The organism is Kitasatospora sp. NPDC059812 (assembly GCF_042732075.1).
Lineage (GTDB): Bacteria > Actinomycetota > Actinomycetes > Streptomycetales > Streptomycetaceae > Kitasatospora.
This window is the reverse complement of record NZ_JBHWIO010000021.1, coordinates 1-56,188: the sequence shown is the minus strand read 5'-3', so window position 1 is coordinate 56,188 and position 56,188 is coordinate 1. Positions and strand designations below refer to the sequence as shown.

Annotated in this window: 50 protein-coding genes and 1 pseudogene (1 of these 51 cut by a window edge); 25 read left to right on the top strand and 26 right to left on the bottom strand. The window is 73.6% G+C overall.

The genetic code is table 11. From position 1 onward, the window contains the following. Positions 1-798 carry the 3' portion of a LuxR C-terminal-related transcriptional regulator gene (locus tag ACFV6D_RS13860; protein ID WP_380559782.1) on the top strand. The gene continues 273 nt to the left of window position 1, outside the view, so only the last 798 of its 1,071 coding nucleotides appear in the window; its start codon lies off the left edge, out of view; the stop codon is at positions 796-798. 51 nt (positions 799-849) lie between these two features. Here ACFV6D_RS13860 and ACFV6D_RS13855 read toward each other — a convergent pair whose 3' ends face one another. Continuing rightward, complete coding sequence (locus tag ACFV6D_RS13855; protein WP_380559780.1) at positions 850-3,597, bottom strand: M4 family metallopeptidase; 2,748 nt, start codon at positions 3,595-3,597, stop codon at positions 850-852. Between the two features lie 237 nt (positions 3,598-3,834). Between ACFV6D_RS13855 and ACFV6D_RS13850 the strand changes: the two genes are divergently transcribed. After that, positions 3,835-4,488 carry a class I SAM-dependent methyltransferase gene (locus ACFV6D_RS13850; RefSeq protein ID WP_063352855.1) on the top strand — a complete coding sequence of 218 codons (654 nt, stop codon included), beginning with the start codon at positions 3,835-3,837 and terminating at the stop codon, positions 4,486-4,488. A gap of 91 nt (positions 4,489-4,579) precedes the next feature. Here the strand turns inward: ACFV6D_RS13850 and ACFV6D_RS13845 are convergent, their stop codons facing one another. From ACFV6D_RS13845 to tgmA, 6 genes are all read right to left on the bottom strand, one after another. Continuing rightward, positions 4,580-5,056 carry a hypothetical protein gene (locus ACFV6D_RS13845; protein WP_380344553.1) on the bottom strand — a complete coding sequence of 159 codons (477 nt, stop codon included), beginning with the start codon at positions 5,054-5,056 and terminating at the stop codon, positions 4,580-4,582. Between the two features lie 10 nt (positions 5,057-5,066). After that, positions 5,067-5,810, bottom strand: coding sequence for a helix-turn-helix domain-containing protein (locus ACFV6D_RS13840; protein ID WP_380344556.1), 744 nt, complete (start codon positions 5,808-5,810; stop codon positions 5,067-5,069). A 72-nt stretch (positions 5,811-5,882) separates the two neighbouring features. Continuing rightward, positions 5,883-6,536 carry a hypothetical protein gene (locus ACFV6D_RS13835; protein ID WP_380344558.1) on the bottom strand — a complete coding sequence of 218 codons (654 nt, stop codon included), beginning with the start codon at positions 6,534-6,536 and terminating at the stop codon, positions 5,883-5,885. 107 nt (positions 6,537-6,643) lie between these two features. After that, positions 6,644-7,786, bottom strand: coding sequence for an ATP-grasp peptide maturase system methyltransferase (tgmC, locus tag ACFV6D_RS13830; RefSeq protein WP_380344561.1), 1,143 nt, complete (start codon positions 7,784-7,786; stop codon positions 6,644-6,646). Next, positions 7,783-8,748, bottom strand: a complete 966-nt coding sequence (gene tgmB / locus ACFV6D_RS13825) for an ATP-grasp ribosomal peptide maturase (RefSeq protein ID WP_380344563.1) — start codon at positions 8,746-8,748, stop codon at positions 7,783-7,785. Before tgmB ends, tgmC begins: the two co-directional genes overlap by 4 nt. Beyond that, positions 8,748-9,008 carry a putative ATP-grasp-modified RiPP gene (gene tgmA, locus ACFV6D_RS13820; RefSeq protein WP_380344565.1) on the bottom strand — a complete coding sequence of 87 codons (261 nt, stop codon included), beginning with the start codon at positions 9,006-9,008 and terminating at the stop codon, positions 8,748-8,750. Before tgmA ends, tgmB begins: the two co-directional genes overlap by 1 nt. Before the next feature lie 338 nt (positions 9,009-9,346). Between tgmA and ACFV6D_RS13815 the strand changes: the two genes are divergently transcribed. The 4 genes from ACFV6D_RS13815 to ACFV6D_RS13800 all read left to right on the top strand — a co-directional run bounded on the left by ACFV6D_RS13815 (position 9,347) and on the right by ACFV6D_RS13800 (position 12,241). Further along, positions 9,347-10,180 (top strand): Scr1 family TA system antitoxin-like transcriptional regulator, encoded by an 834-nt coding sequence (locus tag ACFV6D_RS13815; RefSeq protein ID WP_380344568.1) that lies wholly within the window; start codon positions 9,347-9,349, stop codon positions 10,178-10,180. Continuing rightward, a complete protein-coding gene (locus ACFV6D_RS13810) occupies positions 10,173-10,373 on the top strand; it encodes a DUF397 domain-containing protein (RefSeq protein ID WP_380344571.1) in 201 nt (66 codons plus the stop codon). Before ACFV6D_RS13815 ends, ACFV6D_RS13810 begins: the two co-directional genes overlap by 8 nt. A 280-nt stretch (positions 10,374-10,653) precedes the next feature. Next, the gene (locus ACFV6D_RS13805; RefSeq protein ID WP_380559778.1) at positions 10,654-11,652 is read left to right on the top strand and encodes an NAD(P)H-dependent glycerol-3-phosphate dehydrogenase; all 999 of its coding nucleotides are present in this window, start codon (positions 10,654-10,656) and stop codon (positions 11,650-11,652) included. Between the two features lie 127 nt (positions 11,653-11,779). Then, the gene (locus ACFV6D_RS13800; RefSeq protein WP_380559776.1) at positions 11,780-12,241 is read left to right on the top strand and encodes an SRPBCC family protein; all 462 of its coding nucleotides are present in this window, start codon (positions 11,780-11,782) and stop codon (positions 12,239-12,241) included. A 32-nt stretch (positions 12,242-12,273) separates the two neighbouring features. On the opposite strand, the gene ACFV6D_RS13795 is transcribed toward ACFV6D_RS13800, so the two are convergent. The 4 genes from ACFV6D_RS13795 to ACFV6D_RS13780 all read right to left on the bottom strand — a co-directional run bounded on the left by ACFV6D_RS13795 (position 12,274) and on the right by ACFV6D_RS13780 (position 16,355). Continuing rightward, positions 12,274-12,951 carry a response regulator transcription factor gene (locus ACFV6D_RS13795; RefSeq protein ID WP_063352848.1) on the bottom strand — a complete coding sequence of 226 codons (678 nt, stop codon included), beginning with the start codon at positions 12,949-12,951 and terminating at the stop codon, positions 12,274-12,276. Then, positions 12,948-14,363, bottom strand: coding sequence for a sensor histidine kinase (locus tag ACFV6D_RS13790; RefSeq protein WP_380559841.1), 1,416 nt, complete (start codon positions 14,361-14,363; stop codon positions 12,948-12,950). The genes ACFV6D_RS13795 and ACFV6D_RS13790 overlap by 4 nt, the downstream gene beginning before the upstream one ends. 175 nt (positions 14,364-14,538) lie before the next feature. Beyond that, positions 14,539-15,390: an ABC transporter permease gene (locus tag ACFV6D_RS13785; RefSeq protein ID WP_380559775.1), complete on the bottom strand. Its 852-nt coding sequence runs from the start codon at positions 15,388-15,390 to the stop codon at positions 14,539-14,541. Then, complete coding sequence (locus ACFV6D_RS13780; protein WP_063352845.1) at positions 15,387-16,355, bottom strand: ATP-binding cassette domain-containing protein; 969 nt, start codon at positions 16,353-16,355, stop codon at positions 15,387-15,389. Before ACFV6D_RS13780 ends, ACFV6D_RS13785 begins: the two co-directional genes overlap by 4 nt. A gap of 334 nt (positions 16,356-16,689) precedes the next feature. On the opposite strand from ACFV6D_RS13780, the gene ACFV6D_RS13775 reads away from it, so the two are divergent. From ACFV6D_RS13775 to ACFV6D_RS13760, 4 genes are all read left to right on the top strand, one after another. Beyond that, a complete protein-coding gene (locus ACFV6D_RS13775; RefSeq protein WP_380559773.1) occupies positions 16,690-17,664 on the top strand; it encodes a hypothetical protein in 975 nt (324 codons plus the stop codon). A gap of 77 nt (positions 17,665-17,741) precedes the next feature. Next, positions 17,742-18,623, top strand: a complete 882-nt coding sequence (locus tag ACFV6D_RS13770) for a hypothetical protein (RefSeq protein ID WP_380559772.1) — start codon at positions 17,742-17,744, stop codon at positions 18,621-18,623. Continuing rightward, positions 18,620-19,519: a hypothetical protein gene (locus tag ACFV6D_RS13765; RefSeq protein ID WP_380559770.1), complete on the top strand. Its 900-nt coding sequence runs from the start codon at positions 18,620-18,622 to the stop codon at positions 19,517-19,519. Before ACFV6D_RS13770 ends, ACFV6D_RS13765 begins: the two co-directional genes overlap by 4 nt. Beyond that, on the top strand, positions 19,516-20,556 hold the full coding sequence (locus tag ACFV6D_RS13760) for a hypothetical protein (RefSeq protein ID WP_380559768.1): 1,041 nt from the start codon (positions 19,516-19,518) through the stop codon (positions 20,554-20,556). Before ACFV6D_RS13765 ends, ACFV6D_RS13760 begins: the two co-directional genes overlap by 4 nt. A gap of 37 nt (positions 20,557-20,593) precedes the next feature. On the opposite strand, the gene ACFV6D_RS13755 is transcribed toward ACFV6D_RS13760, so the two are convergent. Beyond that, positions 20,594-21,517 carry an endonuclease/exonuclease/phosphatase family protein gene (locus ACFV6D_RS13755; protein WP_380559766.1) on the bottom strand — a complete coding sequence of 308 codons (924 nt, stop codon included), beginning with the start codon at positions 21,515-21,517 and terminating at the stop codon, positions 20,594-20,596. Between the two features lie 189 nt (positions 21,518-21,706). Next, positions 21,707-22,357 (bottom strand): M15 family metallopeptidase, encoded by a 651-nt coding sequence (locus ACFV6D_RS13750; RefSeq protein WP_380494857.1) that lies wholly within the window; start codon positions 22,355-22,357, stop codon positions 21,707-21,709. 206 nt (positions 22,358-22,563) lie between these two features. Here ACFV6D_RS13750 and ACFV6D_RS13745 point away from each other — a divergent pair, with 206 nt between their 5' ends. Then, positions 22,564-23,235 (top strand): response regulator transcription factor, encoded by a 672-nt coding sequence (locus ACFV6D_RS13745; protein WP_063353004.1) that lies wholly within the window; start codon positions 22,564-22,566, stop codon positions 23,233-23,235. Continuing rightward, positions 23,232-24,365: a sensor histidine kinase gene (locus tag ACFV6D_RS13740; RefSeq protein ID WP_380494859.1), complete on the top strand. Its 1,134-nt coding sequence runs from the start codon at positions 23,232-23,234 to the stop codon at positions 24,363-24,365. The genes ACFV6D_RS13745 and ACFV6D_RS13740 overlap by 4 nt, the downstream gene beginning before the upstream one ends. Positions 24,366-24,405: 40 nt before the next feature. Here the strand turns inward: ACFV6D_RS13740 and ACFV6D_RS13735 are convergent, their stop codons facing one another. The 4 genes from ACFV6D_RS13735 to ACFV6D_RS13720 all read right to left on the bottom strand — a co-directional run bounded on the left by ACFV6D_RS13735 (position 24,406) and on the right by ACFV6D_RS13720 (position 27,213). Next, complete coding sequence (locus ACFV6D_RS13735) at positions 24,406-25,116, bottom strand: hypothetical protein (RefSeq protein ID WP_380559764.1); 711 nt, start codon at positions 25,114-25,116, stop codon at positions 24,406-24,408. 155 nt (positions 25,117-25,271) lie between these two features. Next, on the bottom strand, positions 25,272-25,877 hold the full coding sequence (locus tag ACFV6D_RS13730; RefSeq protein WP_380559762.1) for an SGNH/GDSL hydrolase family protein: 606 nt from the start codon (positions 25,875-25,877) through the stop codon (positions 25,272-25,274). A gap of 291 nt (positions 25,878-26,168) precedes the next feature. Next, the gene (locus ACFV6D_RS13725; protein WP_380378207.1) at positions 26,169-26,384 is read right to left on the bottom strand and encodes a DUF397 domain-containing protein; all 216 of its coding nucleotides are present in this window, start codon (positions 26,382-26,384) and stop codon (positions 26,169-26,171) included. Then, positions 26,368-27,213, bottom strand: coding sequence for a Scr1 family TA system antitoxin-like transcriptional regulator (locus ACFV6D_RS13720; RefSeq protein WP_380559760.1), 846 nt, complete (start codon positions 27,211-27,213; stop codon positions 26,368-26,370). Before ACFV6D_RS13720 ends, ACFV6D_RS13725 begins: the two co-directional genes overlap by 17 nt. A 160-nt stretch (positions 27,214-27,373) precedes the next feature. Here ACFV6D_RS13720 and ACFV6D_RS13715 point away from each other — a divergent pair, with 160 nt between their 5' ends. The 4 genes from ACFV6D_RS13715 to ACFV6D_RS13700 all read left to right on the top strand — a co-directional run bounded on the left by ACFV6D_RS13715 (position 27,374) and on the right by ACFV6D_RS13700 (position 30,902). Next, a complete protein-coding gene (locus tag ACFV6D_RS13715; protein ID WP_380378211.1) occupies positions 27,374-27,631 on the top strand; it encodes a hypothetical protein in 258 nt (85 codons plus the stop codon). Between the two features lie 605 nt (positions 27,632-28,236). Then, positions 28,237-28,722: an NUDIX domain-containing protein gene (locus tag ACFV6D_RS13710; protein WP_380559758.1), complete on the top strand. Its 486-nt coding sequence runs from the start codon at positions 28,237-28,239 to the stop codon at positions 28,720-28,722. A 900-nt stretch (positions 28,723-29,622) separates the two neighbouring features. After that, complete coding sequence (locus ACFV6D_RS13705) at positions 29,623-30,504, top strand: radical SAM protein (protein WP_380378215.1); 882 nt, start codon at positions 29,623-29,625, stop codon at positions 30,502-30,504. Positions 30,505-30,539: 35 nt separating this feature from the next. Then, on the top strand, positions 30,540-30,902 hold the full coding sequence (locus tag ACFV6D_RS13700) for a hypothetical protein (protein WP_380559756.1): 363 nt from the start codon (positions 30,540-30,542) through the stop codon (positions 30,900-30,902). 141 nt (positions 30,903-31,043) lie between these two features. Here ACFV6D_RS13700 and ACFV6D_RS13695 read toward each other — a convergent pair. Continuing rightward, a pseudogene (locus ACFV6D_RS13695) lies at positions 31,044-31,307 on the bottom strand (NADH:flavin oxidoreductase/NADH oxidase); the annotation flags it as partial. Between the two features lie 352 nt (positions 31,308-31,659). Here ACFV6D_RS13695 and ACFV6D_RS13690 point away from each other — a divergent pair. Further along, a complete protein-coding gene (locus tag ACFV6D_RS13690) occupies positions 31,660-32,985 on the top strand; it encodes a cytochrome P450 (protein ID WP_380559754.1) in 1,326 nt (441 codons plus the stop codon). 92 nt (positions 32,986-33,077) lie between these two features. Here the strand turns inward: ACFV6D_RS13690 and ACFV6D_RS13685 are convergent, their stop codons facing one another. Continuing rightward, positions 33,078-33,353, bottom strand: coding sequence for a hypothetical protein (locus tag ACFV6D_RS13685; protein WP_063352834.1), 276 nt, complete (start codon positions 33,351-33,353; stop codon positions 33,078-33,080). Between the two features lie 302 nt (positions 33,354-33,655). Here ACFV6D_RS13685 and ACFV6D_RS13680 point away from each other — a divergent pair, with 302 nt between their 5' ends. Beyond that, complete coding sequence (locus tag ACFV6D_RS13680) at positions 33,656-37,051, top strand: BTAD domain-containing putative transcriptional regulator (protein ID WP_380559752.1); 3,396 nt, start codon at positions 33,656-33,658, stop codon at positions 37,049-37,051. Here the strand turns inward: ACFV6D_RS13680 and ACFV6D_RS13675 are convergent. The 3 genes from ACFV6D_RS13675 to ACFV6D_RS13665 all read right to left on the bottom strand — a co-directional run bounded on the left by ACFV6D_RS13675 (position 37,034) and on the right by ACFV6D_RS13665 (position 42,522). Further along, the gene (locus tag ACFV6D_RS13675) at positions 37,034-38,314 is read right to left on the bottom strand and encodes a serine hydrolase domain-containing protein (protein ID WP_380559750.1); all 1,281 of its coding nucleotides are present in this window, start codon (positions 38,312-38,314) and stop codon (positions 37,034-37,036) included. The two genes, ACFV6D_RS13680 and ACFV6D_RS13675, sit on opposite strands and share 18 nt — an antisense overlap. 269 nt (positions 38,315-38,583) lie before the next feature. Beyond that, positions 38,584-41,349: a M4 family metallopeptidase gene (locus ACFV6D_RS13670; RefSeq protein WP_380559748.1), complete on the bottom strand. Its 2,766-nt coding sequence runs from the start codon at positions 41,347-41,349 to the stop codon at positions 38,584-38,586. Positions 41,350-41,799: 450 nt separating this feature from the next. After that, the gene (locus ACFV6D_RS13665) at positions 41,800-42,522 is read right to left on the bottom strand and encodes a MarR family transcriptional regulator (protein WP_380559746.1); all 723 of its coding nucleotides are present in this window, start codon (positions 42,520-42,522) and stop codon (positions 41,800-41,802) included. A 224-nt stretch (positions 42,523-42,746) separates the two neighbouring features. Here ACFV6D_RS13665 and ACFV6D_RS13660 point away from each other — a divergent pair, with 224 nt between their 5' ends. After that, the gene (locus ACFV6D_RS13660; RefSeq protein ID WP_380559744.1) at positions 42,747-43,934 is read left to right on the top strand and encodes a serine hydrolase domain-containing protein; all 1,188 of its coding nucleotides are present in this window, start codon (positions 42,747-42,749) and stop codon (positions 43,932-43,934) included. Positions 43,935-44,007: 73 nt separating this feature from the next. Here the strand turns inward: ACFV6D_RS13660 and ACFV6D_RS13655 are convergent, their stop codons facing one another. From ACFV6D_RS13655 to ACFV6D_RS13645, 3 genes are all read right to left on the bottom strand, one after another. Further along, positions 44,008-45,339 (bottom strand): RNA polymerase sigma factor, encoded by a 1,332-nt coding sequence (locus ACFV6D_RS13655; protein WP_380426148.1) that lies wholly within the window; start codon positions 45,337-45,339, stop codon positions 44,008-44,010. Next, entirely contained in the window at positions 45,312-45,731 is a 420-nt protein-coding gene (locus ACFV6D_RS13650; protein ID WP_380344626.1) for a YciI family protein, read from the bottom strand. The genes ACFV6D_RS13655 and ACFV6D_RS13650 overlap by 28 nt, the downstream gene beginning before the upstream one ends. A 145-nt stretch (positions 45,732-45,876) precedes the next feature. Next, positions 45,877-46,761 (bottom strand): LysR family transcriptional regulator, encoded by an 885-nt coding sequence (locus tag ACFV6D_RS13645; protein ID WP_380559742.1) that lies wholly within the window; start codon positions 46,759-46,761, stop codon positions 45,877-45,879. Between the two features lie 50 nt (positions 46,762-46,811). On the opposite strand from ACFV6D_RS13645, the gene ACFV6D_RS13640 reads away from it, so the two are divergent. The 4 genes from ACFV6D_RS13640 (at position 46,812) to ACFV6D_RS13625 (ending at position 49,282) form a co-directional block, all read left to right on the top strand. Further along, on the top strand, positions 46,812-47,330 hold the full coding sequence (locus ACFV6D_RS13640) for a cupin domain-containing protein (protein WP_380559740.1): 519 nt from the start codon (positions 46,812-46,814) through the stop codon (positions 47,328-47,330). A 42-nt stretch (positions 47,331-47,372) separates the two neighbouring features. Beyond that, a complete protein-coding gene (locus tag ACFV6D_RS13635; protein WP_380559738.1) occupies positions 47,373-47,735 on the top strand; it encodes a DoxX family protein in 363 nt (120 codons plus the stop codon). 231 nt (positions 47,736-47,966) lie between these two features. Beyond that, complete coding sequence (locus ACFV6D_RS13630) at positions 47,967-48,269, top strand: hypothetical protein (RefSeq protein ID WP_380559737.1); 303 nt, start codon at positions 47,967-47,969, stop codon at positions 48,267-48,269. A gap of 107 nt (positions 48,270-48,376) precedes the next feature. Further along, on the top strand, positions 48,377-49,282 hold the full coding sequence (locus ACFV6D_RS13625) for an aegerolysin family protein (RefSeq protein ID WP_380559735.1): 906 nt from the start codon (positions 48,377-48,379) through the stop codon (positions 49,280-49,282). Between the two features lie 155 nt (positions 49,283-49,437). Here ACFV6D_RS13625 and ACFV6D_RS13620 read toward each other — a convergent pair whose 3' ends face one another. Continuing rightward, positions 49,438-52,128, bottom strand: coding sequence for a LuxR C-terminal-related transcriptional regulator (locus tag ACFV6D_RS13620; RefSeq protein ID WP_380559733.1), 2,691 nt, complete (start codon positions 52,126-52,128; stop codon positions 49,438-49,440). A 705-nt stretch (positions 52,129-52,833) separates the two neighbouring features. Between ACFV6D_RS13620 and tap the strand changes: the two genes are divergently transcribed. After that, on the top strand, positions 52,834-55,068 hold the full coding sequence (gene tap, locus ACFV6D_RS13615) for a telomere-associated protein Tap (RefSeq protein WP_380495727.1): 2,235 nt from the start codon (positions 52,834-52,836) through the stop codon (positions 55,066-55,068). Between the two features lie 6 nt (positions 55,069-55,074). Then, positions 55,075-55,629 carry a telomere-protecting terminal protein Tpg gene (tpg, locus tag ACFV6D_RS13610; protein ID WP_380559731.1) on the top strand — a complete coding sequence of 185 codons (555 nt, stop codon included), beginning with the start codon at positions 55,075-55,077 and terminating at the stop codon, positions 55,627-55,629. Positions 55,630-56,188 lie beyond the last annotated feature (559 nt).

The following is a 56,188-nucleotide window of genomic DNA, read 5'->3' as shown; positions in this document are numbered from 1 at the left end:
CGCGACCGCGACCGCGCCTGGGAGGCGCTGCCGCCCGGCCGGGTGGTCGAGGCGGTGCTGCAGAGCGACGCCGTCCGGCAGGCCACGGCGCGCCGGGCCGGGGCGGAACTGGAGCGCCTCTACCGCTTCGCCCGGCGCGACGCCGGCACCTACGGCGCCCTGGAGGTGGTCGAGGACGCCGCCCAGGTGCTGGCGGCCAGTCGGCGCCTCCAGCTCGCCGCCCGCCACCAGGTGCGGGTCATCGATGTGCCGCCCTACTCCGGCAGTTCGGGCTACTACCTCGACCAGGAGGTGCTGCAGCGCCAGCGGATGGCCGCCGGGGTCGTCTACCGCTCGATCTACCACGGCTGCGCCTTCGACGACCCGGTCGCGGGCCCCAACATGGCGCGCATGGTCGAGGCGGGGGAGCAGGCCCGCACGCTGGACGAGCCGCCGCTCAAGCTGGCCCTGGGCGACGACGACCTGGCGATCGTCACGCTGGCGGCCGACGGGCGCCCGGGCGTCGTCTCGCTGCTGATCCGGCCCTCGGGCCTGCTGCGGGCGCTGGCCGCGGTGTTCGAGACGCTCTGGCGGCTGGCCGTCCCGGCGTCGGTGTCCGCCGTCGACCTGCAGATCGGTGAGCGGGACCGCCGCATCCTGACCCTGATGGCCAGTGGTGCCACGGACGACGCCATCGCCCGGCGGCTGGGGCTGGGGCGGCGCACGGTAGTGCGCCGGGTCTCGGCGCTGCTGGCCCAGCTGGGGGCCACCACGCGTTTCCAGGCGGGCGTGCAGGCGGCCCGGCGCGGCTGGCTGTGAGCCGTCCGCGCCGGGCCGGACCCCTGGGGGGTGGGGGTCAGGGAAAGGTGGTCAGCAGGTGCCCGCCGCGCGGTCGCGCACGACCAGGTCGGTGCGGCCGGGGGTGGAGTCCAGCCAGACGACCCGGGTGCCCTGGTCGGCCGCGGGCTGGTCCTGGCCGCCCCGGTCGCAGGAGAGGCGCTGCGGGGTGCCGCCGCCGGTCGGGAGCTGCCAGAGCTTGGGCAGCGCGGCGTTGGTCCAGCCGCCGGCGGGCTTGGTGCTCTGGACCTTGTAGGTGACGGCCTGGTCGGAGGCGGTGAGGTCGCTGCCGGGCGTCGGGGCGTTCGGCGAGTCGGCGGCCAGTATCTCGTTCACGCCGGAGCCGTCCAGGGCGCCGGAGCGGATGGAGGCGCGGGCGGCCGCGCCGGCGGGGGTGTCCAGCCACAGCAGCCGGCCGCCGGCGAGCCGGGCGGAGGAGGCGGTGGTCGCGGCGGCGCCGGGGGCGGCGTGCGCGGTGTACTGCGCGGTGACCTTGCCGGCGGCGATCGAGTAGACGGTCGGCGCGGTGACGTACTGCTGCCCGTCCTGCCAGGACTCGGTCCAGGCGAGGTAGCCGTCCTTGAGGGTGAGGTCGTCCGGGTGGTGCCCGTCGGCCAGCGGCAGTTCGACCGCGGGGGCCCCGTCGTGGGACAGCCACAGGCTGGTGCGGCCGGCGGCGGAGTCGTGCACGGTGAAGGCGATGTCGCCGCCGGAGACCTGCGGGTTGCCGGGCTCCTTCCCGTCGGCGCGGAACAGGCTGCGGACCGGGCCGGCGCCGGACAGCGGTGCGGTCAGCAGCTCCCGGCTGTGGTCCTTGGCGGTGGTGCCGATGGCCTTCCACACGGCGTTGGTGCCGTCGGTGGAGGGCCAGCTGTGGTAGCGGCCGTCGTCGGGGCTGAGCCGGACGGGGGCGCCGCGCCCGGTGGTGGAGCCGGTGTACAGCGCGGTGGTGCCGGGCAGGGTGCCGCCCGTGCCCTTGACCGGGTCGGGGGCGGGGGCCATCGCCACCCAGTGCCCGCCGCCGGCGGCCGGGGGCGCCATCGAGTAGGAGAGGTTGCGGGCCAGCGTGCGGCTGTCCATGCCGATCCGGCTCTCCCAGCCGGCCTTGATCCCGTGTGCGTCGAACGCGGCTGCCACGGTGCGCAGTTGGGCGTGGCTGAGGCCGAGGTCGCGGCCGGCCGCGAGCGCGGCGTTGCGCCCGGCCACGAAGTCGTCGAGCGGGGTGAGGTAGGCGGTGAGCGCCCGGTAGACCACCCGGTCGGCGGTGAGCGGGTCGAGGGTGCGCCGGATGTCCCACAGGGCGCCGCTGAAGATGGTGGCGTTGAGGTGCTGTCCGCCGTTGTCGACCGTGCCGCCGAGGTAGTCGTTCACGGTGGTGCGGTGGTCGTCCATCCGGCGGTCCGCGCAGGCCTGCGGGGTGCCGGTGCGGCACTTGCTCTCGCCGAGCAGCGCCGCCGCCGGGTCGTTCATGGACATGCCGCGGGCGGTGACCTCGATGGCGTTGCCGAAGTAGTCGGCGAGCCCCTCGTTCATCGCGCCGGCCTGGCCCATGCCGGCCAGGTCGGCGGTGTTCGATATGACGCCGTGGGTCATCTCGTGGCCGGCGATGTCGAGGGCGGCGGAGAACGGGTAGTAGTTGGGGCCCCCGCTGCCGTAGACCATCTTCTTCCCGTCCCAGTACGCGTTGGCGTAGGGGGCGCCGTCCTGGGACACGTTGACGACGGAGGTGATCGCGCCGCCCTTGCCGTCCAGGCCGTTGCGGCCGAACCGGTCGTGGTAGAAGTCGTACACGATACCGGCGTTGACGCTGGCGTCGGTGGCGCCGCTGGTGCCGGCGGAGGCCGGGAAGTCCGGGCCGGGGGAGTGGGCCGGGGGGAGGTCGGCGGGGATGCCGCCGCCGAAGTCCATCTCGTCCCGGCCGCCCGCGTCGTAGGTGGTGATGGTGGCGGGCCGGGTGAGGTCGGTGAGCTGGTAACTGCCGTCCGGCAGGCGGGCGATGTTCACCTTGGCGGAGTTGCCGCGGGCGTCCGGCGCGGTCCCGGTGGCGGGTTCGAGGCCGGCCGCGGCGGCGCGCTGGTCGGTGCCGCCCGCCGGGAGCGGGGCGCGGGTGTCGTAGGCGAGGGCGACCACGCCGACGGTGGCGTCCACGAAGACCTCGCGGGCCGCCGGCCCCCCGGTCGCCGGGTCGGTGGCGTGCACGGTGAAGCGCTGGGCGAGCCGGCCGGCGCCGTCCGGCAGGACGACCAGGCCGTGGTCCTCGGCGGTGGCCGCGGCCCGGGCCTTCGGGTCCTGGACGGAGCCGAGCGCCAGGTCCCGCAGGGCGGCGGCCGGGACGGTGGCGGTGGTCGGCACGGTCAGGCCGGTGAAGTACTTGCCGCCGACCGACTCGACGCGCTGCCCGGCGCCCTCGCCCGTCAGGTGCACCAGGTACTGCGCGCCGAACACGGGAACGCCGTCGTGGCGCTGCTCGAACCTGACGGTGCGCCGGCCGTCGGGGGTGCTCTCGGAGCCGACCTCGGCCAGCTCGCCGGGGTCGACGTGGTAGCGGTCGGCGTGGGCCGCGAGGTGGGCGCGGGCGGCGTCGGCGGGGCTGCCGACGGCCGGCTCGGCCAGGCCGGTGACCAGCTGCGGGGCGGCGGTGTCCTGACCGGCCACCAGGGAGGGCACCGGGTCGGGGGCGGTCGCGGGCCCGGCCAGCGCGGGCGGCGCGGCCAGGGCCAGCGCCACCACGGCGGTGGCGCTGATGCCGAGTGCTGTGGACGTGCGGGAACGACGGGGCACGGAGGTCCTCTCGCAGGGCCGAACGGTGGTCGCGGCGGGCCGGTCGCGCCGACCACCGCGACGATCACGATAAGTCATCCAACGTCATATGTCGATAGACTTTCTATATGCCCCCGGAGAGCCGGAACCCGACCCCCGCAACCGGCCCGCAACCGGCCCCCGAAACCCCCAACCCGCCCCGCCCGGCGAGCGATTCGTTCAAGACGCCACCACACCCCCCGACCGACACTGACCCCCATGACCGATCGCGCCTTCACCCCCGCCGCCGGCCGCCTCGGCCCCGTACGCCTCTACGACCCCATCGTCTCCCTCACCCGCGAACGCCTGTGGCGCAGCCTGCTCGCTATGCACGTGGCCCCCCGCCCCGACGACGTGATCCTCGACGTCGGCTGCGGCACCGGCTCCCTGGCCGTCCTCCTCGGCCGCGTCGAACCCCGCGCCCGCGTCATCGGCGTCGACCCCGACCCCACCACCCTCGAAGTGGCCCGCCGCAAGGCCGCCGCCGCCGGCGTCACCCCCGAATGGCACATCGGCATGGGCGACGCCGTCGCCGACCTCGTGGGCGCCGAAACAGCCGACACCGTCGTCTCCAGCCTCGTCCTCCACCAGTGCCCCATCCCCATGAAACAGGCCGTCCTCGCCTCCATGCACACGGCGCTGCGCCCCGGCGGCAAGCTCGTCATCGCCGACTTCGGGCGCCAGCGCACGGCCGCCATGCGCCTGGCGTTCCGCATCGTGCAACTGGCGGACGGCAAGGAGGACACCCAGCCCAACGCCGACGGCATCCTGCCCCGGCTGATCACCGAGGCCGGCTTCCACGGCGTGCGCGAGACCGAGACCGTCTCCACGCTCACCGGCTCGCTGTCGTTCTACGTCGCCCGCCGCGCGTAGGCCGCGCCCGCGCCGCCCGCCGGGTTCCCCGCCCGTTGGGTTCCCCGTGCGACCGGGGGAGATGACGCACCGGCAGGCCCGCACCTCCTGCTCAGCCGAGCGCCGTGTACTTCACCCGCTCCTGGAGCGGAGTCAGGCACTCCGTCAGCCGGCGTGCCTCGATGCTCTCCACGCGGTCGGGCGGTTCGTCCTCGTCCCCGGCCCAGCACATGTAGATGTCGACCGGCCCGTGCAAAAGGGCCGCGGACACCAGCGCCGCCAGGAACTCCCGTGAGTGCTTCTGCGCGAGGAACTCCTCGCGCTCCTCGTCCCGCATCGCGTCGACGAGCGCCATCGCGTCGGCCGTGTCGGTGAACCCCTCCCACTCGAACCGGGAGCTGTTGAACCCGCAGCCGCAGCCCTCGTGCGAGCCGACGCAGGTCACGTGCGGTGAAGTGAAGCGGGCTCGAACGGGCGCGTCGGCGGCAGTCTCGCGAACCCCGCAGTAGCAGGTCCCGAGCTGCGGACCGGCGGCGCAGGGGATCGGCAGCACGGGCTGTTCGGTTCCGATCCACACCATCAGACACATGCGGACGAGGCTACGCCCGGCCCGAGGCACCCGCCGGACTGCCTGCCCGGCCCGGGCCGCCCGCCGGGCCCGAGGCGCGCAGCACCGGGAGCACCGCCGACGGCGTCAGCCCCGTCATCTCCCGCATCTGGCGGCTGAAGTGCGCCTGGTCCGCGAAGCCGCCCGCCAGCGCCGCCTCGGCGAGCGTGCGCCCCTCGCCCAGCGCGTCGGCGGCGCGGGCCAGCCGCCGCCAGATCCGCCAGCGCGCCAGCGGCACCCCCAACTGCCGCCGTGCCAGCGCCCGCAGGCGCTGCGGCGACAGTCCCACCCGGGCCGCCAGCCCCGGCAGCGCGACCCGGTGGTCCGTCAGCGCCTCCATCGCCGCCCACAGCCGCACGTCCACCTCGGCCGACGGCAGCACCCCGGACGGACACAGGTCCTCCTCCGCCAGGTCCCGCCACTGGGGCGCCACGGTGACACCGTCACCGCACCCCGCCCGCAGCCGGTCCGCGAACGCGCAGTGCGGATCGACGAAGAACGCCGACACCCCCCGGACCGGCGCCATCCGGTGCCACACCATCGGCGCCACCACCACCGCCGCGCCCCGGTGGCGGACCCCGGCCCCGTCCACGATCGTCACCTCGCCGCCCGCCGCCGCGACGGCAACCTGGAACGCGGCGTGCCGGTGTGACGTACTGTCCGCCAACGGCCCCCGGTACAGCGCGTACCCCGCGCCCACGACGAAGCGCCGCCCGATCCCCTCCCACTGCCCCATCCGCCCGATGCTGCCAGAGCACCGCACCCGCCACCCCGGATTCCGGCCACCCCCGGGAACCGTCGGACCCGCCTACCGCCTCAGGCCCACGTCGCGGGCCTTCCAGGCCAGGAACGCCGAGAACCGGACCGTGCCCGCCAGCCCGGCCAGGGCGAGCACGATCCACAGCGGGATCCCGAACAGGCTCGGCCGGCTCGTGATCATCCGCTCGCCGGCGAGCCACACCCTGGTCTCGTGGCCGTCCGGATACAGCTTCCCGGTGGGCCGCTCCTCGCTGAACTCCCGGCCGCCGGCGCTCCAGTGGTACGTGCAGCCGTAGACGTCGTGGCCCTGGTTCTGGTCGTCCAGCTCCCGGCCCGTCGTCCGGCAGCCCGTCACGGTGGCCGTGACGCCGGGCGGCTCGTGCAGCCTGGTCCGGACGGCGTAGGCGGCCTGCGCCGCCGCGAACACCGTGCCCAGGGCGAGTACGAGCAGCAGCACCAGCGCCACGCAGGAGACGACGTAGTCGGTGGTGGAGACCCGACGCAGCAGCGGCAGCGAGGCGCCGACGGCCGCCACCAGCGCGATCCCGCACACCACCAGCCACCACCGCGGATTGCCTGGCAGGTCCTGCGACCCCGCCCACACCACCGGCCCGGCCGCGCCCCCCAGCACCACCACCCCCGCCACCACACCCACCGCACAACGTCGGTGCAGCGCCCCCCACGCCACGGAAGCCTCGCGCACCACCCCGCCCCCTCTGCCCGTTCACCCTCGCCACCCCGAGGACGCCCCCACCCGAAGCCACGGTTTCGGTCCGGTGCGACACGGCTCGGTGCGGGGCTGAGCCAGGCCTATACGGGCAGATCCCATCCGGGCCCGTCCTCGGTGCCGAGCCAGACCCGCTGTCCGGCCGCCGACACGGTGATCCCGAAGCGATCCTGGTGCGGCTCACCGGCCGCCTGCCAGGTCTCAACCGTCTGCTCGACCTGGTCCCACAGGGAGACGGGCCCGCGCTGAGTCACCGTCCACCCGCCGGCGGGGTCGGGCGCCGTCCGGGCCTGCGATCCGGTGGCCAGGTCCCAGAGGATCTGTTGAGCCCCCACACCCATGCGGATTGCCCCGGGTGCGGCAAGCTGGGCCACCCAAGCGCCCGTCCAACTGTCCAGCTTCGCCGGGTCGATGCGGGTCGGACGCTCCTTGCCGGGCAGGAGGTCCAGCGTCGGGCGGGGCGGTCGGTCGTGCGTGCGGGCGATCATGAAACCGGTTTGGCCGGTCAGGAACCGGCCAGCGGCCTCGCCAGGTCCGGTCACGTCGAGCAGCACGAGGGCGTTCGCGTAGCTCCACCCGGAGAGGGTGACCAGGATTCGACCGCCGGGCTTGACCTGGTGGAGCCAGGAGAGAGGGACGTACCGGACGGAACAGGTGGCGATGATCCGGTCGTACTGCCCGCCGTCCGGGTCGCCGCGCAGCCCGTCACCGATGATCAGCCGGGGGGAGAATCCCGCAGTCCTGATCGCCGCCGCCGCTGCCGCGCCGACTGCGGGGTCGTACTCGATGCTGGTGAGGTCGGCGTCCCCGAGGCGGTGCGCGCCGAGGGCGGTCGAGTACCCGGTGCCCGTACCGATCTCCAGTACCCGGTGCCCGGCCTCGGCGCCCAGCTGCTGCCACATGCGCAGTACGACGGACGGGAGGGTGGACGACGATGACGGGATACCTGTCACGGTCTCCCCAGCGGTGTCCTCGGGCCCGATGCGGCCGTCGAGTTGGGTCACCAGCGTCTGGTCGTCGTAGATCCCGGCCAGCCACCCGGGCTCGCCCTGACGGACGGACCGGTAGCTGGTCGGAACGCTGCCGGCGACCGGAGCGAAGTAGGTTCCGACGAAGAGCTCTCGCGGAACGGCCCTCGCCGCACTGTCCCACTCGCGTTCGGTCAGCGTGCCGTCCTCGGTGAGCCTGTCGGCCAGAGCGGTGCGGAGTTCAGCCGGCGTGCTCATGCGTCACGGCCTTTCTGTAGCTGGTCGGCGAGGGCGCGGGCAATCGCCTCGGTGGTCTCGGCCGGCTGCCATGCCCACTGGCCGTTCGGGTTGCATTCAAGGAAGTACCAGTCGCCCGAGGCGGTCACGGCGAAGTCGAACGCGCCGTAGACCAGCCGAAGTTCTCCGAGGTAGGCGGCGACCGAACGTGCGACCGGCTCGGGTACGCCGATCGGGGTGCACGTCATCCGGTCCTGGCGGCGCCGCCAGTCAAGGTCGGGGCTGTCGACCCGGACGCCGAACAGGCGGTTGCCGACGGCCGTCACCCTTGCGTCGAACAGCTTCGGCACCTTCGCCTGGAAGAGGTGCGGGCAGGCGGACACGGCGCCGGTGATGTCGGCCGGATCGACCTCGCGCACCCACACGGCGTGAGGCTGCCCGCCGACCGAGTAGGGGATGTTCCACAACGGCTTGTACACCGCCCCGGCGGCCTGGGCCGCCACGAACTCCCGTGCCTCGTCCGCGCTGTTCGTGATCACCGTGTCGGGGACCGGGAACCCGCAGCGCTGCGCGGCCGCCAATTGTGCCGGCTTGTGCTCGGCCGCACGGTTGGCCCAGGGGTGGTTCACGTAGTGCGCGGCGGGGAGCGAGGCGAGGATGCCGCCCGCACCCCACAGGGATTGCGAGGCGGCGAACCGGCGGTCCTGGCCGTCCAGTTCGGAGGGCCCTTCGTAGGGTGAGGCCCGGCGCACCCAGACGGACCGGACGGCGGAGAGGTCGAGCTCCCGGCTGGCCGTGCGCAGGGTGCCCCGCTGCTGGCCCGTGCGGTACGTGGCGATCAGCGAGGCACCCGTGTGCAGGTCGGCGCCGGGATCGAGCCGGACCGCCGGAACCCGGCGCTCGGCGAGCACCCGCAGTACCGCATCCGCGGTCACGTCAAGGGGATTGGTCAGCACCAGCACCGACCCGCTTCGGTCGTTCATCAGCCGTTGCTCTGGTCCTGGTCGTAGGACTCGGTGCTGTCGGCGTCGGTCGGCCCGCCCGGTTTTCCGTCGGGCGTGGTCGTGGTGGGCGTCAGGCCGCTCGTGCTGGTGCCGTGCCCGCCCAACTCGACCGTGCGCCCGTGCTCGTCCACGATCACCGCAATCTGCGTCTCGGGGTCGATGACGGGCGTGTGCTGCGGGACCGGGACGGTAGCCGTGAACGGCCCCATCCGGGTGGTACCCCACGGTGCGGTTGTCATCTGTACTGCGCCTCCATTTCGTGGTGGTGCTGACAGGATCAACAACTCGGCCGGTTGGCCGAGTTGTGCAATCCCACCCCGGTCGCTCGACCTGTCCGGGGTCGGGACGGCCGGGGTGGGGGCTTGGGAACCCGATCCGAGCGGAACGGACCTCAAGTCCGTGACGAGTTCGCCGACCTGCGGGCGGTATCGCGGCTTCGGGGACGCGGGGGTGCTTTTGAGCGCCACGACAGTGGCTCCGTTCCGTAGTTCGACGACTACCGGGGGTGCCAACTGTCCTCTAGGCTGCGGAGCTGTTCAACTTGTCCCACGGTGTCAGATTGGTAGGACGAACAGCCTTGAACAAGCGGGAACTTGCCCCCCCGACATCCCCGGCCGCCGAGTTCGGCGTACTGCTTCGCACGTCGCGCGAGCAGCGGGGCTGGACTCAGGAACACCTTGCCGAGCTGATCGGCTGTACATCGTCGTACATCTCCGCGCTCGAGCACGGCCGAAGGAAACCAAGTCAACAGATCTCAACGGCACTTGATCGAGTCTTCGAGTCGGGAGAGCAGTTCCTCAGGGAGTGGAGTACGTCCGGTCGGCGGGTCTTGTTCGAAGGCTTCGACGAGTACCTGCGCAATGAAGCGAAGGCCATCGCCCTGAGGCTGTTCGAGATCAACCTGGTTCCGAGTTTGCTCCAAACGCCCGAGTACAGCCGAGTTTTTCAGGAGGCGGCTGTCCTGCGGGGGGTCGCAACTCAGCAGCAGGCCGACGAACGAATCGAGAAGGTGCTGCTCCGACAGCAGGCCCTCGCCCGAGATCCGGCGCCGCACGTCCAGGTGGTGATGGACGAGGGGGCGCTACGGCGGCCGATCGGTGGTCGGGACGTCATGGTGGCGCAACTCAGGCACCTGGAAGCACTCGCTTCACGTCCCCGTTTCCTGGTGCAGGTGTGTCCTATCGCAGCAGGCGAGAACCGTCCGTTCGGGCATCCAATTACGTTGCTGACCATGCCGAACAGGGCCATCGTGGGGTACGGCGAGACGCAGCGGCGCGGCTACCTCGAACGCGATCCGGAGACGTTGGCTGAGTGGGCCGGTGAGTACGATCATCTCCAGGCCGAGGCGCTGCGCCGAGCAGCGAGCATCGAGTTCATTCGAAACGTGCGGAAGGGTTTTGAGCATGGATGATCGCAATGCCACCTGGCACAAGAGTTCCTACAGTACCCAGGGAGGGAACTGCGTCGAGGTCGGTGCGAACGTCGTCCACACTGTCCCGGTCCGTGACTCCAAGGATCCTCACGGTCCCGCGCTGGTCTTCCCGACCGACGCCTGGTCGAGCTTCGTCGCCGCCGTCCGTTCCGGACAGTTCGGCAACGCCTGACGTACGCGTGCCGCCCTGAGGCCCCGCCACCCGGGAAACCGCCGGTAAGCCTGTCTCTCTCATGACCCGCACGCCCAAAGCCGAACGGTAGGCAGGCGGCATCGCCACCCCCGGGCCCGCCCCGCCCGATGTCACGGTTTCGGGCCGCGCTCGCATGCTTCCTACTCTGGACGGGCGCCGCGCCGTCGCGCTCACCCTGCGTCGCCGCTGACCGGCGCCTCCGTCCCCAAGGCGCCAGTACGCTGCCCCTCAGCTCCCCACCAGCACGCGGAGGTAGAGGATGACCCGGGTCGCCGTACTGTCGGCAGGATCGTGGGGGACCGCCTTCGCGCTGGTTCTCGCCGACGCCGGATGCGACGTCGTCCTGCACGCGCGCCGCCCCGAGGTCGCCGACGGCATCAACACCCGGGGAGTCAACCCCGGCTACCTGCCCGGCGTCACGCTGCCCGGCACGGTGAAGGCCACCACCGAAGCCGACGTCGCCCTGGCCGGAGCCGACGTCGCCGTCCTGTCCATCCCCTCCCAGACCCTGCGGGCCAACCTGGCCGCGTGGGCGCCCCTGATCGAGCCGGACACCCTGGTCGTCAGCCTCATGAAGGGCGTCGAGCTCGGCACCGGCCGGCGCATGAGCGAGGTCATCGCCCAGGGCGCCGCTCTCGACCCCGCCCGCGTCGCCGTCCTGTCCGGCCCGAACCTGGCCCGCGAGATCGCCGCCCGCCAGCCCGCCGCCAGCGTCATCGCCTGCACCGACCACGACGCGGCCCGCCGACTCCAAGGGGCCTTCCGCACCCCGTACTTCCGCCCCTACACCCACACCGACGTCATCGGCTGCGAACTCGGCGGCGCGGTCAAGAACGTCATCGCGCTCGCCGTCGGCCTGGCCGCAGGACTCGGCCTCGGCGACAACGCCAAGGCCACCCTCCTGACCCGCGGACTCGCCGAAACCGCCCGCCTGGGAACGGCGCTCGGCGCCGACCCCGCCACCTTCGCCGGCTTGGCCGGCCTCGGCGACCTCACCGCGACCTGCCTCTCCCCGCTCTCCCGCAACCGCACCTTCGGCGAACACCTCGCCCGCGGCCTGACCATCGACCAGGCCGCCACCGCCACCGGCCAGACCGCCGAAGGAGCCAAGTCCGCCTACGCCGTCCTCGACCTCGCCCGACGGCACCAGGTCGAGATGCCCATCACCGCACTCGTCGTCGCCATCCTCGACGGCACCGTCACCACCGACCGCGCCGTCGACCTGCTCATGACCCGCTCGCCCAGAGCCGAACGGTAGGCGGGCGGCATTCTCGCACCCGAGGACGCCCCCGCCCGATGTCACGGTTTCGGGCCGTGCCCGGTCCTCATCGGTGAACAGGGCGCGGCCGATATCCGTGCTCCCCGCTGCAGGAGAGGGACGAGCCATGGAAACCGTGACCGTGCGACGGGTCGTCGCGGCGCCGATCGCCGAGGTGTTCGACTGGTGCGCCACGAGCACCAACTACACCCGCTCCCCGTTCGTGCTCAGGGCGCGCCTGGCCCGGCCCGGGGAGGGCGCGCCCTACGGGGTGGGCGCCGTGCGGCTGCACACCTGGCTGATCGGCTGGTTCAACGAGCGGATCACCGCCTACAACGCCCCGCACGGCTTCGACTACACCGTCGACCGCAGCTTCCCGCCGGCCCGGCACGAGTTCGGCCGGATGACGTTCGAGGAGGTCCCCGAGGGCACCCTGGTCGTCTGGGCGACCGGCTTCGCGATCCCCGTCCCCCTGGTCGGCGCGGCCCTGGCCCGCCGGGTCGGCAAGCCCGTCATCGCCCACGTCTTCGGCGCCATCCTGGACGCCGCCGCCACCGACCTCGAAGCCGCCCCGAAGAAGCGCCCCTGACACCGCGCCCCCCGCGGCAGGAGGGGGACGGCTCAGGCCGGCGGGTTCGGCCGGTTCAGGCCGCGGTCGTAGGCGAAGATCACGGCCTGTACCCGGTCCCGGGCGCCGATCTTCGCCAGCACCCGGCTGACGTGCGTCTTGACGGTCGACTCCGCGAGCACCAGGCGCTGGGCGATCTCGCCGTTGGTCCAGCCCCGGCCGACCGCGACCAGGATCTCGCGCTCGCGCTCGGTCAGGGCGTTCAGCCGCGGGTCGTCCTCGGCGGCCGCGCCGGGCGGGCGCACGGGCAGGTGGTGGGCGTAGGCGTCCAGGAGGCGCCGGGTGATGGCGGGGGCGACGACGGCGTCGCCCTCGGAGACGGCGCGGATCCCGGCCAGGAGGTCCTCCGGGCGGGCGTCCTTGAGGAGGAAGCCGCTGGCGCCGGCGCGCAGCGCGGCGTGGGCGTACTCGTCGAGGTCGAAGGTGGTCAGGACGAGGATGCGCGAGCGCCCGCCGGTGGCGACGATGCGGCGGGTGGCCTCGATGCCGTCCATGCCGGGCATCCGGATGTCCATCAGGACGACGTCGGGCCGCAGGTCGGCCGCCAGGCGTACGGCCTCGGCGCCGTGCGCGGCCTCGCCGACGACCTCCGTGCCGGGCTGGCTCTCCAGCAGCATCCGGAAGCCGTACCGCTGGAGCGGCTGGTCGTCGACGATGAGGACCGTGGTCACGTCAGGCCGCCTGTCGGGTCGGGGTCGGGGTCGGGATCGGAGGTGAAGGCGCCGGGTCCGCCGGGTCCGCCGAGGCCGTCGGGTCCGTCGGGCCCGTCGGGGGTGAGGTCGAGGACGGCCTCCACGGTCCATCCTGCCCCGGGCCCGGGCCCGGCGGTGACGGTGCCCCCGTACAGGGCCGCGCGTTCGCGCATGCCCGTGAGACCGTGCCCCTCCTCGCCCGCCGCACCGCCGCCCGCCGCACCGCCGCGCACCGCCCCGCCGGGTGGACCGCCGGGCGGACCGGCGTCCCGCACCCGCACCCGCAGCCGGCCGCCCTCGGCGGCCAGCGTCACGTGCGCCCGGGTGTCGGGCCCGGCGTGCTTGAGGGTGTTGGTGAGCGCCTCCTGGACGATGCGGTACGCCATCAGCTGCACCCCGCGGTCCAGCCGCCCCACCTCGCCGCGCGCGGTGTACACGACCTGCGGCCCGGCGGCCCGGATGCGCGCGCACAGCCCGTCGAGGTCGGCGATGCCCGGCTGCGGTGTGAACTCGGGGCCCTGCTCGCCGCCCTGGTCGCGCAGGACGCCGAGCATGCGCCGCAGCTCGCCCAGCGCCTGGCGGCTGGTCTCCCCGATCAGCAGCAGCGCCTCCCGGCCCCGCTCGGGGGAGGCCTCGGTCGCGTACGCGCCGCCGTCCGCCAGGGTGATGATCACGGACAGGTTGTGGCCGATGATGTCGTGCATCTCCCGGGCCACCCGGGTGCGCTCGGTGGCGGTGGCCAGCCGGCTGCGCTGGTCGCGCTCGACCTCCAGCCGCGCCGCCCGCTCGCGCAGCCCGGCGAGCTGGGCCCGGCGGATGCGCACCGCGATGCCGACGGCCACCGCCGCCGTCGCCGCGCTGAACAGGAAGAACAGCGCGTCCCCGACCGGCAGCCCGCCGGACAGCTCCACCGCGACCAGCGCCGACGCGCCGGCCATCGCCGCGCACGCCCACGCCAGGTGCCGCAGGCTCCCGTGCAGGGCCAGGCTGTAGAGGGCGACGAGCAGCGCGACGTCCGCGCGCAGCGCCACCCCCAGCGACCACTGCAGGACGAACACCGCCGCGACCGCCGCGAACGCCGCCGCCGGTCGCCGCCGGCGCCACAGCAGCGGCAGCAGCAGCCCCGCCTGCAAGGCCAGCATCGCCGCCAGCGGCGGGCGGGCGAAGACGATCCGGTGCTCGCGCGCCCGCTCCCCGCCGTCGTGGAAGGGCAGCAGGTCCGGCAGGCAGAACAGCAGGAAGACCGCGGCCACCACCGCGGTGTCCAGCACCCACGGGTGGTCGCGGTCCGCCTGCCGCGCCCGCTGCCCCAGCCGGGCCAGGCGCGCGAACACCGGGTGCCCCGACAGCGGGTCGCCCCCCGCCCCCGCGGCGGTGTCGTGCTCGCTCACGGCGTCACCCTCGTCCAGCTCATCCGCAACGGTCGTCACCTTCGTCCAACCTCATCCCGGAACGGACACGAAAACGGACACGAAAACGGATACGGAAACGGATACGAAACGCGCCCGGTGCGGCACCCGACTCGAACGGGCACCGCACCGGGACGTCCACGCAGTCTCCCAGCCCTCAGGCGTCGCTGCGCACCAGCCGCACGGCCGCGCCCGCCAGGGCGAGCACCGTCCACAGCAGGAACACCGCCAGCCCCGCGGCGGGCGACAGCGTGGTCGCGTCGTGGTGCAGGGCGAACAACGCCTCGCCCGCGTGGCTGGGCAGGTACGGGCTGATGTGGTCCTGCCAGGACGAGGGCAGCAGCGAGATCAGGCCGGGGACCAGCATCAGCGAGGCCACCAGCACCGAGATGCCGCCCGCCACCGACCGCAGCAGCGCGCCCAGCGCGACGCCGATCACGCCCACCAGGGCGAGGTAGAGCCCGGCCCCCAGCAGGCCGCGCAGGACGCCGGCGTCGGAGAACGTCATCGCCGCGCGGGTGCCGGAGAGGATGCCGCTGTCGGCCGCGAAGGCGACGAACACCCCGACGGTGCCCAGCAGCAGCACCACCACGCCGTACACCGCCGCCTTGGACCACAGCACCGGCAGCCGGCGCGGCACCGCGGCCAGGGTGGAGCGGATCATGCCGGTGGAGTACTCGCCCGCGGCGACCAGCACGCCCAGGACGCCGAACGCCAGCTGCGCGAAGTTGGTGCCGAACAGCGACAGGCTCAGGGCACTGGCGTCGGCGAAGTCCCCCCGGTCCATCGGGCGCCCCGAGGTGATCCTCGACTTGAACTGGAACGCGGCGATCAGCCCGAAGGCGACCAGGAACAGCAGGCCCAGGCCCAGCGTGATCCAGGTCGAGCGCAGCGACCACAGCTTGGCCCACTCCGAGCGCAGCACGCGCACGGGCGTCACCCGGTAGGCGGGGCGCGCGGGGCGCCGGTCGGCGGCCGCGGACGTCTGGTTCGGTGCGATGGTGCTCATGCCGCGCTCCTCGGGGACTCGGCGCCGGCACCCGCACTGGCGGCGGGCCCGGTCGCGGTGGTGGTGCCGTGGTACTCCACGGCGTCCCTGGTCAGCTCCATGAACGCCTCCTCCAGGGAGACCGTGCGGGTGGTGAGTTCGAACAGGGCGATGCCCTGCTCGGCGGCCCGCAGGCCGATCTCCCGCGCGGCCAGGCCGGTGACGAGGAGCTCCTCCGAGCCGGAACGGCCGGTGACCTCCACCCCGGGCCCGGCCAGCGCCGTGCGCAGCCGGGCCGGATCGGCGCTGGCCACCTTCACCACGTCGCCGCCGGCCTGGCGGACCAGGTCCTGCACGGTGGTGTCGGCCAGCAGCCGGCCCCGCCCGACGATGATCAGGTGGTCGGCGACCAGCGCGACCTCACTCATCAGGTGCGAGGACACGAAGACGGTGCGGCCCTCGGCGGCCAGCGAGGTGAGGAGGTTGCGGATCCACAGCACGCCCTCCGGGTCGAGGCCGTTGACCGGCTCGTCCAGCATCACCGTCGCCGGGTCGCCCAGCAGCGCCGCCGCGATCCCCAGCCGCTGGCCCATGCCCAGCGAGAACGCCCCGGCACGCTTCCTGGCCACCGACTGCAGCCCGGTCAGCTCGACGACCTCCTCCACCCGCGAGCGCGGGATGCCGTGGGTGTGCGCCTGGGCCATGAGGTGGTTGAACGCGGAGCGCCCCGGGTGGATCGACTTGGCCTCCAGCAGCGCCCCGACCTCCTGCAACGGCGCCGCGTGAGCCGCGTAACGGCGCCCGTTGACGCGCACCGAGCCGCTGGTGGGCGCGTCCAGTCCGACGATCATCCGCATGGTGGTGGACTTCCCGGCGCCGTTGGGCCCGAGGAAGCCGGTGACCGTGCCGGGCTTGACCGTGAAGTCGAGCCGGTCGACGGCGGTCTTCTCCCCGTACCGCTTCGTCAGCTGGTGCGCCTCGATCATCGCTCACCCCTACGCTCCGGGGCCGGACCGTCCCGGCCTCCCTCACACTCCACGCTAGGTGCGGCGCCGGCGCGATCCGTGGTACCCCGGACCGATCATCGGAAGGGGCACGGTACCGCGGTACCGTGCCCGGATCGCCTGTTGCGGTTACATCACGACGTGTCCGATTCATCGAGTATTGGACCGGAGTGCGGCGATTAACTTTGTTGGCAGCGGTGCGAACGGTCTCTCATAATGCCTGCTGAGACGCGTGATGGACGGTCCGGAGAACCGCCGGGGAGCGGTTTGCGAGGGAGTCCGCGCGCGAGATCCCACATTCTCCCGGGGGAGTTCCTTGTCCGCGCCCGAAAACGAGACAGCCGCCGTTCCGGAGCAGCCCGACGCTGCGCCGCAACCGGCCGCCGTACCGCAGCACCCCGCTGCGCCGCAGCACCCCGCCGTACCGGAGCACGCCGCCGTACCGGAGCACGCCGCCGTACCGGAGCACGCCGCCGTACCGGAGCATGCCTCTGTACCGCAGCCCGACGCCGCGCCGCAGCACGCCGTCGCACCCGAACCGGCCGCGCGCCGGCTGCCGCGCGCCGTCGGCGTCGTACTGGCCACCGCCGGCCTGCTCGCCGTCACGGCGACCAGCGCCGCGGTGACCGTCGCCGTCGGCAGGCCGGACACCCGCCCGGCCGCCGCCGCACCCGCGCCGGCCACCACCACCGCCAGCCCGAGTCCGACGCCCTCCGCCACCCCGGTACCGGTGCCGACGCCCACCGCCGCCCCGACCACCCCCAAACCGGCCAGCACCGTCAAGGGGACCGTCAACGGCGGCAAGCACGAGGGCGACCTGCGCTACTTCCTGCTCCCGATCCCGGACGGCGGCGAGTCGTACGGGCCCGCGGACGGGATGACCATGACCAACGACGACGTCGCCGACCTGTTCGGCAAGCAGGACGGCATCATGGACATCCTCGGCTCGTACGGCTACCAGTCGGGCGCCACCCGGATGTACCGGACGGCCGACGGCAAGGCCGAGGTCACCGTCACCCTGCTGCGCTTCGGCTCCACCTCGATGGCGCGCGAGTTCGTCCAGGGATACACCCTCAAGTCGCAGGACCCGATCGACATCGACGGCGACCCGAACGCCCACGGCTACCTGCACAAGCCCAAGCAGCAGGCGTACACCGGCTCGATGACCGGCATCTCCAGCCAGGGCGACGTCCAGTACACGATCGACGTCGAGGTGAAGGGGACACCGGACAAGGCGCTGCTGAGCGGGCTGATGAAGCGCCAGCGCGAGTGGCTCGCCTCCGGCGGCTGAACGCGGCTGAACGCGGTTGAACCCGCGCCGCCGCCCGCCCCGACGCCGTCCTCCCCACCCTCCTCTGGAGCCATCCCGTGACCACCGAACCCGCGCTGCCCCCGCCCGGCACCGCGCCGGCGCCCGCCGCCCCGCCGCGGCCCGCCGCCATGCCCGCCGAACCGTCTTCCGCTGAACTTCCTTCCGCTGCACCGCAGTTCGCCACTGAAGTGCCGTCCGACGCGCCGGGCCCCGAGCTCCTGTCGGCCGGCCCCGAGCGGGCGCCCCGCGCCCCGCGCCGCCCGCGCCCGGTGCTGCTGGCGGTGTCCGGCCTGGTGCTGGGCACCCTGGTCGGCGGCGGCGTCGGCTACGCCGTCCAGGCCCAGCGCCCGCCGACGCCGCTGCCGCCGATCCAGGTCGCGCGCCCGTCCTACCCGGCCGCGGCGGTCGACCCGACCGCCTTCGCCGCCCAGCAGCCCAAACCGCTGGCCATCGACGGCGACCTGCTCAAGCTGCTGATCGGTGCCCCGGACGGCAGCGCCGCCTGGGGAGAATTCCCGGACAAGCCGAGCTGGGTGTCGGTCGGCGAGCTCGCCGAGCACAGCGACAGCGCGGTCCGCGACTTCAAGGACCTGAACTCCCGGGGCTTCCGGCGCGCGGCCGAGGTGAACTGGAAGAAGGGCGACACCAGGTACCGCGTGTCGCTGGTCCAGTACGCGCCGGACCGCGCCAACGAAGCCGCCACGCACGCCGTCGGCACCACCCGCAACCTGAAGCCGTTCGCCGACGGCGCCAACGGCGGCTACCGGGTGGACGAGACACCCAGGTACTGGGCCGACAGCGCCGATCGGTACTACTACGGCCAGGCCGTAGCCCAGCGCGGCACGGTGGCGATGGTGGTCGAGGTCTTCGACCCCAAGCCGGTGAACCCCGACGTCGTGAAGGACCTCGCCAAGCAGCAATGGGAGCGGCTGGTATGACCGACAACAGCATGACCGGGACCCCGGCCGCCACGCCGGCGCCGACCGCCGCCGAGGCGGCCCCGGCCGCCGCCGAACAGCCCGCCGCCGAGCAGCAGTTCGCCGCCGAGCCCGCCGCGCCGACCGCCGCCGTGCCCACCGCTCCCGCCGCCCCGCGCCCCGCCTCCCGCCGCCTGCTGCGCGCGGGCGCCGCGACGGCCGCGGCGGCGCTGGCCGGGGTGGCCATCGGCGTCGGCATCATCAAGACCCAGTACGACGACCCCGCCCCGGCCGTCGCCGCCGGGCCGTCCGCCGCGCCCGTCCCGACTGCGACCGCCACGCCGTTCGGCGCCAAGTCCAACGGCAACCACTTCGGTTCGCTGCGCGACCTGCTGCTGCCCGTCCCGGCCGGCTACGAACCCGGCCCGGACGAGGGCGGCTACGGCAACGACACCGAACTCGGCGCCGAGTTCCTGTCCGCCGAACTGGACGACGAACTCCAGCAGATCCCCAAGGACAAGCGCGACAAGCTCCGCTCCTACTGGGAGGGCCTGCACGTCAAGGCCACCGGCGTGCGGACGTACCGGACCAGCGAGGACGACCTGGTGGTCGGCCTGAAGCTGCGCCAGTTCAACCAGCAGGAAGTGCAGAAGCTCAACGAGTACACCGCGGTCTTCACCGGCGACACCGGCCTGTTCCGGATCGGCCCGGAGATCCCGGGCCACCCCGAGGCGCACTGCTACCTGATGCCGGCGCCGCCGTCCGCGCCGATCGACTACCTGGAGTGCTCGGCCGCCGAGGGCGACCTGCTGGTGGTCATGAACGTCGAGGGCGTGGCACCGCTGCCCAAGGACCGGATCGTCGCCCTCTTCACCCTGCAGCTCGACCGCCTCGCCCGCCCGGGAGCGTCCGCATGACCGACCACGCCACCCCGCACGAGCCCGCCGCCCTTGCGGAGATCCCTGTGGACGCCCTCGCCGAGACCCCCGCGGGCACCCCCGCCGAGTTCCCCGCCGCTCCCGCCGCGGAGACCCCCGAGGAGCACGAGGCCCGCCTCGCCCGGCGCAGCGCCCGCCGCAGGGCGGCCGCGCGCTGGGCCACCGCCACCCTGGTGTTCGCCCTCGCGGGCACCGGCGCCGCGCTGGCCGTCACCGCCCCCGAGCGCACCGACCTGCCCGGCCTGGCCACCCCGGGCGACGGCCGCTACACCTTCCCGCCGCTGACGCTGCCGCCGCTGCCCTCCGGCAGCAGCACGCCGGACCGTACGGGCGGCAAGAACGCCCTGCACGCCGCGGACCTGCGCTACCTGCTGCTGCCCGCCCCCAAGGAGGCCGGCGGCAGCCTCACCCCGGCGCTCTACCCGGTTCCCACCGCCGCGGCCACCGGCACCCCGTCGGCGAGCGCGACCCCGACCCCGAGCCAGACCCCGACCGCCTCCGCCTCCGCCTCCGCCTCGGCGTCGGCCTCGGCGGGCGCGAGCCCGTCCACGGCCCCCGCCGGCCAGGCCCCGGCCGACTGGGTCACCTGCGACGCGATCCTCGCCGACCAGCAGGACCCGGCCGAGCTCCGCGCACTGCTCCTGCAGGACGCCTGCCGGGCGGCCACCGTACGGGAGTGGACGGCCTCCGACGGCACCCGCACCCAGATCCGGCTGCTGCGCTTCGGCGCCTCCTTCGAGTCCTGGAACGTCTTCTCCTCCCTGCGCTCCGACGCCAGGCCCACTGCCCTGCCCGGTGCGAAGAGCACCTCCCACAGCGCCTGGGACACCGTCGAGGGCGTCCACCTGGACGCCCAGGAGAGCTCGGCGAAGGGCGCCAAGGGCACCCCGACCGGCCGCGTCGCCTACCTCTGCGCCTCCGACCTCGTCGCCGTCGTCACCATGACCAACCCCGACGGCGTCCCGGACGCGGCCTTCCGCCAGGTGGTCACCCTCCAGTCCGACCTCCTCGCCTGACACCGGCAGCCCCCCGCCCCCGCCGCCCGCACGCCCCTCACGGCGTCAGCCGGGCGGCGGCGGGCAGGTGGTCGCTGGAGGTGGCGGGCAGGGTCCAGGCGGCGGTCGCGGACAGGCCCCGGGTCATGACGTGATCGATCCGGGCCAGCGGGAAGACCGCCGGCCAGGTGAACCCGAAGCCGCCGCCCGCGCTGTCCTGCGCGGAGCTCAGCCGACTGGTGACCGGGGCGAGCGCGTGGTCCCCGGCGGCGGTGTTGAGGTCGCCCAGCAGCAGCACCCGGCGCAGGGGCTCCTCGTCCAGCGCGGCGCCGAGCGCGGCGAGGTTGCGGTCGCGGTGAGCGGTGGCGAAGCCGGTGACGTTGAGCCGGACGGAGGCGAGATGGACCACGTACACGGCCAACGGCCCACCGGGGGCCTGGACTTCGGCCCGCAGCGAACGGCTCCAGCCCGGGTCGATGGTCAGCCGCCGTGCGTCGGTCAGCGGGTAGCGGCTCCACAGCGCGACGGTGCCGATCCGCGTGCGGTGCGGCAGTTCGGCGTCCAACACGTGCTGGTAGACGGGCAGCGCGGCGTCGGTGACCTCCTCCAGGGCGACCAGGTCGGGGCGGGCGACGAGCAGCGCCCGGGCCGTGCCGGCGGGGTCCGGGTTCTGAGCGCTCACGTTGTGGGTGACCACGGTCAGGCCCGCACCGCCGGCCGGGCCCGCACCGCCCCCCGGCGGCGGGCCGCCGCCGGCGAGCACCGGCCCGAGCACGACGGCCCACACCGCGGCCAGCACCACCGCGGCGCACGCCGGCACCGGCGCGCGGCGCAGCGCGGCGACGAGCAGGACGGCGGGCACCACGACGCCGGCCCAGGGCAGGGCGCTCTCCCACAGGCTCCCCAAGTGGACGCCCAGGCTCGGCACCCGCCGGTGACCGGCCAGGGCGAGGGCGGTCAGCAGGGCCACGGCGGCGGCCACGCGGCCGCGCCGCCAGCGCCCGACCGGCGGGCGCCGCTGCCGACGGCGTCGCCGGCCGGCCGGGCGGGAGACACCTGCCGAGGCGTCCCCCGCCTCCGGGCCCGCCTCCGCCACCGGCCCCGCCTCCGGCCTTGAGACCGCCCCCGCCCCCGGCGCGAGCCCCTCCTGCGATCGGGTCACGAACGCCCCCTACCCGGCCGCGTCGGGCAACTGGGCCGGACAGGTCCCGCCAGGGCTGGTCAGTAGCTCGAAGTGCCAGATCTCGTTGGCGTACACCTGGCAGAGCCCGTACCGCGCACCGTGCTGGATCAGCCAGTAGTCGGCATTGGTCGGACCGATGTCGATCGCCTTGCCCGAGACGTGCGCCGACTTCTCCGGCGTGTTCACGAACTGCCTGGCCCGCTCCAGACTCCCGTACCTGGCCACCCCCTTGTCGAGCAGCCGCTGCTGGTACTCCTTGCTGCGCCAGCCCGAGGTGACGGTCATCTCGATGCCCTGGGCGCGCGCGTCCCGGGCGGCCTGCTGGACGGCTTCCAGCAGCGGCCCGTCCAGGTTGCCCACCGCCGGCGCCCCGGTGTCGAACGGGGTCAGCGTCGTGCCGTCGGGAATGTCGCCGTCCGCCCCCGCCGAGGAGCCAGGCCCCGGAGCGAGGGAGGAGGAGAACGGCGCGACGGTGGCCGCCAGGGTCCGCAGCGCCGCCTCGGTCGCCGGCGGATCGGCGGCCGCGCAGGCGCCGGCCAGCGCCAGCACCACCACCGCCCCGGTGCCCACGGCCACCGCCCGCCGGCCACCTCCCGCCGTCCGCCACCGCGTCGCCTCCTGGCGCGTCGTCCCGTCCATCGCTGCCTCCCGGCGCTCGTCATCTCGCCGCGACGGGGAAACCCGGCGGCCACACCATGGGAGGAAATGCGGTGTTACCAGGACGTCTGCACTAACCGATACGTTTTCGATAGGCCCGTTCGTGTCCAATGGACACCAACGGCAACGGCAACGGCAACGGCAACGACAACGGCAACGACAGCAAGAGCGGGACGGGAGAACAGCGCGTGCGGGTCCTGGTGGTGGAGGACGAGATCTACCTCGCCGAGGCGGTCCAGGCGGGCCTGCGCCTGGAGGCGATCGCCTGCGACATCGTCACGGACGGCGATGCCGCCCTCGAACGCCTCGCCGTCCACACCTACGACGTCGTCGTCCTGGACCGCGACATCCCCGGCACCCACGGCGACGACGTCTGCCGCACCATCGTCGAGCACCGCCTGGGCTGCCGCGTCCTCATGCTCACCGCCGCCGCCCGCCTCAACGAGAAGGTCGCCGGCTTCGAACTCGGCGCCGACGACTACCTGACCAAACCCTTCGACCTCGCCGAACTCGTCGTCCGGCTGCGCTCCCTGGCCCGCCGCCCCGCCCAGGCCGCGCCCCCCGTCCTCGAATACGCCGGACTGCGCCTGGACCCCTTCCGCCGCGAGGTCTACCGCGACGGCCGCTACGTCGCCCTCTCCCGCAAGCAGTTCGCCGTCCTGGAGGTCCTGATGACCGCACGCGGCGGCGTCATCAGCGCCGAGAACCTCCTCGAACGCGCCTGGGACGAGAACGCCGACCCGTTCACCAACGCCGTCCGCATCACCATCTCCGGCCTGCGCAAACGACTCGGCGAACCCTGGGTGATCCAGACCGTGCCCGGCGTCGGCTACCGCCTCACCGACGGCACCCCCACGTGAGCGCCCCGCCCCGCACCCGCCCCGCGCCGCGGCCGCGCCGCCTGACCGCCCGCCTGCGGCTCACCCTCAGCTACACCCTCTTCGCCGTCATCACCGGCACCCTCTGCCTGGCCGTCGTCTACATCGGCATGCGCTACATCCCCAACTACCCGCTCACCTCCTCCAACCCCCGCGACCGCCTCTCCGCACCCTCCCGCCAGGAGATCCTCCGCTCCCTGCTCACCATCTCCGGCTACGCCCTGGCCCTGCTCACCGCCGTCGGCACGATCGGCGGCTGGTTCATCGCCGGCCGCGTCCTGCGCCCCCTCCAGGACATCACCAGTGCCGCCCACCGCGCCGCGAGCGGAGCACTCGAACACCGCATCGCCCTCGCCGGCCCCCGCGACGAGTTCACCGACCTCTCCGACGCCTTCGACGAGATGCTCGAACGCCTCCAGCGCTCCTTCGACGCCCAGCAGCGCTTCGCCGCCAACGCCTCCCACGAACTGCGCACCCCCCTGGCCATCACCCGCACCATGCTCCAGGTCGCCGCCGCCGACCCGGCCCGCCAGGACTGGACCACCCTCGTCACCCGCCTCCAGGACACCAACCAGCGCGGCATCGAGATCAGCGAAGCCCTCCTCCAACTCGCCGACCTCGGCCACACCGCCCCCGAACTCGAACCCCTCGACCTGGCCCGCACCACCCGCGACGCCCTCGCCGCCGTCCAGGAGGAGGCCGCCGCCCTGGGCGTCACCGTCACCACCGACTGCCGGCCCGCCCCCGCCACCGGCAACCCGGTCCTGCTGCGCCAGGCCGCCGTCAACCTGCTGCAGAACGCGCTGCGCCACAACCTGCCGACCGGCGGATCCGTCACCGTCACCACCGGGGCGGACCCCGCCGGCCCCGGCCGGGTCCGGCTCACCGTCACCAACACCGGCCCCCGCCTGGCCCCCGAGACGGTCCCCACCCTCACCGAGCCCTTCCTGCGGGGCCGCGGCCGCACCGCGCAGTCCGACCCCGCCCGCCGCGGTCACGGCCTCGGCCTGGCCATCGTCGCGGCCATCACCGACGCCCACCACGGCGACCTCGGCCTCACCCCCGCCCCCGGCGGCGGCCTGCACGCCACCCTCAGCCTCCCGGCCCGCTGAGCCCCGGCGACTAAACCGCCGAGCCGCCGAGCCGCCGGCCTCACCCCGTGGGCTGCCCCGGCCGGCCCGGCACCCACAGCGGCACCGGGCCGCCGAGCGCCATGTACCGGGCCGCGTCCTCCTCCAGCCACCCGTCCACCCGGCCCGGATCGCCGCCGCACGACTCCACCAGCGCGGCGGCCGCGATCCGGGCACAGGCCAGCATCAGCGCCAGGGTGTCCCGGCGGTGGTGCCGCTCGCGGACGTAGGCCTCGCCCCGCTCGTCGATGCGCCGGCCGTGCGCCTCCCGGCCCTCGGCCGCCGAAGCGCCCCCGCCCCCGTACCCGCCCCCGCCGTCGGCGTCGGCGTCGGCGGTGACCGCCTGGACGCCGTGCCACACCAGGGCGAGCGCGGCCGGTTCGGCCGGGTGCGTCACCTCCGCCCGGCCCGCCTGCTCACGGGCCTCCGCCGACCGCCGTCCCAGCCACTCCAGCACCGCCGGCACATCCCCCTCGCGCGCCTGGAGCACCAGCTCCGCCGCCCGGTACGCGAGCGCCCGCAGGACCTCCCCGGCCGGCACCCGCAGCCCCGGCGCCGGCGGCTCGCCGAACGCCAGCCAGGCGTCCGCGAACGACGCCGCCCGCATCCGCCCCAGCCACGCCGGAGCCCCGGCCGCGTCGCCCACCCACTCCTGCGCACCCAGCCGGACCAGGCCCGCCGCGGCAAGCCGCGCCGCGTCCCCGTCCAGCCCGCACAGCCGTCCACCCCTCACCGCGCACCCCCGTCAGCGCCCTCAAATCCCGTGACGGGCACATCCCACCACACCAGGACGCAAGCGAACTAGACAGGGACCCGACAAAAATTCCGGACGCCGCCCAGCCGCCGATCAGCGGCAACCGCCCCGACGGCCCGCCCGGCGGGGCCCGCTCACAGCGCGGTGAGTTCGCCCAGCCCCAGTGTGCGCAGCGTGTGGTCGGCCAGGTGCAGGTGGCCGGTGCCGTTGGGGTGCGTGGGGTCGTCCAGCCACGGGATCGCCTCGCCGCCGGGGAACTCGGCGAGCCAGTACGCCTCGTGGTCGACGAGCAACGCGCCCGTCTCCGCGGCGAGTTCGCGCACGGCCTGGCAGTACGCGGGCAGCTCGGGGCGGGCGGCGCGCCCGGCGTGGCTGGCCACGAGCGGCGTGTGCAGCACGATCTGCGCGCCGGCGGACCGGGCGACGATCTCGCGCATGGCGTCGCGGAACTCCCCGAGCCCCTCCAGCCCGGCGGGGGCGTCGTTGGTACCCAGCGAGAGCGACAGCACGTCCGGTGCGAACCGCCCGATGACGAAGTCGTACGCCCCGAGGACGTCGGTGGCCCGCCAGCCGGACACGCCGGTGTTGACCACGACGTCCGTCAGCCGGCCGAGCTGCCAGCAGAGGCGTTCCTGCACGTGCTCCACCCAGCCGCGCGCGCCGTGGGTGTGCAGGGCGGCCCGGGTGATGCTGTCCCCGGCCGCCACCCAGGTCATCGCACCGTTCGACAGTTCGACCATGTGACCATCCCCCTTTGATGGTTCGTCCTGTGCCGCGGTCCCCGCCGCGGTACCCGAAGAGTTGATCACAGGTGCGCGGGACCGGCGGGCGGCGGGGCGGGCCTCCACGGGGAACCGCGCCGCCGGAACCGCAGGGCCCCGGCCGCACGCGCACGAGTGCCAGGGGTGCGATGGGCTGTGCGGGAAGCATGTCCAGAGGCCAGGACAGCTGTGCCGGAAATGCCGGTAGGAGACGACGAGACCCCGCCGCTCCGGAAAGGGGCGGCGGGGTCTCAGGGCAGCACGCCGACGTCAGACGTCGCCGAACTCTCCGGAACGGACGGCGGTGACGAACGACTGCCAGGCGTCGGCAGGGAAGACGAGGGCAGGACCCTCGGGGTCCTTGGAGTCACGGACGGGCGCCAGGCCAGGGAAGTCGGCAGTGGTCTCTACGCAGGTGCCCCCGTTGTCGCTGTAAGTCGACTTGTACCAGGCAGCACGAGACAGCTCGTCAGGGTGGGGAGTCATGGTCGCTCAGTTCCTCTCGTGCCTTGCGAATCATCTCCAGCGAAGCGACCTGGGATGGCGCTTCAACCTGGAGTCGATGGTAGTCGTCCTCCCAGGCTGCGACAGTGCGAGGGCTCCGCACCACGTAGCCGCGTTCAAGGGACTCGGAGTAGCCAACCACCTTTCGGTTCGCGAAGCCGAGCAGGGTCATGGAGACGCGAAACGGCGCCTGTTCCGCGAGGTAGAACGGTGAGATCTGGATGATCACGTTTGGGCGGGTGGCTAGGGCCTCCAGGTGAGACAGCTGTTCCGCCATCAGGGCCCGGCCTCCTATGGCTCGACGGATGCAGCTTTCATCCAGAACAGCGTGGATCAGTGGGGGCTTGTCACGATCAAGTAGCTGTTGCCGGTTCGCGAGGACCCTCAACCGCTCGGCGGCCTGAGCCTCCGTGATTCGGCCCCGTCGAACAGAGGCGGCGGCCAACGCGGCGGCGTAGCTCTCGGTCTGGAGCAGCCCAGGCACGATGTTTGCTTCGAAGACCATGATGCGGGTTGCGCGAGCTTCTTGTGCCGCGTGCTCCGGGAACCCTTCCAGCAGGGCGGAAGCCCTCAGTCCCCACCACATCGTCTCTAGGGTCGCTTCCAGCCCAAGGTGCTCATCGCATTTTCGCGCGAAGTCAAGGCTGGGGGATTTGGTGGCCGTTTCGACGGCAGAGATGTGCGTGTCTGAGTAGCCAATCAGGGCGCCGAGTTCATGCTGCTTCAGGCCCGCTGCCTCGCGTGACATGCGAAGACGGACCCCGAAGGCATCTCGCGGAGACTTCTGTGGATCAAGCTTCTTGCGGTTCACAAGATCAACTCCAAATCCCCTGGGTTAACTGGGAAGTTGAGGACCTTCCGATGGTAGGGGAGAGTGGGCCACCCTGGTAGTCACGCAGCCACGGAGCGCAGTTGTCCGTTGGCGAGACGCTGAAGCGCTCATCCCCCATGGCATCTTTGCGGAGACCCCCATGTCCGAAGACCCGAAGTCCGTGCCCGTGCTGTCCAGCCTCGTTCGACACGAGGTGGTGAAGGACTTGGCGCACTGCGACGACGACGGCAAGCCGCGGGAAGGGGTCTTCGTGGAACTCCTCTGCGGGGCCGCCTTCCTGAGGCCGCTCGGTGGGGGGCCGGAGTGGACGACCAAGCCCGATCAGCTGCGACAGTGCAACCCGAGGGAGATCGCGCCGGGTACGGGATGCAACCCGCACCGCCGGCCGCTCTCGTGACGGTCGAACTGGCCGCCGCAACGGCCGTCAAGCGGGGAAGGTAACGCCCTTGAAGCGAAGTTTCGTTGCTAGGCGGGTTGCTGCGGCGACCCTCGCCATTCGTGGCCGCGTTGGCGAGATGGCGTTCCGTACTCGGAGCCGGCTGATCGGTCGGTGGCGCGCGGGCCGGTGGCGGCTCGCGTCGCCCCGGGGTCGCATCCGGCTGCAAGACCGGGACATTGAGCGGTTTCTCTCCAGCCCGAGGTGCGCCCCCGCCCTCGCTCGAAGAAGGAGTGAAGTCCCTTGAACACCAGTCGAGTTGACGTACTTGCCGCCAATCCGCGAGACCTTCGATGTACTCCTGAGGCGCTGGCCGCGATCCGGTTGTGCATGGGACTGAGGGCCGAGCCGGCTGCCCGCCCGCAGCGCGAGCAGGGCAGCGGTCGTGAGTGGGTGGTGGAGTCTCCGGCCGGCCAGTGGTGCGGATGGGAACCGGGCCCGCCGGACTGACAAGTTCCCGTCGTCGCAGCGCGAGTGCTCATCCTCTGTGACGACGGGGTTCAACGTCCGTTCGCGAAAGATGGCCGCGAACGGACGGGTACCGGCAGGAAGACCTCCCCTGCCGGATGGGTCCGAGGGCAGTTGGCGAACGGCCCTTGTTGAGCCGCACCGCTCCCCGCCAACGCGCCTTGGCGGGGAGCGGTCGCCCCTCAACCACCGGCCAGAGGAGTCCTGATCCTCTGGCCGGAACCCCCGCCCCGGGGACGGTACTTACGCACTGGTCGCGGCCGGATGCCCGGGGCGGGCCCATCTATCTACCACCATCGAGGGACCACCCGTGGCATACAGCACCATCCCCCCCACGCCCGCCGCGACGTCGCATCGGCGTTCTGGTCTTGATCCGCCGCCAGAACGGCGACGTCCTGCTGGTTAGGCCGCGCTACCGGGAGGATCACATCCTGCCCGGTGGGGGCGTCCATCCCGGCGAGCAGCTTGCTGACGCCGCCGCTCGTGAACTGGCGGAGGGGATCGGGTTGAAGCGCGAGTTCACGCACGCGTTGGCGATTGATCAGATCCCGGCCAACCCGGACACGGCGCGTCCGAGGGGCTGAACATCGTGCTCGACGGCGGAGTCGTGCCCGACGCCGAGGCCGCCGCTCTCTCAGTACCCATTGGGGCCGCCGCGGAGATCGAAGAACTCCGGTGGGTCCCGATGGACAAACTCCCCATGTTCACACTGCCGTTCATGGAACGCAGGATTCGCCAGGCCGTCGCCGCCGCGTTGGTCGGCATCAGGCTGCCGCTGCTCTACGTCGGCGAGCCGGCCGACGAGCGTCACGCCGCGTAAGCCCCGAAGACTCCCGCGCCGCCACTCCGGGTGGCTGCACCCGTGAAGTGGGCTTCCCTGCGCGGGACCGGTCCCGTCCGTACGCGCATCCCCCGTCGCGGACGGGCGGGACCACCAGACCTACAGGGAGACGAGAACCATGCCGACCCCGAGACGGCACCGACTCCACCACGCAGAGCCGGACCCGCACGAGACGTTCGAGACCGCCGCATATGCGCTGGAGGTGGAACTGAACGCGAGCGGTTGTCAGTGCTACCGCCGGGCGTCCGGTTTGTGTGTCAACGCCCTTGGGCTCCCGCCCTTGGGCGGCTGGTACGTCCACCACGACGGACGCAGGGGCGAAGTGGTCCGGCGTGCGACGAAGCACAACCCGATCACCGGAATCATCACGCGGACCGCCGTGCAGTTCCGCCACTTCGACCAGAACGGCCAGGAAAAGTTCTGGGCCCTCGCGTGTGCGGGCCCCCCGCACGTTGAGAACCCGTACGAGGCGAGGCACCCCAACCGGCCGCCGAAGTCCGCCCAGTAGCACCCCACAGACTCCCGTTCCGTCCGTGACCACGGCAGTGACGGGCCATCACCATCCCCGAGAAACGCCGCGGCTCCGCCCGGAGCTGCGGACGGTCCTGCCCGCCCCCCGGCGGGCACTCTCAAGGAGGCGCACATGAGTACCAAGACCCTCCCCAGCCGGTTGGAGTTCGTGTGGTTGGAGGTGACCGGGTTCTGTAACGAATCCTGCTCCCACTGCTACGCGGACTCGGGTCCGCAGGGCGACCACGGCATCATGACCGAACTTGACTGGCGGTCGGTGATCGATCAGATCGCCGACATGGGCGGTGCGCACGTGCAGTTCATCGGCGGCGAACCGACGCTGTACCCCGGTCTCGCCGACCTGATCGGCCACGCCCGCGACCGTGAACTGTCCGTCGAAGTCTTCAGCAACATGACCCACATCACGCCGGAGCTGTGGGAGACGTTCGCGAGCCGGAACGTCAGCCTCGCGACGTCCTACTACAGCGACCAGGGCGACGACCACGACGCCGTGACTAAGACCCGCGGGTCGCACCGGAAGACCCGCTCGAACGTCGAGAGGGCCGTCTCCCTCGGAATCCCCATCCGGGGCGGGGTGATCGCCGTCAACCCCGGTCAGCGGACCGTCCAGGCCGCAACCGACCTCCTGAGTCTGGGGCTCACGGAGGTAGGCGGCGACCGAACGAGGGCGTTCGGCAGGGCGAGCCGAGGGGTGCAACCGAAGGTGTCCGACCTGTGTGGGCACTGCGCGCACGAGAAGTGCGCCGTACTGCCGAGCGGCGACGTGGTGCCCTGCGTCCTCGGTCGGTTCATGCCGGTCGGGAACGTGCTCGAAATGTCGCTGGCAGACATCTGGTCGGGCGAACGCCTCGCCGCCGCCCTCGCCGAGATCGAACGGAAGTGCGACAAGGCTCAAGCCTGCCCGCCGCCGCAGTTCCTTCCGATGTGCGGCCCGTGTCAGCCGTGTGTGCCGACGCTGGGCCACTGCGACCCGCCCGGGGCGTCGATCGCCTAGGCTCGGAGCCCCATCAGGCGGAGCAGGGAGCGGAAGTGGACGACCACGGCGACGGGATCGGCCAGGACTGGACACCATGGCCCGGCGACATGGCCAACGGGTGGCAGCCGGCTCGGACCCCTGATCAGTGGCTCGATGTCGCTCGGTATGTCCGCCACTCGGCGAACAAGATCGGCGACCCGCTTCCGCTCTGCCTCCCCGGGGAGCCACACGAGTGCGGGCGCAGTGCTCAGCAGCACGCCGTGGTGTGGGGCGCCGTACTCAAGGCGAGAGCGCACCACGTCATCGAGATGGCCGCACCCACACAGGAGTACGGGACGTGGGCAGCAAAAACCCACTTCCGTCAACTGCTGGACAAGCTGCGGGCAAAGCCCGTCGAAGGTACCGAGATCGAGTGACAAGCGGGCGCGGGATTCCGTACGACATCGCACTCCACGCAGCAGAGCCCCCGGAGACACTTGGTGGTGTCATTCCGGGGGCTCTGTGCTACGTCGTGGCTGGTCAGCTAACTGATGGATGACCTGATAGTCGGAACAACTGGCGTGGGCGAGCTGGAGGGTGGGCACGGTGCCCTGCGCCGTCAGGAAGGAGGTGATCCGCCGGAAGGCCGCGACCTGGGTGTCGTTCCAGATCCCGAGGTCGTAGGGGGTGATGCGGCCTTCGGGGCTGACGGCGGTGGCCTCCATGATGATCATCCCCGTGCCGCCGGTGGCGCGTGCCGCGACGTGGGCGAAGTGCCAGTCCGTCGGGGCGCCGGCCGCGTCGCCGTCCGGAGCGGCGCTGTACTGGCACATCGCCGCCATTCAGACGCGGTTGGGGACGGTCAGCGTCCTCAGGGTGTACGGGGTGAAGAGGGTGGTGCTCACGGACGGACTCCTGTCGCGAGGCGGGCGGGGCCGGTGGCGCGAGAGGCGAGGGGGCGCCTCCCCGGATGATTGCAGGTGCACTTTGCGTGACACCACAATAGTTGTGCACACCGATTACTTGCAAGCGCTGGCAACTTTGCCCGGGCCTCGGCCCGCCGCCCGGCCTGGCGCCGCCACCTGCCGGCCGGACGCGCTCCCGCGCGATCCTGGTCCCCACGGCCGTCGGCGCTGCGCCGCCCGCGTCCACCGTCCGGGCGGCGGATCCGACCATGCGTCACCAGGAGGTCCGATGAAGATCCCCGGTCCCGACCCCCGGCCGGACGGCGGGGTCGGCGCCATCGCGCAGGCGGGCGGGCTGCACGCCTACCAGCTGCGGCTGCACGCCGAGTACGGCCCCGTGGCACGGTTCCAGCTGCCCGGCGCCGAGACGGCCGTGTCGGTCGCCGACCCGGTGCTGCTGGAGGCCACCGCGCACCTGGACCGCCGCCCCGAGCGCCTGTTCTCCTTCCTGGACCCGCTGTTCGAGGCCGGCAACCTGCAAGTGCTCCCGGCGGACGAACACGCCCCGTGGCGCCGCACCCTGCTCTCGGTCCTGGCCGGCCGCCCCTCGCACGAGCAGGCCTTCGACCGCTTCACCGCGCTCGCGACCGGCCTCGCGGACCGCTGGGTCGCGCGGGGCGCCCGGGGCGAGGCCGTCGCGCTGCAGCAGGACCTGACCGCCCTGTCCCTGCGGATGATCTGCGCGTACGCCCTGGGCGGCGAGGTCGAGGGCCCGGACGTCGTCGCCGCCGCCTTCGAGGAGGTGCTCGCCGACTACCTGGAACGGCTCTACCAGGTGCCCCCCGCCGTCGACCCGCAGGAGCGCGCCGAGCGGACCGCGCGGGCGCTCGCCCTCCTGCGCGCGACGGTCGACCGGGTGATCGCGGCCCACCGCGACGGCGGCCGCGCCGACCGCGGCGACCTGGTCGGCGCACTGGTCGAGGCCGGCGAGCGCCCCGCCCGGATCCGCGACACCGTCCTCGCGACGATGCTCGCCGCCCACCACACCACCGGCGTGGCCGTCTCCTGGACCCTGCACCTGCTGGGCCGCCACCCCGAGGCGGCCGAACGCGTCACCGGGGAACTGGACCGCGTGCTCGGCGACCGCCCGGCCCCCGGGTACGCCGACCTGCGGCGCCTGCCGTACCTGCGGACGGTCCTCCAGGAGTCGATGCGCCTCTACCCGCCCGGCCCGTACGGCGCGCGCCAGAGCACCGAAGCGCTCACCCTCGGCGCGTACACGGTCCCGGCCGGGGCGGTGGTCTTCTACCCGTTCTGGGCCATCCACCTGAACCCCGACCACTGGCCCGAGCCCGAACGGTTTCGCCCCGAGCGCTTCACCCCGGAGCAGGCGGCCGGACGCGCGCGGCTGGCCTGGGTCCCCTTCGGGTTCGGCCCGCGCAGCTGCGAGGGCGCCGCCCTGGCCATGGTCGAGTGCGAACTGATGCTGGCCGTCCTCCTCAAGCGCCTGCGCTTTCGGCCCGTGCCGGGCCACCGGGTGGTCCCGACCGAACGGTTCGTCCTCCGGGCGGCCGACGACATCCGCATGCTCGTCAGCCCGCGCGGGGGCGGGTGAACGCCGCCGCCCCGCGCGGCCCCCGGCCCCGGGCGTGCGGGTGCCCCGGGACGGTTCGTCCCGGGGCACCCGGCATGGGGGAGTGGCGGGGATCAGCCCGCGAGGCCGATGCCGGTCTCGGTGGCGTAGCCGGCGACACCGTTGGGGCCCACCGCGACGGCGGCGTCGAGGAACGAGGCACCGTCAGGACCGAACTGGACATCGGTGATGTGCAGGGCACTGCCGTTCGGGCCGACGGAGAACGCCCCGTGGTCGTAGTTCAGGGAGGGGATGTTGTTGGGCGTGTCGGCGGAGGCGATGGTCGCCCCGCCGAGAACGAGCGGGAGGCAGAGGGCGGAGACGGTCAGGACGCGGCGCGCAGTACGCATGGGGGAAGAGCCCTTCCAGATAAGGGTGGTGATGGTCGATCGGACTGCCACGAAATGGCGTCCTGTCACCATCCACACACATGCGTATGCGGAGCGCTACCGGGGATGGCTGTCCGGGGCTACCGGTTCACCCGGGCCCCCCATCGCCGCCCCGAGGACGTGACGGGCGGGCCCGCCAGCGACCGGCGAGGCCACCGACGCCGCCGGGCCACCGCCCCGGACGCCGCCCACGGCCGGGGCGGGCGCGCGGGCGCCGGCCGGCGACTTGACGCTCAAACCGGTGCTGCTGCGATAGTGACCCGGTGCGCGTCGGCCTGCTTGGACCCCTGGTACTGGACGCCGGAGCGGGCCCGCTGCCGATCGGCGGCGCGCGGCTGCGGGCGCTGCTGGCCTACCTGGCACTGGACGCCGGCCGCGCCGTCCGGCCCCAGGCCCTGGTGGACGCGCTGTGGGCCGAGGCGCCACCGGCCGACCAGGCGAACGCCCTGCAGTCACTGGTGTCCCGCCTGCGGGGCGTCCTGGGCGACCCCGCGCTGCTCACCTTCGGACCGGCCGGGTACCGGCTGGCCGTCGAGGCCGGTGCGGTGGACACCGCCCGGTTCGAGCAACTGGCCCTCTCCGGAAGGCACTTGCACGCACAGGGCCGGCCGGCCGAGGCCGCCGCCGCCCTGCGGGAGGCCCTGGCCCTGTGGCGCGGACCCGCGCTGGCGGACGTGCGTGAGGCGCCGTTCGCCGATGTCGAGGCCCGGCGGCTGGAGCGGGCGCGGCTGGCCGCCCTGGAGGACCGGATCGAGGCCGACCTCGCGCTGGGCGCCGGACCGGAGCTGATCGCCGAACTCGAATCGCTGACCGCGCGGCACCCGCTGCACGAACGGCTGCACGCCCAGCTGATCCGGGCCCTGGCCGCCGGCGGCCAGGGCGCCGAGGCACTGGCCGCCTACCAGCGGCTGCGCGCCCGGCTGGCCGACACCTTCGGCAGCGACCCCGGACCGCAGCTGCAGGCGGCCCATCTCGCGGTCCTGCGCGGCGAGCTCCCGGCACCCCCCGACCACCGGCCGCCCTCCGGCCACCGGCCGCCCGACGACCAGCCGCCACCCCAACGGCCGGAGCCCCAACGGCCGGAACCCCGCCGACCACGGCCGCCCGGCAACCCGGACGCGCCGCTGACCAGCTTCGTGGGCCGCGAGGACGACATCCGCCGGGTGGCCGAGCTGCTCGGTCGAGCCCGCCTGGTCACCCTGGTCGGCCCCGGCGGGTCCGGCAAGACCCGGCTGGCCACCACCGCCGGCCGCCGGCTCACACCGCCCGGCGGGGTGTGGTTCGTCGCCCTGGCCCCGGCCGGCCCGGCGGACGTGCCCCGCGCGGTGCTCGACGCCCTGCGCACGCGCGAGGCCGACCTGCCCAAGAACGCCGCGGCCCCGACCCGCCGCCCCGGCACCCCAGAGGAGATCCTGGACCGCCTGACCGAGGTGCTCACGCACGACGACCCGGTCCTGGTGCTGGACAACTGCGAGCACGTGATCGACGCGGCGGCCACGCTGGCCGAGACCCTGCTCGGCCGGTGCCCCGGGCTGCGGGTCCTGGCCACCAGCCGGGAGCCGCTGCGGATCGACGGCGAGAACCTGCACCCGGTACTCCCCCTGGAACTGCCCGAACCCGGCTCGACGCCCGAACAGGCCCGCGCCTGCGCGGCGGTCCGGCTGTTCCACGACCGGGCCACCGCCGTGTGCCCGGGCTTCGCCGAGGAGGACGGCTCGCTGGCGGCGGCGGTCGAGATCTGCCGCCGCCTGGACGGCCTGCCACTGGCGATCGAACTGGCCGCCGCCCAACTGCGCACCCTGCCCGCCGAGGTGGTCGCCGCCCGGCTGGACGACCGGTTCCGGCTGCTCACCCGGGGCAGCCGCACCGCCCTGCCCCGGCACCAGACGCTGCGCGCCGTGGTGGCCTGGAGCTGGAAGCTGCTGGCCGCCGACGAACGGGCGCTGCTGGAACGGCTGTCGGTGGCGCCCGGCAGCTTCACCGAGGACGCGGCGCAGGCGGTCGGCGGGCTCGCCGCCCCGCACGCCGGCCACCACCCCGGCGACCGTGAGGCCCCCGATGTCCCCACCCCCGACGCCCCGGCCCGCGACGTCCGGGAACTGCTGGCGGCGCTGGTCGACAAGTCGCTGCTGCACCCGCTCGGAGCCGCCGCCACGGGAGAGCCCCGCTACCGGATGCTGGAGACCATCCGGGAGTACGGCCTGGAGCAGCTCACCCGCCACGGGGAGGCCGGCGCCGCCCGCGAACGCCACTGCGGGTTCTTCCTCGCCCTGGCCGAGACCGCGGAGCCGCGGCTGCGCACCCGCGACCAGCTGCGCTGGCTGGCCCGGCTGTCGGCCGAGCGGGACGACCTGCTGGCGGCGATCCGCTGGGCGGTGGAGTCCGGGGACGCCGCGACGGCGGTCCGGTTCGGCGCCGCGCTGTGCTGGTTCTGGTCCATGCGGGGCTATCCGCCGGAGTCGCTGGACCTGCTCGAACGGGTCCTGGAGGTCCCCGGGCCGGCCGATCCGGCGGCCCGCGCGCTGGTGGTCGCGACGTACGAGGTCGGCACCGAGTCCATCGGCCGGCCGGAGGACAGGGCGGCCGCCTTCGGCCGGATCGAGGCGGCGATGGCGGGCGTCGACCCCGGTGTCCACCCCCTGCTGGAGCTGGCCCGGCTGGCCGCGGCCATCGCCGGCCCGCAGCCGCCGCCGCACACGCCCGACCCTCCGGCCCCCGCGGATTCCCCGGACTTCCCGGACGGCGAGCGCAAGGACCCCTCCAGCGGCCCGTTCGCCCTGCTCGTGCGGGGCCTGCTGACCCTGCACACCGGGGACGTCACCGAGGCGGCGGGCTTCCTCGCCCACGCGCTGGCCGGTTTCGAGGCGCTCGGCGAGCGGTGGGGCATGGCGACCGCGCTGAGCACCCTCGGTTCGCTGCGGCGGCGCTCCGGCGACCTGGCCGACGCGCTGGCGATGAACGAGCGGGCCACCCGGTACTTCCAGGAGCTCGGGATGCAGGAGGACACGGTCGACAGCGATGTCCAGGCCGCCCTGATGCGCGCCCAGGCCGGGGACGCGGACGGCGCGCGGCGGCAGCTGGAGGGCCTGCTCGACCAGGTGGCGCAGGCCGGATGGGCCGAGCCCAGGGCCCTGGTGTGCCTGGGCCTGGCCCAGCTGGAGTGGCGGGCCGGGCAGCGGGAGCAGGCCCGCGCACACGCCCTGGCCGCCCTGGCCCAGGCTCCCGGCGTCCAGCCGGTGCCCTCGCACCTCACCGCCCTGCTGCTGGGCGTGCTCGCGCAGCTGGACGCGGCGGACGGCCTGCCCGACGCGGCGGTGCGCCGGCTCGACCACCCGGCGGTGCACCTGGTGCTGACCTGGAACTCGGCGGTCGCGGCCCGGATCGCGGTGGCGGCCGCCGACATCGAGCTGTGCCGCGGCCGGCCGGGGGAGGCGGCGCTCCTGCTCGGCGCCGCCGACCTGCTGCGGGGCTCGGACGACCTCGGCGACACCGACGTGCACAGGATCGCCGGGCGGGCCACGGCCGACCTGGGAGCCGCCGGGTTCGCGTCCGCGCACGCCGCGGGTGCGGCGATGGCGCGGACCGAGGCCAGGGACCTGCTGTCTGCGATCATCACCGCACCCGCGGCCGGGCCGCCCCCGTCAGTGAGCCGGAACTGAAGCCGGAACTGAAGCCGGACCCGGAGCAGGGGCCGGAGCCGGGGCCGGCTTGCCGAACATGGCGCAGGTCACCGCACTCTGCAGGGCCTGGCCGGCCGCGGTGAGCTTCGCGTCGGCCCCGAACTCGAACAGGAACTCGGTCGCGATCAGGACGGTGGCCGTACGGCTGCCGGTGCCGTCGGTGAGGTTGGTGCTGGAGTAGCCGGTGATCCCCCCGTCGTGGGCCCAGACGGTGCCGCAGGGGGTGCGGCCCGTCTCGATGCCCAGGCCGGAGCCGGGCCCGTCCACCGGGTTCTGCGGGTCCATCGGCACGGTGGTGCGCAGCTGCGCCAGCTGGGCCGCGGGCAGCAGCCTGCCGGACATCAGCGCGTTGTAGAAGCGGGACCAGTCCTGCGCGGTGGACACCACGGCCCCGGCCGCCCCGCCCCAGCCCGGGTCGTTGCCGGAGACGTCCACCCGGCCGTCGCGGTGCACCCCGGCCACGTCCCGGAACGCGGCGGGCACCCCCGCCGGCATGTGGGCGGAGTCCGGCTCGTAGCCGCGGACGTGGCGGCCGCGCCAGCTGCCGTCCGTGGCGAGGTAGGTGTGCTTCAGGTTCAGCGGCCGGGCGATCCGGTCGCGGACCAGGTCGGCGAGGCTCGCCCCGGTGACCCGCTCCAGGACGGCGCCGACCGCCGCGTAGTCGGTGTTGCTGTAGGACCACCGGGTGCCCGGCGGGAACAGCGCCGGGCGCTTGAGGCCCACGGCGAGCAGTTCGGCGGAGGTCCACCGGTGCGGGTCCTTGCCGAGGATCGACGGCAGGACGGCGGGGTCCTCGGTGTAGTCGGCCAGGCCGCTGGTGTGGTTCAGCAGCATCCGCAGCGTGATCGCCCGGCCGTCGGGCACCTGGCCCGGCAGCCACGCCTCCACCGGGTCGGTCAGCGCGAGCCGCCCCTCGGCGGCCAGTTGCAGGGCGATCACGGCCATCATGGTCTTGGTGTTGGAGCCCATCCGGAACTCGTCCCCCACCGCGAGCCGCTGGTCCGCCGCGGCCCAGGGGGCCTGCTCGGCGATCTCGACGGGCCGGCCCCGGCCGTCGTCCACCCGCACCACCACCCCCGGCGCCCCGGCAGCCACCAACTGCCGTGCCAACTCCTCCAGTTGAGCCCGCTGCGCCTCGGCCCCGCCCCGGGTCGCGGAGGGCGCGGACCCGGCGGTGGTCAGGGGGGCCGGGAGCGCCGGACCGGCGGCCAGTCCCACGGCCAGGGCCGACGCCGTCAGCACGAGCGGCGCCAGCCGCAGGCGGCGCGACCACCCCGTCCGGGACGGCGAAGGGGCAGTCGAAGAAGGAGGAGAAGAAGGAGAAGCAGCTGGCGACATGGATCAGTTCCCTCTGGTTGCCGGGTGACCTGGACGGCCCTAGCCTCCGGCCCGCCGCTGGCAAACCGCGCACAGCGCGCTGGCACCCGCCGTCCACCCCGGATCCGCTGTCCGCCTCGCCGTCCGCCCCGGTGCCCGCCGGCACCGGGGCGAACGACGCGGCCGCGCTCGGATCAGCAGGACCCGGCCGGGCGGTCGCGGACCACGAGGTCGTTGCGCCCGGCGGTGGCGTCCAGCCAGACCGCCCGGGTGCCCTGGTCGGCGGCGGCGTGGAACTGGCTGCCCCGGTTGCAGGAGACCCGTACGGGGGTGCCGCCGCCGACCGGCAGCTGGTACAGCTTGGGCAGCGCGGCGTTCGACCAGCCGCTGCTCGGCTGGGCGCCGCGGTGCAGGAAGGTGACGGCCTGGTCGGTGGCGGTGAGCTCCATGTCCGCCGGGGTGTACGGCGAGTCGGCGGAGAGCAGGTCGCGCACGCCGGAGCCGTCCAGGGCGCCGGAGCGCAGGGCGGTCGGTCGGGTGCGGTCGGCCGGGGCGGCCAGCCAGAGCAGCCGGTCGCCCGCGAGCAGCGGGGAGGCGAGGTACGGCGGGTCGGTGCCGTTCGGGGTGCTCACCGGGTACTGGGCGGCGACTTTGCCGGTGGCGGTCGAGAAGACCGTCGGCGCCTGGACGCCGGCCCCGTCGGCCGTCCAGGACTCGATCCAGCCGAGCAGGCCGTCCTTGAACGCGAGGGACGTGAAGGACGTGAGGTTATGGCCCTCGGGCAGCGGGAGTTCCACGGGCGGGGCGCCGTCGTGGGAGAGGCGGACCCGGGTGCGGCCGGTGTCGTTGTCGGTCACCGTGAAGGCGATGTCCCCGCCGGACACCCGGACGCTGCCGGGCGACTGGTCGGGGGAGTGGAACACGCTGCGCACCGGGCCGCCGGACAGCGGGCGGGTCAGCACCTCCGTCCCCCACGTGCCGGTGGCGTCGGGCCCGATCGCCAGCCAGACGGCGGACGTGCCGTCGGTGGCGGCCCAGCCGTGGATCCGCCCGTCGTCCGGGCTGAGCCGGGTCGGGGTGCCGGGGGCGGTGGTGGAGCCGGTGTACAGGGCCGTCGCGCCCTTGCCGTTCGGGTCGGTGTTGCCCATCACCCAGTGGCCTCCGCCCGCGGCCGGTCCGACCGGGGCGGAGGTGCCGAGCAGCAGCGGGCGGGTGTCCGTCCCGAGCCGGTTCTGCCAGCCGGCCTTGATCCCGTGTGCGTCGAACGCGGCGGCCACCTTGCGCAGTTGGGCTCCGCTGAGTTTGAGGGCCCGGCCGGCGGCGAGCACCGCGTTGCGTCCGTCGACGAAGTCGTCGAGCGGGGTGAGGTATTCGGCCATTGCCCGGTAGACGAGGCGGTCGGCGGTGAGCGGGTCGAGGGTGCGCCGGATGTCCCACAGGGCGCCGCTGAAGATGGTGGCGTTGAGGTGCGCGCCGCCGTTGTCCAGGTCGAGTCCGGCGCCGAGGTAGTCGTCCACGGTGGTGCGGTGGTCGTCCAGGCGGCGGTTCGCGCAGTCCTGCGGGGTGCCGGTGCGGCACAGGTTCTCGCCCATCAGCGCCGCCGCCGGGTCGTCCATGGACGTGCCGCGGGCGGTGACCTCGATGGCGTTGCCGAAGTAGTCGGCGAGTCCCTCGTTCATCGCCCCGGACTGGCCGTCGCCGACCAGGTTGGCGGTGTGCTGGATGACGCCGTGGGTCATCTCGTGCCCGGCCACGTCGAGGGCGGCGGAGAACGGCAGGAACCTGGCGTTGCCGTTGCCGTAGAGCATCTTCTGCCCGTCCCAGGCGGCGTTCGGGAAGGGCTTGCCGCGGTTGCTCACGTTCACCACGGAGGTGATCGCGCCGCCCTTGCCGTCCAGGCCGTCGCGGCCGAGCCGGTCGTGGTAGAAGCCGTACACGGCGGCGGCGTTGAGGTGGGCGTCGGTGGCGCCGCTGGTGCCGGTGGAGGCGGGGAAGGCCGGGCCCGGGGAGGCGACGGGGAGGCTGCCGTCGGGCAGTCGGCCGCTGAACTCGTTGTAGTCCCGTCCGGTCGCGTCGTAGGTGGTGATGGTGACGGGCCGGGTGAGGTCGACGAGTTGGTAACTTCCGTCCGGCTGGCGGGAGATGTTCACCGGCACGGTACGGCCCAGGAGGTCGGGGGCGGTCCCGGTGGCGGGCTCGGCGGCGGCCGCGCCACGGGCGGCGCCGGCGCCTGTGTCGTCGGCGCCGCTGACCTGGTAGGGGGCCGAGGAGTCGTGGGCGAGGGCGACCACGCCGAGCGTGGCGTCCGCGTAGACCTCGCGGACCAGCGGTTCGCCGTTGCCCGGGCCGGCGGTGTGCACGGTGAAGTGCCGGGCGAGTCGGCCGGTGCCGCCCGGCAGGACGACCAGGCCGCGGTCCTCGGCGGTGGCCCCGGCCCGGGCGCGCGGGTCGGGGAGCGAGTCGAGCGCCAGCTTGCGCAGCACCGCGTCCGGCACGGCGGGGGCGGTCGGCGCGGTCAGCCCGGTGAAGTACTTGCCGCCGACCGACTCCACCCGCTGGCCGGCCCCCTCGCCGGTGAGGCGGACCAGGTACTGCCCGCCGAGCACCGGTATGCCGCCGTGGTACTGCTGGAACCTGACGGTGCGCCGGTCGGCGGCCGTGCGCTCGACCGCGAGCTCGGTCAGCTGCCCCGGATCGACCCGGTACCGGTCCAGGTGGGCCGCGAGATGGGCCCGGGCCGCCTCGACCGGACCGCCGGGCGCCGCCTCGGACAGCCCGGTCACCAACTGCGGGGCGGCGGTGCCCTGACCGGCCACCAGGGCGGGGACGGGATCGGGCTCGGCGGTCGGGCCCGGCGGCGCGGCCAGGGCGGGGGAGGCGGTCACGGTGAGCGCCAGTGCCAGACTCAGGGCGGCGCCCGAGCCGAGCACCCTGGCCACTGGACGGGAACGGTGATGCACTGCGGTCCTCCACGGAAATCGGCAGTGACGGCAGCACGACAGAGCTGCCTTTCACGGAGGAACGGGGCACCGGACAGGCCCGGTTCAGCCGGTCGCCGCCCTCCGGCCGCCCCCGCGGGGCCGCGCCCTCCCGCCGGGTTCGCCGCCCCCCGCCCGGCGCACCCGCCCCGGACGAACGCTTTCCCGGGGCCCCCCGGGGCGTCGTCCGGCAGCGCCGAGACGCAACTGCGTACCCGGCTCTACCCCGTCGGTCGGCCTCCGGCCCCACGGCCTGAACCAGCCCCCACCGGGTCGCCGGCATGCCCCGGGGGCCGACGGCCGGCCCGCCGCGACCGCCTTTGTCGAAGGCCCGCCGCGTATCCGCGGATACGGCACCCGATCGGGTGCGGAGCCCCACCCGCCCGGACCATTGCGCATCTCACCCGACCGCCCCGCAGGGGGCGTCCGGGATCAGCCGGTCCGCGATCCGGGCCGGCTCTCCTCCCGCCACTGCCGCACGGAGCGCACGATGTCCTGGCCGATCCGGTCCAGGAAGGCTGCGGCGTCGTCCATCCGGGCGCCGGCCGGTGTGCCGGGGCCGAGCGTCTCGGCGCCCTGGCGGGCGACGCCGGCGAGCATCGTGTTCCGTTCGGCGCTGGCCAGCAGTGCCCGGTACCAGACGTCGTCGTCGATGACGTACCGCTCCCGGCGCTGCTGTTCGCCGCGTTCGCGGCGGATCAGCGCCTGGCCCTCCAGGTAGCCGACGGCCTTGGAGACGGCGGCCGGGCTGACCTGCAGCCGTTGCACCAGTTCGCCCGCGGTGAGGCTGCCGTTGTCGGTGACGTACAGGCAGGCGAGGACCCGGGCGACCATGCGGGGCAGGCCGCTGTGCACCAGCAGCTCGGCCAGTTCGTCGGCGAATTCGCTTACCGCCTGCGGGTCGCGGCCCTCGGCCGGCGGCGTGGCGGCGGCGGCCGGTCGGGCGGTCGTGCCGCTGCGGCGGGAGCGCTGTGCGGTGGCGCGCTGGGCGTGTTCGGCCCGGTAGTCGGAGGGCCCGCCGTTGCGGGCGATCTCGCGGGTGACGGTCGAGGTCGGCCGTTCGATCTGCCGGGCGATCTCGCCGTAGCCCAGCCCCTCGGCCAGTCCGGCGGCGATCCGGTGGCGGTCCTGCGGGGTCAGCCTGGCTCCGGGCATCCGTCCTCGTCTCCTTCCGTCGCGTGAACAGTATCCGTCCGGCTCGCCCGCTGTTGCAATGGACTCGCGACGTTCTGTTGCATTAACTGGGAGAGTCATTGCAAGAATATTGTGGTATCTACCTGCGAATACATCCACCATCGGCAGGTTTCGTATTGACCATTATGTGAATTTGCTCGTAGCTTCTTCCCGAACCGCGACACCACATCGAGGGGGAACACGCCATGGGAACCACCACGCGCGCAGCCGTCGCCACCCTGCTCGCCGGGGCCGTGCTGGCCGGCGCCGCCGCCACACCGGCGTTCGCCGCGCCCGCGCCGGACGGCAGGGGCGGGCACCCGGGGGTCCAGCGGGTGCTGGACCGGGCGGTGGCCACGGGCGGCCTGCCCGGCGCGGTCGCCGAGGTCCGGGACGGCGACCGCTGGTGGTTCGGCAGTGCGGGCGTCGCCGACCTCGCCACCGGGCGGGCCCGTCTCGCGCAGGACCGGTTCCGCATCGGCAGCACCACCAAGACCTTCGTCGCCACCGTCGTCCTCCAGCTCGCCGCCGAGGGGCGGCTGAGCCTCGACGACAGCGTGGAGCGCTGGCTGCCCGGCCTCCTCGACGCCCCCGGCTACGACGGCGAGCGGACCACCGTGCGCCAGCTCCTCAACCACACCAGCGGCATCTACAACTACGCGATGGACGAGAAGGTCCGGCAGGAGGCGAGCGGCCTGCCCTTCCTGCGGCACCGCTTCGACAGCTACACCCCCGGACAGCTCGTCCGGATCGCGCTCGCCCACCGGCCCGACTTCGCGCCCGGCACCGGCTGGACCTACTCCGACACCAACTACGTCCTCGCCGGCCTGATCGTCGAACGGGCCTCCGGCGGCACCCTGGCCGCGCAGATCGAGCAGCGGATCACCACCCCGCTGGGCCTCACCGGCACCTACGAACCCTCCTCCGGCGACACCGCCATCCACGGGCCGCACGGGCGCGAGTACTCGCGTCTGGGGCTCACCGGGCCGAACGCCACCGCCTACGACGTGACGGAGCTGAGCCCGTCCTGGGGCTGGGCCGCCGGCGACATGGTCTCCGACGTCCGCGACCTGAACACCTTCTTCGCCGCCCTGCTGGGCGGACGGCTCCTGCCGCCCGCCCAGCAGCGGGAGATGTTCACGATGATCCCGACCGGGCACCAGTGGATCGACCAGGCGGAATACGGTCTGGGCGTCGCGGGCATCAGGCTCGACTGCGGCCCCACCGTCTGGGGCATGGGCGGCGCCATCAACGGCTCGTGGTCCTACGCGTTCGGCACCCGCGACGGCCGGCACCTGCTCGCCACCAACGTCAACGGCGACTGGGTCGAGGGGAGTTGGCCGATCGCGGTGTTCACCTCCGAGCTGGAGGCGGAGTTCTGCCCCCGCTCGTGACGGCCCCGGCTCGCGACGCCCCCGGCTCGTGACGGCCGGGCACGAGTCGTCCCCGCCCGCCCGGGCGGGGGCGTCATGGCAGCGCGGCCGCCTTGCGCAGCAGCACCGACCGCTCGCGGGTGTTGCGGCACAGTCGGGCGGCGAGTTCCAGCTCGGCGCGGGCCTCGGCGGTGCGGCCGAGTCGGGTCAGGAGTTCGCCGCGTACGCCCGGGAGCAGGTGCGATCCCGAGAGCCGGCCGGAGGCGGCGAGTTCGTCGACCAGGTGGAGCGCCTGCTGGGGTCCGTTGGCCATGGCGACGGCCACGGCCCGGTTGAGTTCGACGACGGGGGAGGGGGCCACGCGGCCGAGTGCCTCGTAGAGGAGCACGATGTGTTCCCAGTCGGTCTCCTGCACCGAGGGCGCCGCCGCGTGGCAGGCGGCGATCGCGGCCTGGAGGCCGTAGGGGCCGAGGCCCCGTCCGGTGGCGGCGGCGCGGCCGAGTGCGGCCAGGCCGCGGCGGATCGCGGAGCGGTCCCACCGGCGCCGGTCCTGGTCCTCCAGGAGCACCGCCTCCCCGTCGGGTGCGGTGCGGGCGGCAAAGCGCGCGGCGGTGAGTTCGAACAGCGCGAGCAGTGCGCACGCCTCCGGTTCGGCGGGCAGCAGGGCGGCCAGCGTCCGGGCCAGCCGGAGTGCCTCGTAGGCGAGGTCGGGGCGTAGCAGGTGGTCGCCGGCGGTCGCGGTCGAGCCCTCGGTGAAGATCACGTACAGGACGCTCAGGACGGCGCCGAGCCGTTCGCGCCGGTCCTCGGCCGGCGGCAGTTCGAACGGTACGTGCGCCGCGGCGATCGTCTTCTTCGCCCGGGTGATCCGGGCCTGGACGGTGGCGGTGGGTACGAGGAACGCCCGGGCGATCTCCTCGCTGGACAGGCCGCCCACCACGCGCAGCGTGAGCGCGACCCGGGCCTCGGGGGAGAGCACGGGGTGGCAGGCGGTGAACATGAGCGCGAGGACGTCGTCGTCGACCCGGTCGGGGTCCCAGGGCAGTTCGTGCGGCGGGCCGGAGGCGGTCGCCGGGCCGGAGCTGAACTGGCCCTCGGCGAGTTGGCCCGCGAGCAGGGTGTAGCGCTCGTCGAGGGCGGAGGCGCGGCGGAAGGCGTCGATGGCGCGCCGGCGCGCGGTCGCCAGCAGCCAGCCCACCGGGCTGGTGGGCACGCCGTCGCGCGCCCAGCCGACGAGTGCTTCGGCGAGCGCCTCCTGGGCGACGTCCTCGGCGAGCGCGAAGTCCCCGGTGTAGCGGGCCAGTGCGCCGACGATCCGGGCGGACTCGATCCGCCAGAGGGCCTCGGCGGCCCGCCGGGCCGATTCGGTGCTCGGCGGGCCGTCGGGGGTGGTGGGCATCAGTGCTGGCCGGTCCGCTCGCGCCACGCCCGCTCCTTGGCGATCCACTCGTTGTCCTGCGGGAACTCCTCGATGCCCGGCACGCGGCGGATCTCGACCTTCGAGCCGGTGATGGCCGGGAGCCGCTTGGCCCACTCGACGGCCTCCTCCTTCGAGGCGACGTCGATCACGTAGAAGCCGCCGAACAGTTCCTTCGTCTCGCCGTAGGGGCCGTCGGTGACCACCGGGCTCTGTCCGCTGAAGTCGACCACCACGCCCTGGGAGGGGTCGTCCAGGCCCTCGGCGGCGACGAGCACGCCCGCCCGGATCAGTTCCTCGTTGAAGCGGCCCACCGTTTCGAGCATCTCCTCGAAGGGCGTCTCCATCATCTTCGCGACGCTCTCGTCCGTGCCCCGCATGATCAGCATGTACTTCGACATCGTCACTCCTTGCTCGGGGGCCGCTTTCCGGCCCTCTCCATCCCAGGTCGAACGGCGTGGCCGCGGATCGACACGGCGGGCGGATTCGGGACCACTTTTTTCGACGGACGCCACCCTCTCGCAGGGCGGCCTCCTCTCACACCTGTCACACCTGGCGGTATGCGGCCGTCGCGATCTCGGTGAACGAGCGGACCAGCGGGTTGGTGTCGCCGTCGTTCCACACCGCGACCACCGGGCTGGGCGCCATGTCGGCCAGCGGGACGGTGGTGAGGTTCTCGGGCAGGTCGTGTCCGAGCGGGGCCAGGCCGACCGTGCTGTTCCAGAGCACGGCCTGCAGGCATTCCTGGACGCCGCGCACCACGGGGCCCTCGCGCGGGGTGCCGCCGTTCCAGTACGACTGCCACCGGGGGTCGGTTCCCGGGGGGAACTGGAACCAGCGGCGGCCGGCCAGGTCGGCCAGTTCCAGGCGGCCGCGCCGGGCCAGCGGGTCGTCGGCGCGCAGGACCGCGCCGACCGGGTCGGTGCGCAGCACGCGCACCGCCAGGGCGGTGTCGTCGAACGGCGCGCGGGTCAGGGCGACGTCGACCAGTGCGGCGCGCAGTCCGCAGGTCGGGTCGGTCAGGTCGGTGTCGCGCACGCGGATCTCGACGCCGGGGTGGCTGCGGCGGAAGGCGGCCGCCAGCCTGGTGATGCCGGGGTCGGTGCCGTCGCCCAGGATGCCGACGGTCAGGGTCGCGGCGCCGGCCGCCGCGGCCACGCGCGCGCGCAGGCGCTCGGCCCGGTCGAGCAGGGCCCGCGCCTCGTCGAGCAGCACGGTTCCCGCCGGGGTGAGGGTGACGCCGGCGGGGGAGCGGGCGAACAGCAGGGCGCCGCTCTCCCTCTCCAACTGCTTGATCGCCCGGCTCAGCGGCGGCTGGCTCATGTGCAGGCGGGTGGCGGCCCGGCCGAAGTGGAGTTCCTCGGCGACCGCCACGAAGTAGCGCAGGGTACGTAGCTCCACGCTGCGACGATACCCCCCGGGTATCGGCATGGCGGAACGGGTCTTGGACACCCGCGGGGCCCCGGCGGTGGACTCGGAACATGACCGACACAGCGAAGACCAGTGAACCGCAGGCCGGCCCCACCGTATCGGTGGTCGCCCCCGGCGAGGGCGAGACGATCGTCATGGGCACCACGCGCATGCGCGTCCTGGAGGACGGCAGCCACACCGGGCACCGCCTGGCGGTGACCGAGTCCCTCCTCGCCCCGCACACCCCCGGACCGCCGCAGCACCGCCACGCCCGCCACGACGAAGGCTTCTACGTCATCTCCGGCACGGTGCGCTTCACCGTCGGGGACCAGCACCACGACGCGAGCGCGGGCACGTTCGTGATGGTCCCGCCCGGCGCCCCGCACACCTTCGCTAACGTGAGCGACCACAGCGCCGTCATGCTCAGCGTGTTCACCCCCGACCTGTACCTGCAGTACTTCCGGGACCTGCGGGACATGGCCGCCGACGGCGGGCCGCCGACCCCCGAGGCCGGCCTGCGCACGATGAGCCGCTACGCCACCGAGCCCGCCACCAAGCCCGTCACCGGGTCCGCCGCCGATCTGGCCTGAAGCCGACCGGCCACCCGCCGGCGGTGACCGTGAAAGGACGTCATGACCATCGCCTACTGGTTCCTCGCCACACCGCTCGCCGCCTTCTACCTCTACGCGGGCGCACTCAAGGCGACCCGCGACCGCGACCGGCTGCGCCCGATGATGGCCTGGGTGGACCGCGTACCGCTGCCCGCCGTCAGGGCGCTGGGAGCGGTCGAACTCCTGGGCGCGGCAGGCCTGTTGCTGCCGCCGGCGGTCGGTGTCGCGCCGGGGCTGGCCGTGGCCGCGGCCGTCGGGTTCGTGCTCCTGCAGACCGGCGCGATCGCCGTGCACCTGACCGGCGGGGACCGCCGCGTCGCGCTCAACGCCGGGCTCCTCGCCGCCGCGGCCGCGACCGTCTGGCCGGCCGCCGCCGGGATGTGACCGGACGCCACCCCGCCCCTCCGTTCCGTTCAGCCCCCGCTCCGCCCCCGCCCCGTCCGCAGGCCCTCGGTACGTACACCGTGCCAAGTTCGCGGTTTTCCACGATGCCCGAGCGTGGTGGTGGCGTGTCAGCCTGTGACTGCCACCGCATCCCGCAGCCGGGTCGGGGCGGGGCCGATCCGCCGCAGGTGGCCGGCCGTTCACGTGGAACGCCCAGAAGGGATATTTGTCATGCACAGGCAAATTCGTTCAGCCTCGCTCTGCGCCGCGATCGCCGCCGCGGTCCTGGTCGGCGGCACCGCCCAGGCGCACGCCGCCGTGGCCTCCCCCGCCCGCGCACACGCCTCCGCGACGCCCGCCGCCCAGGACGGCGCGTCGGCGTCCGCGATCTGGCGCTGGGCCGGCCGGTACGACTCGTTCGTCGAGGCGCAGGCGGCGTACTACGTGCTGTACGGCCTCGGGAGCGCCGTCGCCCAGCTGATCGAAGAGGTCATCGTCGACGGCGCGAAGAGGTGGGAGCTCTACATCCAGTGAGCCCCCCCCCCCGGCGCCGGCACCGAGCCGCGACGCCCCCCGGATGAGAACACGGCGGGCGCGACCCGGCGCCCGCTCGTCCAGCCTTGAAGAGAGTTGGTAGACCCATGCGACGCACGACTCCCAAGCGCGGCCTGTCCCGCACGGCCGCAGGCGTTCTGACCGCCGTGCTGATGGCGTCCGGAGCGCTCACCCTCGCCCCGGCCGCGCAGGCCGCGACCGGGCAGGGCGGCCCGCAGGCGACCGCGGACGGCCTGGAGGGGATCACCGCGGCCCGCTCCACGCAGGTCACCCTGTCCAACCACACCGCGTACGGCCTGACCAAGACGTGGGAGAAGCTCGACCACGGCTGCTGGACGAACAACATGCTGCCGCCCGACTACATCCCCACCGGCAAGGAGCCCAGCTTCGCGAGCGAGTCCTGCGGGGCCGGCACCGGGACGGAGGGGAACATCACCTACGGCTTCGCCGGCGGCGAGATCAAGATCTACTGGAACAACCCCTACGTGGGCAGCAACGGCTACAGCTGCTCCGTCCCGGCCGGGTACGCCTGCTACAAGAGCGGCGGCAGCGGGAACAACGCCGGCGTCAAGTTCGACGTCTGGCCGGCGTCCCGGTCGGCCGGGGCCGACACCGCCGACGCGGTGGTGCCCGGCGTCACCGCCGCCCGCAGCACGAGCATCAACCTGACCAACAACTCGGGCAAGCTGCTGGTCCGTTCCGGCTCCAGCCTGCGGTGGGGGATCTGGTCCGACAACATGCTGCCCCCGTCCATGGTCCAGCCCGGTGTCACCGCGAAGTGGGCCAGCGAGTCGGACGGCTTCATGACCGGCACGGAGGGCGAGGTCACCTTCGACGTGTCCGGGGAGAGCAACAAGGTCAGGGTGTACTGGAACAACCCCTACACCGGCAGCAACGGCTACAGCTGCTCCGCCCCGTCCGGGTACAAGTGCACCTGGCAGGGCGGCAGCGGCGACAACGCCGCGATCTCCTTCAACCTGTCGAAGTCCTGATCACGCCGGGCCGAACCAGCGCCCCCGCCCGGGTCACGTCCATCCGTGACCCGGGCGGGGGCGCTCAGCCCCGGCCCGCCGCCGACCGCCCTGCCGTGGCCCTGCCGCACCCGCCCCGCCGGGGCCCCGGGCCCGCCTACCGGCCCCTACCGCCTTCACCCTCCCAGTACCGCCACCAGCTGGGTACGCCGGGCGATCCGCAGCTTCCGGTAGGCGTTGGTGAGATGGGTCTCCACGGTGCGGCGGGTGAGACACAGCGCGGAGGAGATCTGGGCGTTGGTGTGCCCCGCCGCCGCCAGTTTGGCCACGCGCCGTTCGGCGGGCGTCAGCGCGTGCCCGCCGTTCCTGTTGCGCACCCCGCCCTCGCGCAACGCCCCGGCCGTCAGGTCGAGGAGGCGACCGGCGGCGGGCGCCTGCCCGGCCTGCGGAGCGGGCGCGGCCAGCCGCAGGGCCACCGCGTGCGCCTCGCGCAGCGTGTCCCGGCCCTTGCGGCCGTTGCCCGCCCCGATGTGGGCCCGGCCGAGATCGGCCAGGACCTCCGCGAGTTCCACCGGCGCGCACCCCGCCCTGAGCAGTTCGGCGCCCTCGGTCAGCGAGCACAGGGCCAGCCTGCCGCCCACGGCCGCGGCGTACGCCCGCAGCGCCCGGCCGACGGTGCGCGCGGTGCCCCAGGTCCGGGCGTGGCGCAGTTCCTCCTCGGCGAGTTCGCGGGCCTCCTCCCGCCGCCCCAGCCGCACCAGGGCCAGCGCCGCCCCGGAACGCCATGGTGTGGCGACCGGGCTGACGAAGCCGTGGGCGCTCTGGCCGGCTCCGCAGGCCAGGTAGTCGTCGAGGGCCGCCTGCCAGCGGCCGTCCGCCGCGTGCAGCAGGGCCCGTGCGTAGCTGAGCTCGTTCCACTCCCAGGAACTGTCGTTGCCGCACGCTCCGGCCAGTGCCACGGCCTCCCACGCCCCGGTGCGCCGGCCGCTCTCGTGCCGGGCGGTGGCCACCATGGCCGCCAGGTGCGGCAGCCGGACGCCCTGTCCGGCGGTCGCCTCCACCAGGGGGGCGTTCTCGGCGATGACGCGGTCGAACTCTCCCGCCCACAGCGCGGCCTCGGCCCGGACGCTGAGCAGGCACTGCAGGCCCACGTCCGTCAGGTCCGGGGGAGCGGGCGGGGCGGGCAGGCACAGGCCGGCCAGCTCGCGCGCCTCCTCCAGGCAGTCCGCCCACTGCAGCAGGGTGGCCGCGCTGCCGAGCCAGGCGGTCCGCAGGCGCGGGTCCACCGGGGCGGCCAGCCGCGGGCGCACCCGGGCGAGCGCCTCGGCGGCCGAGCAGAGGCCGGCCCCGGCCTCGTACTCGGTGATCAGGCCGCACACCAGCGGCTCGATGCCGGGCGGCGCGGTGGGGGCGAGCGCGCGCAGGCCGGCGACGGCGCCGCGCCAGGCGTCGTTGTCGTGCGAGGAGACGAGCGCGGCGAGGGCCTGCAGCACCTGGACGAGTTCGCCGTCATCGGCCCCGCGGCCGGCCTGGTGGAGGACCCGCAGCGCGCTGTCGGGATCGCGGCCCGCCACGAGGGCCGCGCTCAGGGCGGTCGCCGCCCTCGCCCGCTCCCGCAGATCACTGTGCAACTCCACTCCGGTGTGGAGCCTGCGGATACCGGCGGTCGCGTTGTTCGCGAGCTCCAGGGTGCCCAGGCGCATGGTGAGGGCCGCACGCCGGTCCGGATCGAGCGGCCCGCTCAGGGCGTGGCGCAGATACGCGGCGGACTCCGCGACACGGCCGGCGCGTACCGCCTCCTCGGCGGCCTCGGCCAGCGAGCGGGCCATCCACACCTCGCCGGGCCGTTCCACGCGCAGCAGCCGGGAGGCCACGGCGGTCGCCGGCGCACCGCTCTCGTCGAGCAGCTCCGCGATGCGGGTGTGCAGCTCCGCGATCTCCCGCGGCTCGGCGGCGGCGAGGACGGCCTCCCGCGCCAGGGGGTGGCTCAGCAGCCTGTCCAGACGGCGCACCGACCGCTCGTCCGGCGACCGCCTGGACGAGCAGAGACCGGCGAGCTGACGGCGAAGCCCGGGGTCGCCCGCCACCCCTTCCTCCGCTGCGACGGCGAGAGCCAGACAGGCCTGGCGCAGACACGGATCGACCCCCCGCCCCAGCCAGTCGGCGATCGCCTCGCGATAACGGCTGCGGGAACGGGTGGCGGGCGGGCGGGGCAGCGGCCCGTCACCGAGGTCGGCGACGAGCGCCTGCACCAGCGCCGGGTTCCCGGCCCCCGCCCCGACACACGTCACGACGTCCTCCCGGCCCAGGCCGGCGCCCCGGGCGATACGCACGACCGCGGACACACTCAGAGCGCGCAGGACGACCGACACACCCGCAGGAGAAGGGAAGGGCCCCGGACCGGACGGGTCGCCGCACTCGGTGACCACCAGCAGAACGGGAATCTCGGCGATCCGGCGGGCCAGATAGCCGATCCACCGCCGGGACGGCTCATCGGCGTGATGGAGGTCGTCCACCGCGATCAGCACCGGCCGCTCGGCCGCCCAGCGGGCCAGCCGCGTCACCCACCGGTGGAACAACCGCTGCTCGTCGGGCCCGGCCGGCACCGCGAACGGAACGGCCCCGTCGTCCGCGAAGAGCTGCCGCACCAGCCCGAACGCGAACCCCGCCTCCTCCGGCACCCCGCGCACCCGCCCCACCCGCATGGCACCGCCGCCCGCCTCCTGCCGCACCACCGCCTCCAACGCGGCGCTGCGCCCCATGCCGGCCACCGGCGCCGAGAGCAGGATCCAGCGCCCGCCGCCCGCCCGCGCGGCCGCCCCGGCCGCCGCGGCCGCGTCCAACACCTCGTCGCGCTCCAAGAGCATCCGCGCCCCTTCCCCTTCGTCCTGTCCGTCCCGCGACGCCGCCCCGGGCCGTGCGCCACCCGCCCGGACACACCGGCTTCCGCGGCGATACCGCGGCCCCGGTGTGATCTTCACCCCGGGGCGACGCACGTCAGCCCGCCGCACGAAAAACGGCGCGATCGCGTTCATGACAGAGCTTGATCCCGCCGCTTTTATCACGTTTCACCCACGAACTTTCCACCCGCGACAGCGACACAGCAGCAAACACCCACCCGCGACCACCGGCCACCATCCGCGCCCCAGTTCGTGCCGACACGGACCGCGCCCCCCAACGCACCACACCGACCGACAACCGGGACCCCCGCGATTCCCGACCCCACAACCCCTCCCGGACACCCCATTCCAAACGACGCGGACTAATCCGAGACCCACGCCAGCACATCCACCCACCATGACGAATCCCGCTAACCCCCGGCTAATGCCCACGCAACACACCGGACCCCACCACCACCAGCCACCCCGAACCCCGCCCAACACCCCCCAGCCACCGCCGCCACCACACCCCGAACACCAGATGTTCCAGGGCTAAGAGCACCTCCGCCAACGAACAACCCGGCAGCAAAAAAACCCATGGAACAGCCACAAAGACAAGGCCCCACCACCACCAAAGAGCTTCAATTCCAGGGTTAAAAATGGACTAGTGTAGGGCGAGGAGGTGGAGTTCCGATGCCCACACAGGACGAACTGTTCGCAGCAGTGGACGCACTACTGAACGACCCAGGCCCACAACTGCCGGAGCCAACCGAAAGAGCACGCCTCCGAGAGGCCGCCGGAGTCACCCAAGCGCGACTGGCCCAGGTACTGAAGTCAACGGTGCAATCCGTGAAGAACTGGGAAGCCGGCCGCTCCGAGCCGAGGCCACCACGCCTGGAAGCCTACGCACGCCTCCTCGAAGGCTGGGCCCAACAGCACCCCACCCCCGCCCCCGCAGCCCGCACAGTCGAAGAAGTCCCGGCCGCCTTCGCCCCAACCCCCACCCCCACAAAGGCCGAGCCCAAACCCACCACCGACGACACGGCGAACCCGGACGACGACAGCCCCCGCCCCGACCGCATCCCGCCAGAACAACCAGCCGAACAACCACAACCGCTGCGCCCCGCCGCCCGCCCCACACCACACAGCGACGCCCAATACCCCCACGGCCCACTCGCAGTACTGGACGACGACGGCACCGCCTACGCAGTCGGCGGCCTACTCCTGGACTGCCCCGCCACCACACTCGCACAACTGGTCACCTGGGCCCTGACCGAATCCGGCCTGGGCACCCCACGACTGCACCGCAACGGCAAGGACTCCGACCCCCTGATCGTCCTCACCGCCGCCGCCGCCCAGAAACTCGGCCTGCCACCCACCCTGGACGACGACCCGGCCACCCGCCGCACCCAGCGCCTGCCCGACGACCACAAGATCGTCAAAGCACTCGCCCGCTCCAAATGGCAGCTCACCCGCCGCGGCTTCGGCCCCTGGGCCCGCATCTACAAGCCCGTCAAAGACGGCCGACGCCAATGCGTACAACTCGCCGTCCTGCCCTGGCGCGCCCTGGACACCCGCGCCTGGGGCGACGCCGCCCACCTGCCCGCCCCCGACCTCGCCCGCGTCCTCGGCGTCTACGCCCAACGCGTCATCACCCCCCGCGGCTCCAGCGCCACCAGCGGCCTGGAACTGATGACCGCGCTACGCCCGCCCACGAGGGCGGTACGCGACGAGCAGAGCGGCGGGTGGGTGTCCGGACCGAACCCGGGCGCGCTGACCGAAGTCGTCCAGGCAGCGCCACCGGAGGTCCCGCCGGAGCACCCCGCCGCACAGGGCTGGACCGGCGGCTTCCTCGACGAGGAGTCCTACCAGTGGATCCGCCCGGTCGAGACCCTCTCCGAAGCGGAGATGATCGAACCGTTCGCGGTCGGCATCGACATCAACACCGCCTACCTCGCCGCCGCCGCCCGCCTCAACGTCGGCCTGTCCGGCCCGCTCCACGTCACCAACCCACACTTCGACAAAAAGACCCCGGGCAGCTGGCTCGTCGACCTGTCCCACATCCCCACCGACCCCCGCCTGCCCAGCCCGTTCACCCCGACCGGCAACCCCCCCACCGGCCCAGCCTGGTACACCACCCCCACCGTCGCCTACGCCCAGGAACTCGGCCACGACGTCACCCCGACCGAGGCCTACCTGCGCGAGCACAGCGGCGCCTACCTCGACCCCTGGCACGATCGCCTCCGCGAGGCCTACGTCACCACCATGGCCGAGGCCGGCATCCCCACCGACAAGGACACCGACGAACGCGCCTTCCTCGCCGCGATGACCGCCCACCGCCTCCTCAAGAACGCGGGCACCGACCTGGACGCGCTGCGCGCCGCGCTCGCCGCCGAGGGCCTGGGCCACCTGGCCGCGATGGGCGACGACCAGCTCGCCTCGGCCACCTGGCGCCACCACCAGATCGCCATGGTCCTCTCGGCGGTGAAGTCGACGGTGAAGTTCGGGATCGGCAAGCTGCGAGAGCGCCCCCAGGGCCTGACCTACAAGCCCGGCGAGCCGTGGCCGGCGCTTGAGCGCGAGACCTGGCGCCCGGACATCCGGGCCGCGGTCATCGCCAAGGCCCGCGTCAACATGCACCGCAAGATGGCCAACGTGGCGAAGGCCAACGGCCGTTACCCGCTCGGCGTCAACAACGACTGCGTCGTCTACGCCTCCCCGACCACGGACCCGCTCGGCTTCCTGCCGCTCACCGGCTCGGGCAAGGTGCTGCCCGGCACCTTCCGCCTCGGCGCCACCCCCGGCCTGGCCAAGGTCGAGGGCATCCAGCAGATGCTCACCGTCGTGGACTGGCTGGAGCGCGACCAGCCGATCAACCCGGCCCGCCACATCAAGGGCTACGACAGCAGCACCATCGAAGGGAAGTAGGAGGCTGTGGAGGAGATCACCGACGCGATCGACCGGGCCGCGCCCGAGCACTTCACCAAGGCGCCACCCAAGAGCGCGCAGGCCCAGATGCGGCTGCTCGCCAAGGCGGCCAAGGGCGACACCGCCGCCCTGGCGGCCCGGCTCGGCGTGAGTCGCCGCACCGTCGAGCGCTACCTCGCCGGCCAACGCAAGACCCCCAGGGCCGCACTGCGCGAAGCCCTGAAGCGCGAGGTCCAACGAGTGTGGCAGCCCGGCATCCGCCGTCGGGCCCGCAAGAAGGCCGCCACCAGCACGGGCATCACCGTCGAGGTGTGGGCCTACTTCGGCTACACCGCTCCCGTCGGCACCACCGACGAGGCCCGGCTACGGCACCTGACCGTCCACCTCCCACCCGCCTACGCCGGCCGCCTCTTCACCGCCCAGGACCAGGGCGCCGGTGACCAACAGATGCGCGCCATCATGGCCGAGGGATTCCAGGAAACCTACTTCAAGGACGGCGGACGCGCCGCCGGACTCGAAGTCGAGTTCACCGGAATCCAGGCGGTCGACGTCCAGTACTGACACCAGGCAGGAACACTGAACCCACACAGTGCATCATTGCGATGCACCGAAGCGTGCCACCCGCAAACCCGGGCGGCACGCTTCCCCATGTCGACGGCTCGGGGTGAATGGTGACGGGCGCTCAGGGTGGGCGGAGCGAAGCGGAGTCCACCAGGCTCGACAGGAAGATAGGGGCGGGCGTTGGCATTGACCTGTTGTGAGATGGGGGGAGGTCAAATGGTGGGATGTGGAACGGAGTTACTGGGCCTACACAGTACACGAGTGATGCACTGCTGCCGGTTAGCTCACTGAATTCCGCTTGCGGAATTCAGTTCCCCCGCTTGCGGGGGAACACGCCGGAGCGAAGCGGAGGCATGTCCTACCGCTGGCTTGCCAGCGGGGAATTCCGCTTGCGGAATTCAATCCTCGCGCTTGCGCGAGGATTTCATCCGGAGCGAAGCGGAGGATTCGAGTGGCGCGCGTTGGGGGGGTATCGTGCGGGGCGGCACCGGGGGGGCCGGCCTGGCGCCTGTGCGGGGGGGTGTTATAAAAAGACAAGCCCCCACACAACAGCAACACA

Excerpts from the sequence above, each read along its gene's own strand:
- ACFV6D_RS13780 (WP_063352845.1), bottom strand. The coding sequence starts at position 16,355 with ATGATCGAGGCGCACCAGCTGACGAAGCGGTACGGGGAGAAGACCGCC.
- ACFV6D_RS13850 (WP_063352855.1), top strand. The coding sequence starts at position 3,835 with ATGACCGATCGCGCCTTCACCCCCGCCGCCGGCCGCCTCGGCCCCGTA.
- ACFV6D_RS13630 (WP_380559737.1), top strand. The coding sequence starts at position 47,967 with ATGCACAGGCAAATTCGTTCAGCCTCGCTCTGCGCCGCGATCGCCGCC.
- tap (WP_380495727.1), top strand. The coding sequence starts at position 52,834 with ATGCCCACACAGGACGAACTGTTCGCAGCAGTGGACGCACTACTGAAC.
- ACFV6D_RS13715 (WP_380378211.1), top strand. The coding sequence starts at position 27,374 with ATGTCCGAAGACCCGAAGTCCGTGCCCGTGCTGTCCAGCCTCGTTCGA.
- ACFV6D_RS13690 (WP_380559754.1), top strand. The coding sequence starts at position 31,660 with ATGAAGATCCCCGGTCCCGACCCCCGGCCGGACGGCGGGGTCGGCGCC.
- ACFV6D_RS13685 (WP_063352834.1), bottom strand. The coding sequence starts at position 33,353 with ATGCGTACTGCGCGCCGCGTCCTGACCGTCTCCGCCCTCTGCCTCCCG.
- ACFV6D_RS13645 (WP_380559742.1), bottom strand. The coding sequence starts at position 46,761 with ATGCCGATACCCGGGGGGTATCGTCGCAGCGTGGAGCTACGTACCCTG.
- tgmA (WP_380344565.1), bottom strand. The coding sequence starts at position 9,008 with ATGACAACCGCACCGTGGGGTACCACCCGGATGGGGCCGTTCACGGCT.
- ACFV6D_RS13805 (WP_380559778.1), top strand. The coding sequence starts at position 10,654 with ATGACCCGGGTCGCCGTACTGTCGGCAGGATCGTGGGGGACCGCCTTC.
- ACFV6D_RS13620 (WP_380559733.1), bottom strand. The coding sequence starts at position 52,128 with ATGCTCTTGGAGCGCGACGAGGTGTTGGACGCGGCCGCGGCGGCCGGG.
- ACFV6D_RS13635 (WP_380559738.1), top strand. The coding sequence starts at position 47,373 with ATGACCATCGCCTACTGGTTCCTCGCCACACCGCTCGCCGCCTTCTAC.
- ACFV6D_RS13760 (WP_380559768.1), top strand. The coding sequence starts at position 19,516 with ATGACCGACCACGCCACCCCGCACGAGCCCGCCGCCCTTGCGGAGATC.
- ACFV6D_RS13765 (WP_380559770.1), top strand. The coding sequence starts at position 18,620 with ATGACCGACAACAGCATGACCGGGACCCCGGCCGCCACGCCGGCGCCG.
- tgmC (WP_380344561.1), bottom strand. The coding sequence starts at position 7,786 with ATGAGCACGCCGGCTGAACTCCGCACCGCTCTGGCCGACAGGCTCACC.
- ACFV6D_RS13640 (WP_380559740.1), top strand. The coding sequence starts at position 46,812 with ATGACCGACACAGCGAAGACCAGTGAACCGCAGGCCGGCCCCACCGTA.
- ACFV6D_RS13810 (WP_380344571.1), top strand. The coding sequence starts at position 10,173 with ATGGATGATCGCAATGCCACCTGGCACAAGAGTTCCTACAGTACCCAG.
- ACFV6D_RS13750 (WP_380494857.1), bottom strand. The coding sequence starts at position 22,357 with ATGGACGGGACGACGCGCCAGGAGGCGACGCGGTGGCGGACGGCGGGA.
- ACFV6D_RS13840 (WP_380344556.1), bottom strand. The coding sequence starts at position 5,810 with ATGGGGCAGTGGGAGGGGATCGGGCGGCGCTTCGTCGTGGGCGCGGGG.
- ACFV6D_RS13785 (WP_380559775.1), bottom strand. The coding sequence starts at position 15,390 with ATGAGCACCATCGCACCGAACCAGACGTCCGCGGCCGCCGACCGGCGC.
- ACFV6D_RS13625 (WP_380559735.1), top strand. The coding sequence starts at position 48,377 with ATGCGACGCACGACTCCCAAGCGCGGCCTGTCCCGCACGGCCGCAGGC.
- ACFV6D_RS13705 (WP_380378215.1), top strand. The coding sequence starts at position 29,623 with ATGAGTACCAAGACCCTCCCCAGCCGGTTGGAGTTCGTGTGGTTGGAG.
- ACFV6D_RS13725 (WP_380378207.1), bottom strand. The coding sequence starts at position 26,384 with ATGACTCCCCACCCTGACGAGCTGTCTCGTGCTGCCTGGTACAAGTCG.
- ACFV6D_RS13800 (WP_380559776.1), top strand. The coding sequence starts at position 11,780 with ATGGAAACCGTGACCGTGCGACGGGTCGTCGCGGCGCCGATCGCCGAG.
- ACFV6D_RS13730 (WP_380559762.1), bottom strand. The coding sequence starts at position 25,877 with ATGGTCGAACTGTCGAACGGTGCGATGACCTGGGTGGCGGCCGGGGAC.
- ACFV6D_RS13710 (WP_380559758.1), top strand. The coding sequence starts at position 28,237 with ATGGGTCCGAGGGCAGTTGGCGAACGGCCCTTGTTGAGCCGCACCGCT.
- tgmB (WP_380344563.1), bottom strand. The coding sequence starts at position 8,748 with ATGAACGACCGAAGCGGGTCGGTGCTGGTGCTGACCAATCCCCTTGAC.
- ACFV6D_RS13845 (WP_380344553.1), bottom strand. The coding sequence starts at position 5,056 with ATGTGTCTGATGGTGTGGATCGGAACCGAACAGCCCGTGCTGCCGATC.
- ACFV6D_RS13665 (WP_380559746.1), bottom strand. The coding sequence starts at position 42,522 with ATGCCCGGAGCCAGGCTGACCCCGCAGGACCGCCACCGGATCGCCGCC.
- ACFV6D_RS13650 (WP_380344626.1), bottom strand. The coding sequence starts at position 45,731 with ATGTCGAAGTACATGCTGATCATGCGGGGCACGGACGAGAGCGTCGCG.
- ACFV6D_RS13660 (WP_380559744.1), top strand. The coding sequence starts at position 42,747 with ATGGGAACCACCACGCGCGCAGCCGTCGCCACCCTGCTCGCCGGGGCC.